The 57,671-nt window shown below is 73.9% G+C and carries 45 protein-coding genes and 1 tRNA gene (2 of these 46 cut by a window edge); 21 read left to right on the forward strand and 25 right to left on the reverse strand.

Annotation, left to right across the window (positions count from 1 at the left end; all coding sequences use genetic code 11):
• From QSK52_RS14575 to treZ, 3 genes are all read left to right on the forward strand, one after another.
• A protein-coding gene (locus QSK52_RS14575; RefSeq protein WP_285736439.1) for an SDR family oxidoreductase crosses the window boundary here: on the forward strand, window positions 1-539 show its 3' portion. The gene continues 286 nt to the left of window position 1, outside the view; only the last 539 of its 825 coding nucleotides appear in the window; the start codon falls outside the window, past its left edge; it ends in the stop codon at window positions 537-539.
• A 79-nt stretch (window positions 540-618) separates the two neighbouring features.
• Window positions 619-3,009, forward strand: a complete 2,391-nt coding sequence (gene treY, locus QSK52_RS14580; protein ID WP_285736440.1) for a malto-oligosyltrehalose synthase — start codon at window positions 619-621, stop codon at window positions 3,007-3,009.
• Window positions 3,009-4,745 (forward strand): malto-oligosyltrehalose trehalohydrolase, encoded by a 1,737-nt coding sequence (gene treZ, locus QSK52_RS14585; protein WP_285736441.1) that lies wholly within the window; start codon window positions 3,009-3,011, stop codon window positions 4,743-4,745. The genes treY and treZ overlap by 1 nt, the downstream gene beginning before the upstream one ends.
• A gap of 4 nt (window positions 4,746-4,749) precedes the next feature.
• Here treZ and QSK52_RS14590 read toward each other — a convergent pair whose 3' ends face one another.
• Window positions 4,750-5,664, reverse strand: a complete 915-nt coding sequence (locus QSK52_RS14590; RefSeq protein WP_285736442.1) for a transketolase family protein — start codon at window positions 5,662-5,664, stop codon at window positions 4,750-4,752.
• 19 nt (window positions 5,665-5,683) lie between these two features.
• A complete protein-coding gene (locus tag QSK52_RS14595) occupies window positions 5,684-6,325 on the reverse strand; it encodes a transketolase (protein ID WP_285736554.1) in 642 nt (213 codons plus the stop codon).
• Window positions 6,326-6,509: 184 nt separating this feature from the next.
• Between QSK52_RS14595 and soxR the strand changes: the two genes are divergently transcribed.
• The 3 genes from soxR (at window position 6,510) to QSK52_RS14610 (ending at window position 8,850) form a co-directional block, all read left to right on the forward strand.
• Entirely contained in the window at window positions 6,510-7,007 is a 498-nt protein-coding gene (gene soxR / locus QSK52_RS14600; RefSeq protein ID WP_285736443.1) for a redox-sensitive transcriptional activator SoxR, read from the forward strand.
• Between the two features lie 88 nt (window positions 7,008-7,095).
• The gene (locus QSK52_RS14605; RefSeq protein ID WP_285736444.1) at window positions 7,096-7,944 is read left to right on the forward strand and encodes an SAM-dependent methyltransferase; all 849 of its coding nucleotides are present in this window, start codon (window positions 7,096-7,098) and stop codon (window positions 7,942-7,944) included.
• Between the two features lie 72 nt (window positions 7,945-8,016).
• Entirely contained in the window at window positions 8,017-8,850 is an 834-nt protein-coding gene (locus QSK52_RS14610) for a sulfurtransferase (RefSeq protein WP_285736445.1), read from the forward strand.
• Window positions 8,851-8,854: 4 nt separating this feature from the next.
• Here QSK52_RS14610 and QSK52_RS14615 read toward each other — a convergent pair whose 3' ends face one another.
• Window positions 8,855-10,963: an MMPL family transporter gene (locus tag QSK52_RS14615; RefSeq protein WP_285736446.1), complete on the reverse strand. Its 2,109-nt coding sequence runs from the start codon at window positions 10,961-10,963 to the stop codon at window positions 8,855-8,857.
• A 206-nt stretch (window positions 10,964-11,169) separates the two neighbouring features.
• Here QSK52_RS14615 and QSK52_RS14620 point away from each other — a divergent pair, with 206 nt between their 5' ends.
• On the forward strand, window positions 11,170-11,802 hold the full coding sequence (locus tag QSK52_RS14620) for a hypothetical protein (protein WP_285736447.1): 633 nt from the start codon (window positions 11,170-11,172) through the stop codon (window positions 11,800-11,802).
• 7 nt (window positions 11,803-11,809) lie between these two features.
• On the opposite strand, the gene coaE is transcribed toward QSK52_RS14620, so the two are convergent.
• The 4 genes from coaE to rpsA all read right to left on the reverse strand — a co-directional run bounded on the left by coaE (window position 11,810) and on the right by rpsA (window position 17,338).
• Window positions 11,810-12,406 (reverse strand): dephospho-CoA kinase, encoded by a 597-nt coding sequence (gene coaE, locus QSK52_RS14625; protein ID WP_285736448.1) that lies wholly within the window; start codon window positions 12,404-12,406, stop codon window positions 11,810-11,812.
• Window positions 12,407-12,501: 95 nt separating this feature from the next.
• Window positions 12,502-13,146, reverse strand: coding sequence for an MBL fold metallo-hydrolase (locus QSK52_RS14630; protein WP_285736449.1), 645 nt, complete (start codon window positions 13,144-13,146; stop codon window positions 12,502-12,504).
• Between the two features lie 27 nt (window positions 13,147-13,173).
• Window positions 13,174-15,291 (reverse strand): MMPL family transporter, encoded by a 2,118-nt coding sequence (locus QSK52_RS14635; protein ID WP_285736450.1) that lies wholly within the window; start codon window positions 15,289-15,291, stop codon window positions 13,174-13,176.
• 556 nt (window positions 15,292-15,847) lie between these two features.
• Window positions 15,848-17,338 carry a 30S ribosomal protein S1 gene (gene rpsA / locus QSK52_RS14640; protein ID WP_285736451.1) on the reverse strand — a complete coding sequence of 497 codons (1,491 nt, stop codon included), beginning with the start codon at window positions 17,336-17,338 and terminating at the stop codon, window positions 15,848-15,850.
• 501 nt (window positions 17,339-17,839) lie between these two features.
• On the opposite strand from rpsA, the gene QSK52_RS14645 reads away from it, so the two are divergent.
• The 3 genes from QSK52_RS14645 to QSK52_RS14655 all read left to right on the forward strand — a co-directional run bounded on the left by QSK52_RS14645 (window position 17,840) and on the right by QSK52_RS14655 (window position 21,830).
• The gene (locus QSK52_RS14645; protein ID WP_285736452.1) at window positions 17,840-18,736 is read left to right on the forward strand and encodes a class I SAM-dependent methyltransferase; all 897 of its coding nucleotides are present in this window, start codon (window positions 17,840-17,842) and stop codon (window positions 18,734-18,736) included.
• Between the two features lie 5 nt (window positions 18,737-18,741).
• A complete protein-coding gene (gene hrpB, locus QSK52_RS14650; protein WP_285736453.1) occupies window positions 18,742-21,276 on the forward strand; it encodes an ATP-dependent helicase HrpB in 2,535 nt (844 codons plus the stop codon).
• 149 nt (window positions 21,277-21,425) lie between these two features.
• Window positions 21,426-21,830 (forward strand): hypothetical protein, encoded by a 405-nt coding sequence (locus QSK52_RS14655; protein WP_285736454.1) that lies wholly within the window; start codon window positions 21,426-21,428, stop codon window positions 21,828-21,830.
• Between the two features lie 24 nt (window positions 21,831-21,854).
• Here QSK52_RS14655 and QSK52_RS14660 read toward each other — a convergent pair whose 3' ends face one another.
• Window positions 21,855-22,433, reverse strand: coding sequence for a GNAT family N-acetyltransferase (locus QSK52_RS14660; protein ID WP_285736455.1), 579 nt, complete (start codon window positions 22,431-22,433; stop codon window positions 21,855-21,857).
• A gap of 59 nt (window positions 22,434-22,492) precedes the next feature.
• Window positions 22,493-25,177, reverse strand: coding sequence for a DNA polymerase I (gene polA, locus QSK52_RS14665; RefSeq protein WP_435053252.1), 2,685 nt, complete (start codon window positions 25,175-25,177; stop codon window positions 22,493-22,495).
• A gap of 197 nt (window positions 25,178-25,374) precedes the next feature.
• Here polA and QSK52_RS14670 point away from each other — a divergent pair, with 197 nt between their 5' ends.
• From QSK52_RS14670 to QSK52_RS14700, 7 genes are all read left to right on the forward strand, one after another.
• The gene (locus QSK52_RS14670; protein ID WP_285736457.1) at window positions 25,375-25,827 is read left to right on the forward strand and encodes a PaaI family thioesterase; all 453 of its coding nucleotides are present in this window, start codon (window positions 25,375-25,377) and stop codon (window positions 25,825-25,827) included.
• 122 nt (window positions 25,828-25,949) lie between these two features.
• A complete protein-coding gene (locus QSK52_RS14675; RefSeq protein ID WP_285736458.1) occupies window positions 25,950-26,627 on the forward strand; it encodes a Tat pathway signal sequence domain protein in 678 nt (225 codons plus the stop codon).
• 291 nt (window positions 26,628-26,918) lie between these two features.
• The gene (locus QSK52_RS14680; RefSeq protein WP_285736459.1) at window positions 26,919-28,172 is read left to right on the forward strand and encodes a branched-chain amino acid ABC transporter substrate-binding protein; all 1,254 of its coding nucleotides are present in this window, start codon (window positions 26,919-26,921) and stop codon (window positions 28,170-28,172) included.
• A gap of 95 nt (window positions 28,173-28,267) precedes the next feature.
• Window positions 28,268-29,197, forward strand: a complete 930-nt coding sequence (locus tag QSK52_RS14685) for a branched-chain amino acid ABC transporter permease (protein WP_285736460.1) — start codon at window positions 28,268-28,270, stop codon at window positions 29,195-29,197.
• A 5-nt stretch (window positions 29,198-29,202) separates the two neighbouring features.
• Complete coding sequence (locus QSK52_RS14690; RefSeq protein ID WP_285736461.1) at window positions 29,203-31,152, forward strand: branched-chain amino acid ABC transporter permease; 1,950 nt, start codon at window positions 29,203-29,205, stop codon at window positions 31,150-31,152.
• Window positions 31,153-31,157: 5 nt separating this feature from the next.
• Complete coding sequence (locus QSK52_RS14695; protein WP_435053258.1) at window positions 31,158-31,994, forward strand: ABC transporter ATP-binding protein; 837 nt, start codon at window positions 31,158-31,160, stop codon at window positions 31,992-31,994.
• Window positions 31,991-32,707, forward strand: coding sequence for an ABC transporter ATP-binding protein (locus QSK52_RS14700; RefSeq protein ID WP_285736463.1), 717 nt, complete (start codon window positions 31,991-31,993; stop codon window positions 32,705-32,707). Before QSK52_RS14695 ends, QSK52_RS14700 begins: the two co-directional genes overlap by 4 nt.
• 74 nt (window positions 32,708-32,781) lie before the next feature.
• Here the strand turns inward: QSK52_RS14700 and QSK52_RS14705 are convergent, their stop codons facing one another.
• Window positions 32,782-33,435 carry an ANTAR domain-containing response regulator gene (locus QSK52_RS14705; protein WP_285736464.1) on the reverse strand — a complete coding sequence of 218 codons (654 nt, stop codon included), beginning with the start codon at window positions 33,433-33,435 and terminating at the stop codon, window positions 32,782-32,784.
• A 99-nt stretch (window positions 33,436-33,534) separates the two neighbouring features.
• Here QSK52_RS14705 and QSK52_RS14710 point away from each other — a divergent pair.
• Window positions 33,535-33,608: transfer RNA gene (locus QSK52_RS14710), tRNA-Leu, on the forward strand.
• A gap of 51 nt (window positions 33,609-33,659) precedes the next feature.
• Here QSK52_RS14710 and QSK52_RS14715 read toward each other — a convergent pair.
• The 3 genes from QSK52_RS14715 to pyk form a co-directional block, all read right to left on the reverse strand.
• Window positions 33,660-34,601: a hypothetical protein gene (locus QSK52_RS14715; RefSeq protein WP_285736465.1), complete on the reverse strand. Its 942-nt coding sequence runs from the start codon at window positions 34,599-34,601 to the stop codon at window positions 33,660-33,662.
• Between the two features lie 98 nt (window positions 34,602-34,699).
• Entirely contained in the window at window positions 34,700-35,629 is a 930-nt protein-coding gene (locus tag QSK52_RS14720) for a hypothetical protein (protein ID WP_285736466.1), read from the reverse strand.
• Between the two features lie 152 nt (window positions 35,630-35,781).
• Complete coding sequence (pyk, locus tag QSK52_RS14725) at window positions 35,782-37,209, reverse strand: pyruvate kinase (RefSeq protein WP_285736467.1); 1,428 nt, start codon at window positions 37,207-37,209, stop codon at window positions 35,782-35,784.
• 371 nt (window positions 37,210-37,580) lie between these two features.
• On the opposite strand from pyk, the gene QSK52_RS14730 reads away from it, so the two are divergent.
• Together QSK52_RS14730 and QSK52_RS14735 are read left to right on the forward strand one after the other, a co-directional pair.
• Entirely contained in the window at window positions 37,581-39,407 is a 1,827-nt protein-coding gene (locus QSK52_RS14730) for a bifunctional metallophosphatase/5'-nucleotidase (protein ID WP_285736468.1), read from the forward strand.
• Window positions 39,408-39,535: 128 nt separating this feature from the next.
• Window positions 39,536-40,471 carry a hypothetical protein gene (locus QSK52_RS14735; protein ID WP_285736469.1) on the forward strand — a complete coding sequence of 312 codons (936 nt, stop codon included), beginning with the start codon at window positions 39,536-39,538 and terminating at the stop codon, window positions 40,469-40,471.
• A gap of 43 nt (window positions 40,472-40,514) precedes the next feature.
• On the opposite strand, the gene QSK52_RS14740 is transcribed toward QSK52_RS14735, so the two are convergent.
• From QSK52_RS14740 to QSK52_RS14750, 3 genes are all read right to left on the reverse strand, one after another.
• Window positions 40,515-41,972: an aldehyde dehydrogenase family protein gene (locus tag QSK52_RS14740; protein ID WP_285736470.1), complete on the reverse strand. Its 1,458-nt coding sequence runs from the start codon at window positions 41,970-41,972 to the stop codon at window positions 40,515-40,517.
• Window positions 41,973-42,029: 57 nt separating this feature from the next.
• A complete protein-coding gene (locus QSK52_RS14745) occupies window positions 42,030-42,899 on the reverse strand; it encodes a helix-turn-helix domain-containing protein (protein WP_285736471.1) in 870 nt (289 codons plus the stop codon).
• 128 nt (window positions 42,900-43,027) lie between these two features.
• Window positions 43,028-45,685 carry an AAA family ATPase gene (locus tag QSK52_RS14750; protein ID WP_285736472.1) on the reverse strand — a complete coding sequence of 886 codons (2,658 nt, stop codon included), beginning with the start codon at window positions 45,683-45,685 and terminating at the stop codon, window positions 43,028-43,030.
• A gap of 106 nt (window positions 45,686-45,791) precedes the next feature.
• Here QSK52_RS14750 and QSK52_RS14755 point away from each other — a divergent pair, with 106 nt between their 5' ends.
• The gene (locus QSK52_RS14755) at window positions 45,792-46,154 is read left to right on the forward strand and encodes a nuclear transport factor 2 family protein (RefSeq protein ID WP_285736473.1); all 363 of its coding nucleotides are present in this window, start codon (window positions 45,792-45,794) and stop codon (window positions 46,152-46,154) included.
• A gap of 161 nt (window positions 46,155-46,315) precedes the next feature.
• Here the strand turns inward: QSK52_RS14755 and QSK52_RS14760 are convergent, their stop codons facing one another.
• The 9 genes from QSK52_RS14760 to trpB all read right to left on the reverse strand — a co-directional run.
• Complete coding sequence (locus tag QSK52_RS14760) at window positions 46,316-47,776, reverse strand: glutamate synthase subunit beta (protein ID WP_285736474.1); 1,461 nt, start codon at window positions 47,774-47,776, stop codon at window positions 46,316-46,318.
• Window positions 47,769-52,364: a glutamate synthase large subunit gene (gltB, locus tag QSK52_RS14765; protein ID WP_435053253.1), complete on the reverse strand. Its 4,596-nt coding sequence runs from the start codon at window positions 52,362-52,364 to the stop codon at window positions 47,769-47,771. Before gltB ends, QSK52_RS14760 begins: the two co-directional genes overlap by 8 nt.
• A gap of 439 nt (window positions 52,365-52,803) precedes the next feature.
• A complete protein-coding gene (locus QSK52_RS14770) occupies window positions 52,804-53,547 on the reverse strand; it encodes a VIT1/CCC1 transporter family protein (RefSeq protein ID WP_285736475.1) in 744 nt (247 codons plus the stop codon).
• Window positions 53,548-53,729: 182 nt separating this feature from the next.
• Window positions 53,730-54,704 carry a prolipoprotein diacylglyceryl transferase gene (gene lgt / locus QSK52_RS14775; RefSeq protein ID WP_285736476.1) on the reverse strand — a complete coding sequence of 325 codons (975 nt, stop codon included), beginning with the start codon at window positions 54,702-54,704 and terminating at the stop codon, window positions 53,730-53,732.
• Between the two features lie 80 nt (window positions 54,705-54,784).
• The gene (locus QSK52_RS14780) at window positions 54,785-55,642 is read right to left on the reverse strand and encodes a DsbA family protein (protein WP_285736477.1); all 858 of its coding nucleotides are present in this window, start codon (window positions 55,640-55,642) and stop codon (window positions 54,785-54,787) included.
• A 52-nt stretch (window positions 55,643-55,694) separates the two neighbouring features.
• Window positions 55,695-56,207, reverse strand: a complete 513-nt coding sequence (locus QSK52_RS14785) for a MauE/DoxX family redox-associated membrane protein (protein WP_285736478.1) — start codon at window positions 56,205-56,207, stop codon at window positions 55,695-55,697.
• A gap of 129 nt (window positions 56,208-56,336) precedes the next feature.
• Window positions 56,337-56,519: a hypothetical protein gene (locus tag QSK52_RS14790; protein ID WP_285736479.1), complete on the reverse strand. Its 183-nt coding sequence runs from the start codon at window positions 56,517-56,519 to the stop codon at window positions 56,337-56,339.
• Between the two features lie 180 nt (window positions 56,520-56,699).
• Complete coding sequence (gene trpA / locus QSK52_RS14795) at window positions 56,700-57,509, reverse strand: tryptophan synthase subunit alpha (protein WP_285736480.1); 810 nt, start codon at window positions 57,507-57,509, stop codon at window positions 56,700-56,702.
• Window position 57,510: 1 nt separating this feature from the next.
• On the reverse strand, window positions 57,511-57,671 hold the end of the coding sequence (gene trpB, locus QSK52_RS14800) for a tryptophan synthase subunit beta (protein WP_285736556.1). It continues 1,072 nt past the right edge of the window; 161 of the gene's 1,233 nt are visible here — the last part of the coding sequence; its start codon lies off the right edge, out of view; the stop codon is at window positions 57,511-57,513.

Raw genomic sequence — 57,671 nt, forward strand, 5'->3', positions numbered from 1 at the left:
AGCAGCTGGAGGTGCTGGCGGTGGCGCCGTGGCGGCTGGCGCGGCTGGTGCTGCCGGTGATGCGGGCGCAGGGCGGCGGCCACGTGGTGAACGTCTCCTCGGTGGGCGGCCGGATGGCCTTCCCCGGCCTGGGGGCGTACGTGGCGGGCAAGTTCGCGCTGGAGGGGATGAGCCTGGCGCTGGCGGCGGAGGCCGCGCCGTCCGGGGTGCGGGTGACGGTGGTGGAGCCCGGCGGTTTCGCCACCTCGTACGGGAACTCGCTGGCCGAGACGGCGGTGAAGCTGCCGGAGTACGGGGAGGCGCTGGCGCCGATGCGCGCGGCGCTGCGCGGCATGGCGGGGGACGCCGGGCTGAACCGGCCGGAGGCGTTCGCGGAGCTGGTGCTGCGGGTGGTCGCGGCGGAGGCGGGCCCGGTGCGGGTGCCGGTGGGGCCGGACGCGTACGCGATGGTGGAGGCGGCGCTGGCCGGGGAGGCGGCGGAGCTGGCGGCGGCCCGGGCGCTGGCGGGCGAGGGGGTCGCGGAGCCCGACCCGGTCTGAGCGCGCCCCCGGCCCGCCGCGCGCCCGTTCGGCGCAGTGCGGGCGGTAGGGCGGGGGCGGCCAGGGTAGGCATGCGGGTATGACCTCAGCCGCCGCACGCCCCGAGCCGGCCGCTCCTCCGACGGCCAGTTACCGGCTCCAACTGCAGCCGGAGTTCACGTTGCACGACGCCCGCCGGGCGGTGCCGTACCTGGCGGCGCTCGGCGTGTCGCACCTGCACCTGTCGCCGCTGCTGGAGGCGGTGGCCGGGTCGACGCACGGGTACGACACGCTCGACCACAGCCGGATCAGCGAGCAGCTGGGCGGCGAGGGGGCGCTGCGCGAACTGGCCGCGGAGGCGGCGGCGCACGGGCTGGCGCTGATCGCCGACGTGGTGCCGAACCACATGGCGCTGCCGGTGCCGGAGCGGCTGAACGGGCCGCTGTGGCAGGTGCTGAAGAACGGCCCGGACGACCCGTTCGCGACCTGGTTCGACATCGACTGGACGGCCCAGCCGGGCCCGGTGGACGCCCCGGAGCGGGGGCGGCTGCTGCTGCCGCTGCTGGGCGACCGGCTGGGCGCGGTGCTGGAGCAGCTGGTGGTGGACGGCGGGGTGCTGCGCTACCACGAGCACGAGTTCCCGCTGCGGCCCGGCACCGAGGGCCTGCCGCTGGCCGAGCTGCTGGAGCGGCAGTGGTACCGGCTGTGCTGGTGGCAGCTGGCGGACGAGCAGGTCAACTACCGGCGCTTCTTCACCGTCAACGACCTGATCGCCGTCCGGGTGGAGGTCCCGGAGGTGTTCGAGGCGACGCACGGGGTGCTGCTGCGGCTGCACCGGGAGGGCGTGCTGGCGGGCTTCCGGATCGACCACCCGGACGGGCTGGCGGACCCGCGCGGCTACCTGCGGCGGCTCGCGGAGGCCACCGGCGGGGCGTACACGGTGGTGGAGAAGATCCTGACCGGGGACGAGGCGCTGCCCGCGGACTGGCCGTGCGCGGGGACGACGGGGTACGACGCGCTGCGCCGGATCGACGGGGTGCTGACCGACCGGCGGGGCGCGGAGAAGCTGTTCGCGGCCTACCGGCGGGACGTCGGCGAGGCGGTCGGCCCGGCGGAGGCGGGCCGGGCCGGGCGGGCCGAGATGGTGGCGCCGGGCGGGGCGCTGTCGGCGGAGACCGAGCGGCTGGTGCGCCTGGTGGGGCGGATCTGCGCGGAGGGCCCGGAGCTGGCCGACCACTCGCCGCTGGCGGTGCGCCGGGCGCTGGAGGAGTTGCTGGCGCACTACCCGGTGTACCGGCCGTACGTGGTGCCGGGCGAGCAGGCCCCGGCACCGGCGCGGGAGGCGCTGGCGGCCCCGGCGGACGCCTCGGACACCGACCTGCTGGTGCGGGCGCTGGCGCTGGGCGAACTGGGGCGCTCGGCGGCGAAGGACGAGTTCTGCCACCGGTTCGGGCAGACCGCGTCGGCGGTGGCGGCCAAGGGCGTGGAGGACACCGCGTTCTACCGGTTCAACGCGCTGCTGTCGCTGAACGAGGTGGGCGGCCTGCCGGAGCGCCCGGGCGTGTCGGTGGCGGAGTTCCACCACTGGTGCGCCGAGCAGGAGCGGCTGTGGCCGGCCGCGATGACGGCGCTGTCCACGCACGACACCAAGCGCAGCGCGGACGCCCGGGCCCGCCTGGCGGTGCTGGCGGAGCTGCCGGAGGTGTGGGCGGCGGAGTGCGCGGCGTGGACGCTGGCGGCGGGCCCGTGCGCGGACCGCTCCACGGCCTGGCTGCTGTGGCAGACCCTGCTGGCCGCCTGGCCGGTCTCCGAGGAGCGGCTGCTGGGGGTGGTGCTGAAGTCGGTGCGGGAGGCGAAGCGGCGCACCTCGTGGAAGGAGCCGGACGCCGGGTTCGAGGGCTGGCTGGCGCAGTACGTGCGGGGGGCGCTGGCCAATCCGGGGCTGTGTCCGCGGATCGCCGGGTTCGCCGGGCTGATCGCGCCGTTCGCCCGGGTGAACTCGCTGTCGGCGGCGCTGCTGCACCTGCTGGCGCCGGGCGTGCCGGACGTGTTCCAGGGCGGCGAGGAGCCGCTGTACACGCTGGTCGACCCGGACAACCGGGCGCCGGTGGACCTGGGCGCGCTGGCGGTGCGGCTGACCGACGCGCCGCAGCCGCGCCCGGGCGACCTGGCCCGGGAGAAGCTGCACCTGACCACCACCGCCCTGCACCTGCGCCGCGCCCGCGAGCTGGGCTCCTACCGGCCGCTGGCGGCGGACGGCCCGGCCGCCGAGCACCTGGTGGCGTTCGGGCGGGGCGAGCGGGTGCTGTGCGCGGCGACCCGGCTGCCGTACGGGCTGCACCGGGCGGGCGGCTGGCGGGAGACCACGCTGGAGCTGCCGCCGGGCCGCTGGACGGACCTGCTGACCGACCGCCGCTTCACCGGCGGCCCGGTCGAACTGTCGTACCTGTTCCGGCAGTTGCCGGTGGCGTTGCTCTCGGAGGGGTCGTGATGCGGTACCAGGTGTGGGCGCCGGACGCCAAGGTGGTCGAGGTCGAGGTCGGGGCGATCCCGTACCTGCTGGAACGCGACCCGGCCCGGCCGGGCTGGTGGCACGGCGAGGCGCCGGAGGGCGACTACGGGTTCCGGCTGAACGGGGGCCGGGCGCTGCCGGACCCGCGCTCCGCGTGGCAGCCGTTCGGCCCGGACGGGCTGAGCCGTCCGGTCGACCACGCGGCGTTCGTCTGGTCGGAGACGGCCTGGCGGGGGCGCCCGCTGCCGGGGGCGGTGGTGTACGAGCTGCACGTCGGGACGTTCACCCCGGAGGGGACGTTCGACGCGGCCGTCGGGAGGCTCGACCACCTGGCCGAACTGGGCGTGGACTTCGTCGAGTTGATGCCGGTGTGCGCCTTCCCGGGCCGCTCCGGCTGGGGGTACGACGGGGTGGACCTGTGGGCGGTGCACGAGCCGTACGGCGGCCCGGACGGGCTGAAGCGGTTCGTGGACGCGGCGCACCGGCGCGGCCTGGGCGTGGTGCTGGACGTGGTGCACAACCACCTCGGTCCGTCCGGCAACTACCTTCCGCAGTACGGCCCGTACTTCACCGACCGGCACCAGACGCCGTGGGGCTCGGCGGTCAACCTGGACGCGCCGGGCTCGGACGAGGTGCGGGCCTTCCTGATCGGCAGCGCGCTGTCCTGGCTGCGCGACTACCGGATCGACGGGCTGCGCCTCGACGCGGTGCACGCCCTGGTGGACACCCGGGCCCGCCACTTCCTGGAGGAACTCGCCTACGAGGTGCGGAAGTTGGCGCAGGCCACCGGGCGGCCGCTGTTCCTGGTCGGCGAGTCCGACCTGAACGACCCGCGCACCACCACCGCCCGGGAGGCGGGCGGGCAGGGCCTGGACGCGCAGTGGAGCGACGACTTCCACCACGCGCTGCACTGCCTGCTGACCGGCGAGTCCCAGGGCTACTACGCCGACTTCGCCGCCGACCCGTACGCGGCGCTCGCCAAGACGCTCACCAAGGGCTTCTTCCACGACGGGAGTTGGTCCTCGTTCCGGGGGCGCTCGCACGGCCGCCCGTTCCCGCCGGAGCACGGGCACCGGCTGCTGGGCTACGCGCAGACCCACGACCAGGTCGGCAACCGGGCCACCGGCGACCGGCTCTCCGCCTCGCTGCCGCCCGGGCGGCTGGCGGCGGCCGCGGCACTGGTGCTCACCTCGCCGTTCACGCCGATGCTGTTCATGGGCGAGGAGTGGGGCGCGGGCACGCCCTGGCAGTACTTCACCGACCACACCGACCCGCAGCTGGCCGAGGCCGTCCGGCAGGGGCGGCGGCGGGAGTTCGCCGGGCACGGCTGGCGGGCCGAGGACGTGCCCGACCCGCAGAGCCCGGCCACGGTCGCCGCCTCCACCCTGGACTGGTCCGAACCGCAGCGCGCCCCGCACGCCGAACTGCTGGAGTGGTACCGGAAGTTGATCCGGCTGCGGCGCACCGCCCCGGAGCTCGCGGACGGCGACCTGGCGGCGGTGCGGGTCCGCCACGACGCGGCGGCCGGCTGGCTGGTGGTGCACCGGGGCCGCTACCGGGTGCTGGTGCGGCTCGGCGGCGAGGGGCAGCCGCTGCCCGTCCCGCTGGAGGGCGAACTCGCCGCGCTGGAGGGATCGTTCGGCGAGGTCGCGGCCGGGCCGAACGGTGCGGTGCTGCTGGGCCCGGACGCGGTGGCGGTCGTCCGCACCGCCTGAGCGGTCACCTGAGGTGCTCGGCGATCCGGGCGTGCAGGCCCGCCGCGTCCAGCCCGTAGGCGGCCAGGTGCTCGGGGATCGAGCCGTAGTGCCGGTGCTCGGCCAGCGGGACGCCCAGCGACAGGACGCGGTGCGGCAGGTGGGCGAGCGCCCGGTGCGCCGCGCGCTCCGAGGTGCCCGCCAGGTAGGGCTCCACCAGCACCACGTCGGCCCGCTCGCCCAGCGCGGCGCGCAGGCCCGCCTCGTCGAACGGGCGGACGGTGGCCGCGTACAGCACCGTCACGTCCAGCGTCTCGGTGGCCGCCAGCACCGCGTCCAGCATCGGGCCGACCGCCAGTACCACGCCCGCCAGGTGCGAACCGCGGCGCACCGTCAGGAACTCGCCCGGGGCGACCGGCTGCGGCCCGGCGTTGCGGTGCTCGGAGAGCCGGACGTACTGCAGGGTGTCGTCGGCGGCCACCGCGTGGCGCAGCAGCAGGTCGGCCTCGGCGGGATGGCCGGGGACGTGGACGTGCCAGCCAGGGAGGGTGTCGAGTAGTGCGACGTCGCCCGGGGACATGTGGGTGCGGCCGCCGGCCGGCCAGTCGTAGGAGCCGGCGGCGCTCACCAGGACCGCGCCGACGCCCTGGTGGACCAGGTCCAACTTCAGCTGCTCGAAGGGCCGTTCGACCAGGAAGCTGGCGAAGGTGTGCGCGATCGGCCGCAGCCCGGTCAGCGCCAGGCCGCCCGCCACGCCGATCAGCAGCTGCTCGCGGATGCCGACGTTCACCACCCGGTCGGGGTGGGCGCGGGCCGCCCCGGCGAACTGCGCCACCCCGATGTCGGCGAGCACCAGCGCGGTGCGCGGGTCCCGCTCCAGCAGCTCGGTGACGGTCGCGCCGAACTGCTCGCGCATGGTGGCCTCGTGGACGCTCTGCATGGTCTCTACTCCCCTGCGCTCAGCCGTGCTTGGGTTCGGTGCGGGCCACCACCGCGTACGGGCGGCCCGGGTGCGGGGCGGTGAACGCCCGGTGCAGCTGCTCGTGGTCGCGGCCGTCCACGGTGGCCGTCGCCCAGCCCTCGCCGGCGAAGCGGGCCGCGATGCCGCCGCTCCAGCCGTGCGTGGCCGAGGAGTTGTCGATCACCAGGACGTGCAGCCGCTCCAGGCCGACCGCCCCGGCGAAGGCCACCGCCTCGTGGTTGGAGCCCTCGTCGAACTCGGCGTCCCCGATCAGCACCCACACCGCCGGGCCGTCCAGCCCCTGCGCCCGCAGGCCCAGGGCCGTCCCCACCGCCAGCGGCAGGCCGTGCCCCAGCGAACCGGAGCCGATCTCCGCGCCCGGCACCAGCAGCCGGTCCGGGTGGTGGCCCAGCGGCGAGTCGTAGGCGCCGAAGCTGTGCAGCAGCTCCACCGGGAAGAAGCCCTTCGCGGCCAGCACCGCGTAGTACGCCATCGGGCCGTGGCCCTTGGACAGCAGGAACCTGTCCCGGTCCGGCGCGTCCGCGGCGGCCGGGTGCACGTCCAGCACCCGGTCGTACAGCACCCACAGCGCGTCCAGGGTGGAGTGCGCGGCCGGGGAGTGCTTCTCGTCGCCCGCCATCAGGGCGATCAGGTCCGACAGGTCGTCGTACCCGTACCTGCGGTCCGCCGTGCGGATCGTCGTGCCCGGGCCGCTCGTCCTGCCCGTCACGCTCGTCGTGCTCGTCACGCTCGTCATGGGAGACAGCCTCCGACTTCAAGCGCGCTTGAAGTCAAGCACCCGTTCCCCGGTATCGTGAACCGCCATGACGCCCTCCCGGCACGACGTCCTCACCATCGGCCAGCTCGCCGAGCGCAGCGGCCTGGCCACCTCCGCGCTGCGCTACTACGAGAGCCTCGGCCTGATCCACTCCACCCGCACCACCGGGAACCAGCGCCGCTACCCCCGCACCGCCCTGCGCCGGATCGCCTTCGTCCGGGCCGCCCAGCAGGTCGGCCTCAGCCTCGACGAGGCCCGCGCCGCGCTCGCCCGGCTCCCCGAGGACCGCGCCCCCACCACCCGCGAGTGGAACGCCGTGGCCGCCGCCTGGCAGCACCGCATCGACCGGCAGATCGCCGAACTCCAGCTGATGAAAGCAAAGTTGACCGGCTGCATCGGCTGCGGCTGCCTCTCCCTGACCCGCTGCGGCCTCTACAACGCCGGCGACCGCGCCGCCGCCGCCGGGCCGGGCGCCCGCTACCTCCTCACCCGCGACCCGGACAGCGGCCCCGAACCCGGCCCCGCACCGGGGGCGGAGGGCTGATCCACTTCTTTCCCGGCCCGCCGCCGCACCGCCCGGCGGGCCGTCTATGCTGCCCCCGGAAGCGCGTTCCACCGACGGGGGAGCAGACATGACCGACCATCAGGAAGTCCCGCTCGACTGGATGTCCGGCGGCCAGGGCGCGCCGCCGTCCGCCGAGCTCCGCCCGGAGGTCCCGCACCCGGCCCGGATGTACGACTACTACCTGGGCGGCAAGGACAACTTCCCCGCCGACCGGGCCGCCGCCGAGCAGGTCCTGTCGCTCAGCCCGCTGGTGCGGATCAGCGCCCAGGCCAACCGGGCCTTCCTGCAGCGGGCCGTGCGCACCCTGGCCGAGCTGGGCGTGCGGCAGTTCCTGGACATCGGCACCGGCATACCCTCGGCCGGGAACACCCACGAGATCGCCCAGGCCGTCGACCCCGCCGCGAAGGTCGCCTACCTGGACAACGACCCGATCGTGCTGGTCCACGGCCGGGCCCTGCTGGCCGGCTCCCGCCCCGGCACCGTCAGCGTCCTGCAGGCCGACCTGCGCGAGCCCAAGGCGATCCTCGCCGACCCGGCCGTCCGCGAGCTGCTCGACCTCGAACAGCCGGTCGCCCTGCAGCTGTTCGCGATCCTGCACTTCATCGACGACGCCGACGACCCGTACGCGATCGTCCGCACCCTGGTCGACGCCCTGCCCTCCGGCAGCTACCTCGCCCTCTCGCACGCCACCGGCGACTTCGCCCCGCCGGAGGACGCGGCCAAGGGCCCCGCCGTCTACAGGTCCGCGACCGCCCAGCTCAGCATGCGCACCCGCGCCCAGGTGCTGCGCTTCTTCGACGGCCTCGACCTGCTCGACCCCGGCCTGGTCACCGCCCCGCTGTGGCGCCCCGACCAGGCCCCGCAGGACACCGACCACGAGGTCGCGATCTGGGCCGGCGTCGCCCGCAAGCCCTGACCCGGCGCCCCGCGGCGGCGGCGCCGGTGGGAGCATGACGGGAGCCCCGCCCCGACGGACAGGACACCCGCCATGACCACCGCACCGCCGCCCCTGGTCGACGCCGACTGGCTGGCCGCCCGGCTCGGCCGCCCCGGGCTCGTCGTCCTGGACGCGGGCGTCGGCGCGCACCGGCACCCGGACGTCCGCATCCCCGGCGCCCGGGAGTTCGACCTCGACGGCGCCCTCTCCGACCCCGCCTCCCCGCTGCCGCACACCGCGCCCGCCCCCGCCGACCTCCAGCGCGAACTGCGCGCCCTCGGCCTCGACGACGACTCCACCGCCGTCCTGTACGACGGCGCGGGCGTGTACTCCGCCCCGCGCGCCTGGTGGATGCTGCGCGCCGCCGGTTTCGACCGGGCCGCCGTCCTGGACGGCGGCCTGCCCGCCTGGCGCGCCGCCGGGCACCCGGTCAGCACCGGACGACCCGCCGCCGCCCGGACCGGGAACCTGACCGTCCGGCCCCGCCCCGGCCTGCTCCTCGACCGGGACGCCGTGGCCGCCGCCCTCACCGACCCCGGCACCGCCGTCCTGGACGCCCGCGCCCACGACCGCTTCACCGGCGCCGCCCCCGAACCCCGCCCCCACCTGCGCCGCGGCCACCTGCCGGGCTCCACCAGCCTCCCCTTCACCGAACTCCTCACCCCCGACGGCCGCTACCTCCCCCTCCCCGAACTCCGCGCCCGCCTCGCCGCCGCCACCGCGGGCCGCCCGCGCCTCGTCGCCTCCTGCGGCTCCGGCGTCACCGCCTGCGTCCTCGCCCTCGCCGCCCACCTCACCGGCCACCCCTCCCCCGCCGTCTACGACGGCTCCTGGTCGGACTGGGGCCGCCCGGAGACCGGCCTCCCGGTCGCCACCGGCGCCTGAGCCCTCAGTCGGGGCCGGGCCGGACGGCGGACGCGGGCGCCCGGACGGGCCCGGCGCGGGCGGGGCGGCCGGGCCACCACATGCGGTGGTCGAGGTCCGCGGTGAGGGCGGTGACCAGCACCGAGCGCACCACCAGGGTGTCCAGCAGGACGCCGAGCGCGACCGCGAAGCCGATCTCGGCGAACCCCACCGCCGGGAGGGTGCCGAGGACGGCGAAGGTCGCGGCCAGGATCAGCCCGGCGGAGGTGATCACGCCGCCGGTCGCGGCCAGGCCCGCCACCGCGCCCCGCCGGGTGCCGAGGCGGGCGGACTCCTCCCGCACCCGGGTCATCAGGAAGATGTTGTAGTCGATGCCGAGCGCCACCAGGAACACGAACACGAACAGCGGGAACGCCTGGTCCTGGCCCTCGAAGTGGAAGACGTGCGCGAAGAAGAACGCGCTGATGCCGAGCGCCGCCGCGTACGACAGCACCACGGTCGCGATCAGCACCAGCGGCGCGACCACCGCCCGCAGCAGGGCCGCCAGGATCACCAGCACCACCGCCAGCACCAGCGGGATGACCACCTTGTTGTCGTGCGCGGCCGCCCGCCCGGCGTCCAGCACCACCGCGGTGGAGCCGCCGACCTTCGCGTCCGCGTCCGGCACCGCGTGCACGGCCTCCCGGACGCGGTCGACGGTGGCCTTCGCCGCCGCGGAGTCCGGCGGGTCGGCGAGCACCGCCGGGAAGTACGCCTCGCCCGCGGCCGTCACCGGCGGGCCGATCCCGGCGATGCCGGGCGTGCCCGCGGCCGCCTGCCGGACGGCGTCCAGCGGGGCGGCGTTGCTGACCACCGACAGCGGGGCGCCCGTCCCGCCGGGGAAGTGCGCGACCAGCACCTGCTGGCCGGTGACGGAGTCGGGCCTGTCGGTGAACGTCCCGGCGGCGCTCAGCCCGTTCGCGTTCAGCGACGCCAACCCGGCCGTGCAGGCCGCCAGCGCCAGCGCGGTGCCCACCCACACCCTGCGCGGCCGCCCGGCGATCCAGCCGCCGATCCGCGCCCACCGACCGGTCGCGGTCGGCTCCGGCGTGCCGTACTCCGGCCGCACCGGCCAGAACACCCAGCGCCCGCACGCCACCAGCAGCGCGGGCAGCAGCGTCAGCATCGCCACCAGCGCCACCGCCACGCCGATCGCGCAGACCGGGCCCAGGCCGCTGGTGGAGTTCATCTCGGCGACCGTCAGGCACAGCATCGACGCGATCACCGTCGCCGAACTCGCCAGCACCGCCGGACCGGCCCGGTGCAGCGCCGCCGCCATCGCCGCGTGCCGGTCCCGGTGACGGCGCAGCTCCTCCCGGTAGCGGGCGGTCAGCAGCAGCGCGTAGTCGGTGCCCGCACCGAGCACCAGCACGATCAGGATGCCCGCGCTCTGCGCGTTGACGGTGAGTCCGGCGTGCGCCGCGAACAGGTACACCACGCCCTCGGCGACCGTCAGCGCCGCGCCCGCGGACAGCAGCGGCAGCAGCCACAGCACCGGGCTGCGGTAGGTCAGCAGCAGCAGGACGACCACCACGGTGACGGTGGCGTACAGCAGCGTGCCGTCGATGCCCTGGAACGCCTTCGACTGGTCGGCGCCGATCCCGGCCGGGCCGGTGACGTGCGTGACCAGCCCGGGCTGCGCGCCGGAGGCAGCGGTGGCGCGCAGGCTGTCGACGGCCGGGGCGAGGTTGGTCCAGCCGCTGTCGCCGGTGGTCACCGGCACCACGGTCTGCAGCGCCTTCCCGTCGGCGGACGCGGTCGGCCCGACCACCGGCGGCAGGACGTGCGCGACGGTGGCGAACCGCTCGGCGTCGCGCACGGCCTTCGCGTGGTCCTCGACGGTGATGCCGCCGTCGCGCTGGTACACCACCACGGCGTCGGCGGTCTGCACCGGCTGGAACCGCAGCTGGGCGTCCAGCACCCGGGTGGACTCGGCGTTCGCGGGCAGCCAGCTGGACGCCTGGTTGTCCTCCACCCCGTTCAGCTTCGCCGCGAGCGGTGCCGCCACCAGCAGCAGCACCAGCCACAGTCCGAGCACCAGCCACTTGCCGCGCCGCCCGCACGGCAGCGCGGCCGCTCTCCGCCCCGGACTCATCGCAGCACCTCCGGCCACCGACGGGGCGGAGCCCGTGCGGCACCGCGCACCCGCCCTCCCAGCATCGCGCCCCGGCCGGAGCCGCGCACCCGGCGACACGGTGGTCGGCGTTTGCACCCGGGCCCCGTACGGGGACGAACAGACCGAGACACGAACCACCGCGCCGTGGTAGTCAGGACTCCGTCGACCATCACGGGGGGAATCTTTTGACCGCGCCGACCTCACCCGACGGAACGCCGCCGTACCCGAGCGCGCCGCCCGCAGCCGCGGCGCCGGCCCCGCCCCGCCGGATCGACCTGCAGGGCTGGAGCGCCGTGGTGACCGCCCTGGTGGGCGTGGCCACGCTGGGGGCCGGGTTCGCGGGGGGCTACCTTACCCAGTCACAGGGCTCCCCGGGCGGCCGGCCGCAGCCGACCGTGACCGTCACCGTCCCCGGCCCGACCGTCACGGCCACCGTGCCGGCGGCCGCCGGGGCGGCCGCCGCGCCGACCCTCAACACCCTGCCCAGCCAGCCCCCGAGCAGCCCGAAGGCGAGCACCGCCCGGGTGCTGCTGGCCTCGCCGGACTCCGGGCGCGGCGGGTCGCGGACGGTGGTCACCGGGCAGGGGTTCCCGCCCGACACAGTGGTCCGGATCTCCTTCGTGATCAAGGCCCTGGGCGGCGGGGAGTACGCGCACCGGGACTTGCGGGACACCAAGACAGATGCCGCCGGCGCCTTCTCGGTCGAGGTGTCCGTCCCGTCCGACCTGGACCACTACACGGAGCAGAACGCCTACCTGCGCGCCCAGGTCGGCACGGAGGGCACGCCCACCGAGACGGTGTTCGACCTGCTGCCCTGACCGGCGCTCAGCCCCGGCGCCGCTCCAACTGCTGCCACAACTCGTCGACGCGGGCCGTGAGTTGCGCCAGGTCCCCGCTGTTGTCGAGGACCAGGTCGGCGACCGCCAGGCGGTCCTCGCGGCTCGCCTGGGCGGCCATCCGGGAGCGCGCCTCGTCCTCGGACATGCCGCGCAACTCGACCAGGCGGCGCAGGCGTTCGGCGTCCGGGACGTCGATCACCACGACGAGGTCGTACAGCGGGGCGAGGCCGTTCTCGGCCAGCAGCGGGACGTCGTGCACCACGATCGCGTCCGGCCCGGCCGCGAACTCCAGCTCGGCGGAGCGGGCCCGCACCAGCGGGTGGACGACGGCGTTCAGCTTCGCCAGCCGGGCCCGGTCCGCGAAGACCACCCGGCCGAGCGCGGGGCGGTCCAGCGAGCCGTCCGGGAGCAGCACGTCCGGCCCGAACTCGGCGGCCACCGCGGCCAGTCCGGGCGTCCCGGGGGCGACCACCTCGCGGGCGATCACGTCCGAGTCGACGATCACCGCGCCGTGCGCGGCCAGTTGGCGGGAGACCTCGCTCTTGCCCGCGCCGATCCCGCCGGTCAGTCCGATCCTCAGCATGCCGCCAGGTTACCGGCCCGTACCCGGCGCGCCGCAGGGGGCAGCGCGCCGGTTCCCGTTTCCCGGCGCCCGCGGCCCGGGGCGGGGACGGGGCCTCAGGCCAGGTCGAGGGACTCCCCGGCGGCCAGCGTGCGGTACTGCACGCCGCCGGTGCCGGGGCCCTGCGGGCCGAGCAGCCGCCCGTGGATCGCCTGCCCGGCCTCGCTGAGCGTCGCCTCGTGGATCGCCACCGCCTGCCGCGGCCGGGCGTCGCGCAGGTAGTCGACCAGTTCGCCCGCCCGCAGCCAGGGCGCGCCCAGCGGCAGCAGCAGGGTGTCGACGGTGTCCGGCGGGACGGTCAGCGCGTCGCCCGGGTGGAAGACCCGGCCGCCGAGCAGGAAGCCGACGTTCGGGATGCGCGGGACGTCGGGGTGGATCTCGGCGTGCCACTCGCCGTGCACCGTCACCGGCAGCCCGTCCAGGTCGAACGCGTCGCCCTCGCCGACCACCGTCACCTTCGCGCCGATGCCGTCCAGCTGCCGGGCCACCGAGGAGTTGGTGTACACCCGCAGGCCCGGATTGGCCTCGACCGCCGCCCGGACCTGCGCCTCGGTGAAGTGGTCGGCGTGCTCGTGGGTGATCAGCAGGGCGCTCACGCCCGCCACCACCTCCGGTCCGCTGAACATCCCGGGGTCGATCAGCACCGCCCCCTCCGCGTGCTCGATCCGGACGCAGGCGTGGCCGTACTTCGTCAGTCGCATGCGGCCCAGCGTACGACCGGGCCGCGGCTAGGGGGCGCCCACCAGGCCGCGCGGCTTGACGTGCGGCTTCACCAGGCGCGGCGCGGGCAGCACCACCGGGCGCAGCGGGGGCAGTTCGACGTGCTCGTCCAGGCCGATGACCCGGTGCAGGCGGCGCAGCGGGGCGGGCGCCCACCAGTTGAGGCGGCCGAACAGCGTCATGGTGGCGGGCACCAGCAGGGTGCGGACCAGGGTGGCGTCCACCGCGACGGCGACGGCCAGCGCGATGCCCATCTGCTTGACCATGAGCATCTGCCCGGCGGCGAACCCGGCGAACACGATCACCATCAGCAACCCCGCCGAGGTGATGATCCGACCGCTGCGCTGCAGGCCCAGCTCCACCGACCTGGCGCAGTCGTACCCCTGGTCGTGCAGCTCCTTGATCCGCGACAGCAGGAACACCTCGTAGTCCATCGACAGCCCGAACGCGAAGGCGAACACCAGCACCGGGATCACCGTCTCCAGGCCGCCGGTCGGCGTGAACCCCAGCAGCGAGCTGAAGTAGCCGTGCTGGAACACCAGGGTCAGCGCGCCCAGCGACGCCCCCAGCGACAGCACGTTCATCAGCAGCGCCTTGACCGGCAGCACCACCGACCCGGTCATCATGAACAGCAGCACCAGCGTCCCGGCCGCGACCAGGCCCAGCGCCCACGGCCCGTGCGAGCCGATCTCGTGCTGGAAGTCCACCAGCGAGGCCGCGTCGCCCGTCACGTGGGTGTCCAGCCCGCCGCGCTCCGCGCGCAGCTCGCCGACCACCCGCTTGGCCTCCGCGCCCTGCGGGTCGCCCTTCACCAGCACGTCCACGGTCTGCACGCCGTCCGAGACCGGCGTCACCGCCCGGACGCCGGAGACGCCCGGCAGCTCCGCGACCACCTGGTCCGCGTACTGCTGCGCCTGCTGCCGCGACCCCTCGACGACCACCTGCACCGCCGCCGGGGCCTGGTCCGGGAAGCGCGCCTCCACCGTCTCGGCGACCTGCCGGGACGCGAAGCTCTTCGGCAGCACGTCCGCCCCCGAGTTGCGGAAGTGCGAGCCCAGGAACGGCGCGCCCGCCGCCAGCAGCAGTGCCACGCAGGCCAGCATCACCGGGACCGCCCGGCGCTGCACCCGGCGCACCGTCCGGGAGAAGAAGCCCTCGTCCGGGACGGGCGCGGTCGGTGCCTTGACCTTCGCCCCCATGAAGCCCAGCAGCGCCGGCACCAGCGTCAGCGCCGCCGCCACCGCGATCACCACCACGCTCACGCCCGCCACCGCGACCGCCCGGAACACCGGACTGGTGAACACGAACAGCCCGCTCAGCGCGACCGCGACCGTCAGCCCCGAGAACGTCACCGTCCGGCCCGCGGTCGCCGCCGTCCGCTCCACCGCCTGCGCGATGTCGGCGCCGTGGCCGCGCTCCTCGCGGAAACGGTTCACCATCAGGAGCGCGTAGTCGATCGACAGGCCCAGGCCCAGCACGGTCGCGATCGGCAGCACGGACGTGTCGATGTCCATCAGCCTGCTGAACCCGAACATCGCCAGCAGCGCCCCGCCCACCGAGGCGATCGCCCCGATGCCCGGCAGCCCCGCCGCGGCCAGCCCGCCGAACACCAGCACCATCACGACCAGCGTCAACGGCAGCGTGACGATCTCACCGAACCGGGTGTCCTTGGCGGTCTGGTCCTTGACCTCCTGCTGCAGCACCAGGTCGCCGCCGACCACGGTGTGCGCCCCGTCCGCGTCGATCTCCCCCAGCCGGTCGGTGACCGCCGCCAACTGCTTCGCCGTCGACCCGTCCGCCATCCGCACGCTCACCAGCGACGCCTTGCCGTCGCTCGCGGTCAACTGCCCGCCCGTCGAGTAGGTGTCCGCCACCGAGACCACGCCCGGCAGCTTCGCCACCTCCGCGCTCGCCCGCTGGACGGCCGCCCGCACGCCGTCGCCGCTCGTCGACGGCCCGTCCACGACCGCCGTCACGGTCCCCTGCACCGGGTCCGCCGCCTGCACGACGGCGGTGCCCGCCGCCGACTCCGACCCCCCGCTGCCGGTGGCCGCCACCGAGCCCTCGAACACCCGCCCGCCGATCACCACCCCCACCGCGAGCACCAGCGCCCAGAACGCCAACACCCAACGACGGTGCCGGAAACACACTCGCCCCAGAGCGGCCAACCGGCCGGGAACCTGGGAAACCTGGACCTCTGCTGCGGTGGAGCGGGAGCTGCGCATGCGGGGAGCCTTTCGGACAAGTCCCCTCAATGTATGCGCGAGTGCGCTTTCGTCCTATAGGCGGACGATGAGCCTCATCTCACAATTCCCTTCACATAAACGCCACTTAAGCACCACGCCTCCCCCACCCGGCCGTGCGTGCACGCCCCGCGAAAGTGCACGGGGAGAGGGAGGGCGCTGCGCGCGGCAGCGGGACGGGAGGAGGGGACGGGCTGCGCCCGGCGGGCACCACGCAGAGGAGGCGCCGCCGCGCGACCGAGGACGGCCGACGGGCCCGCGACCGCACACAGCACCCGCGCCGCGGAGCCGGCGCACGCCCCGCCCGGCGGCACGCGCGCGGGCGGGCGGGCGAGCGGGCGGGGCAGCGCAAAACAGCGACCCCCCGCCCAGGGAAACCCTGGAGCGGGGGGTCGCTGTTCAGTCGGCTAGGCAGCCGCCGAAGCGCAGCGCTTCAGCTTCAGCTCTGGCCGCCGGCCAGCTTCTCGCGGAGCGCGGCCAGGGCCTCGTCCGAGGCGAGCGCGCCGGAGCCCTCGTCGCTGCTGGAGGAGTACGAGCCGCCACCGGAGACCGGGGCCTCCTCGCCGGCCTCAGCGGCGGCAGCCGCGTCGGCCTCGCGGGACTTGATGACCTGGGCCTGGTGCTGCTCGAAGCGGGCCTGGGCCTCGGCGTACTGCCGCTCCCACTCCTCGCGCTGCTTCTCGAAGCCGGGCAGCCAGTCGTTCGCCTCGGGGTCGAAGCCCTCCGGGTAGATGTAGTTGCCCTGGTCGTCGTAGGACGCGGCCATGCCGTACAGGGTCGGGTCGAACTCGACCGACGCCGGGTCGGCACCGAGGGACTCGTTGGCCTGCTTCAGCGAGAGGCTGATGCGGCGGCGCTCGAGGTCGATGTCGATGACCTTGACGAAGATCTCGTCGCCGACCTGGACGACCTGCTCCGGGATCTCGACGTGGCGCTCGGCCAGCTCGGAGATGTGGACCAGGCCCTCGATGCCCTCGTCCACGCGGACGAACGCACCGAACGGAACCAGCTTGGTGACCTTACCCGGGACGACCTGCGAGATCTGGTGGGTCCGGGCGAACTGCTGCCACGGGTCCTCCTGGGTCGCCTTCAGCGACAGGGAGACGCGCTCGCGGTCCATGTCCACGTCGAGGACCTCGACGGTGACCTCCTGGCCGACCTCGACGACCTCGTTCGGGTGGTCGATGTGCTTCCAGGACAGCTCGGAGACGTGCACCAGACCGTCGACGCCGCCGAGGTCGACGAACGCACCGAAGTTGACGATCGAGGAGACGACGCCGGAGCGCACCTGGCCCTTCTGCAGGGTGGTGAGGAAGGTCTGGCGGACCTCGCTCTGGGTCTGCTCCAGCCAGGCGCGGCGGGACAGGACCACGTTGTTGCGGTTCTTGTCCAGCTCGATGATCTTCGCCTCGAGCTCCTTGCCCACGTAGGGCTGGAGGTCGCGGACGCGGCGCATCTCGACCAGCGAGGCCGGGAGGAAGCCGCGGAGGCCGATGTCGAGGATGAGACCACCCTTGACGACCTCGATGACGGTACCGGTGACGATGCCGTCCTCTTCCTTGATCTTCTCGATCGTGCCCCAGGCGCGCTCGTACTGCGCACGCTTCTTGGACAGGATGAGGCGACCCTCCTTGTCCTCCTTCTGGAGAACCAGGGCCTCGATGTTGTCGCCGACGGAGACAACCTCGTGGGGGTCGACGTCGTGCTTGATCGAGAGCTCGCGGGACGGGATGACACCCTCGGTCTTGTAACCGATGTCGAGGAGCACCTCGTCACGGTCGACCTTCACGATGACGCCCTCAACGATGTCGCCGTCGTTGAAGTACTTGATGGTCTCGTCGATCGCCGCGAGGAACGCGTCCGCGTCGCCGATGTCGTTGACCGCAACCTGCGGGGTGGTGCTGACAGAGGTGTCGGTGGGGCTCGTCATTAGGAAAAGGGCTCCGGTACGGACATGAAGTCGTAGTAATGCCACGCGGAGGGCCCTGATCGCTCCCACCGAAAGCCGTACAGGCCAGAAAACGGCCCACCGGAAGGACTCCCGCTCACGACAGGGTCCCGGTGTCCGTCTGACGACCGTGGGGTCTTCGACAGATGCGAGCGCGACCTGCTCCGTCCGAGGCGCGCAGGCCCGCAGCGCAACTTGTAGCATACGGGGACACCCAGGCACGGTCAACGTCGAAGCCGACGAGACCGGTAGAGGCCGGGACGGATCAGGCCATATCCTCCGAAAGCGCACCTCGCGGTGGCTGGAACACCGGCCCTACCCCGGATGCCACGGCCCGACCCGGTTCCCGTACAGGACCGGCTCCGCAGCAGCAGCGCTTCCGCAAGCCCATAGCCTACTTGACGTCCCGCCCCGGCTCGCGCCGGGGGCGGGACCCGCCCCCGGCCCAGAGCGGCCCTCCCGACGCACCAGGTGACGAACTCCATGACCCACTCCACCCCCGCACCCGACGACTACGACCCCGCCGGGTACGACGTCCCCTCCGCACCCCGGCCGGTGGACGAGGAGGAGGACGGCGACGAGGCGCTGCGGCGGGAGGCCGGGGAGCAGGAGTCGAGCCGGGCCAGCCGGCACTGGTGGGACCGCAACGCCGACGACTACCAGGACGAGCACGGCGAGTTCCTCGGCGACGACCGGTTCACCTGGTGCCCGGAGGGCGTGGACGAGGCCGAGGCCCGGCTGCTCGGCGACCCGGCCGGGCTGAAGGGCGCGGACGTGCTGGAGATCGGCTCCGGTGCCGCGCAGTGCTCGCGCTGGCTGGCCGCGCAGGGCGCCCGCCCGGTCGCGCTGGACATCTCCTACCGGCAGTTGCAGCACTCCCGCCGGATCGACCTGGGCCGCGGCCTGGAGCCCGTCGCCGTGGTGCAGGCGGACGCGGCGGTGCTGCCGTTCGCCGACGGCTCCTTCGACCACGCCTGCTCGGCGTACGGCGCGGTGCCGTTCAGCGCGGACACCGGGCGGCTGATGCGCGAGGTGCACCGGGTGCTGCGGCCCGGCGGGCGCTGGGTGTTCTCGGTGACCCACCCGATCCGCTGGGCGTTCCCGGACGAGCCCGGGGTGGAGGGCCTGACCGCCACCTCCTCGTACTTCGACCGCACCCCGTACGTCGAGCAGGACGAACAGGGCGTCGCCACCTACGTCGAGCACCACCGCACCATCGGCGACCGGGTGCGGGAGCTGGTCGCGGCCGGGTTCGCGCTGGTCGACCTGGTCGAGCCGGAATGGCCGGAGGAGCTGGAGCAGGAGTGGGGCGGCTGGAGCCCGCTGCGCGGGCAGCACATCCCCGGCACCGCGATCTTCGTCGCCGTCCGGAACGGCTGAGCGCGGTGCGACCCGGGGGGACCGATCTGCCCGTCGCCGCGGTGCTCCCCGAGCTGGCCGCGGCCCTGGACGGGAACGGCGCCGCGGTGCTCTCCGCGCCGCCCGGCACCGGCAAGACCACCCTGGTGCCGCTCGCCCTGGCCGGGCTGCTCGGCGGCCCGCCCCGGCGGGTGCTGGTCGCCGAACCGCGCCGGCTCGCGGTGCGGGCGGCGGCCCGGCGGATGGCCTGGCTGCTGGACGAACCGGTCGGCCGCCGCGTCGGGTTCACCGTCCGCGGCGAACGGCGGGTCGGCCCCGGCACCCTGGTCGAGGTGGTCACCACCGGCGTTCTGCTGCAGCGCCTGCAGCGCGACCCCGAACTGCCGGGCGTGGACGCGGTGGTGCTCGACGAGTGCCACGAACGCCACCTGGACGCCGACACCGCGCTCGCCTTCCTGCTGGACGTCCGGGCCGCGCTCCGCCCCGAACTGCGCCTGCTGCTGGCCTCCGCGACCGCCGACACCGACGCCTGGGCCGAACTGCTGGACGGCGCGCCCGTGGTGGCCGCCGAGGGCGTCTCGCACCCGGTGGAGACCGTCTGGTCCCCGCCGCCCGCCGCCGTCCGGCCCCCGCACGGCACCCGGGTCGACCCGGCGCTGCTCGCGCACGTCGCGGCGACGGTCCGCCGGGCGCTGGCCGAACGCGACGGCGACGTGCTCTGCTTCCTGCCGGGCGTCGGCGAGATCGCCCGGGTGGCCGGGCAGGTGACCGGCGTGGACGTCCTGCCACTGCACGGGCAGGCGCCGCAGGCCGTGCAGGACGCGGCCCTGACCGCCGGGGAGCGGCGGCGGGTGGTGCTGGCCACCTCGGTCGCCGAGTCCTCGCTGACGGTGCCGGGCGTCCGGGTCGTGGTCGACTCCGGGCTGACCAGGGAACCGCGCACCGACCACGCCCGCGGGCTGTCCGGGCTGGTCACCGTCCGCACCTCGCTGGCCGCCGCCCGGCAGCGCGCCGGACGCGCCGGACGCGAGGCCCCCGGCACCGTCTACCGCTGCTGGGCCGAGGCCGAGGACGCCCGCGCCGCCCGCTTCCCCACCCCCGAGATCGCCCTCGCCGACCTCACCTCCTTCGCCCTCCAGACCGCCTGCTGGGGCGACCCCGACGCCACCGGACTCACCCTCCCCGACCCGCCGCCCGCCGGGGCGATGGCCGCCGCCCGCGAGGTCCTGCGCGCCCTCGCCGCCGTCGGCCCCGACGGCCGCCCCACCGACCGCGGCCGCGCCATCGCCCGCACCGGCCTGCACCCCCGCCTCGCCCGCGCCCTGCTCGACGGCGCCCCCGCGGTCGGCCCGCGGCGCGCCGCCGAACTCGTCGCCCTGCTCTCCGAGGAACCCCCGCGCGCCCTCGGCGACGACCTCGCCGAGATCCACCGCACCGTCCGCCGCTCCCCCACCGACCCGTACGCCCGCCGCTGGAAGGACGAGACCCGCCGCCTGGAACGCGCACTGGCGGACCCGGCCCCGGAGCCGACGGGCGGGGCGGACGGCGACGGCACGGCCGGGCCGTCGGACGCCGTCGCGGCCGGGCTGGTGGTCGGGCTGGCGTACCCGGAGCGGGTGGCGCGGGCCCGGGAGGGCGGGGAGGGGGCGTACCTGATGGCCTCCGGGACGGCCGCGCAGCTGCCGCCCGGCTCGCGGCTGCCGTCCGGCGGCTGGCTGGCCGTCGCGGTCGCCGACCGGCCCGCCGGGGCGCCGTCCGCGCGGGTGCTGCGGGCGGTGGCGGTGGACGAGGCGACGGCCCGGCGGGCGGCCGCGCCGCTGCTGACGGCCCGCGAGGAGGTGCACTGGTCGGTGCGGCAGCGGGAGGTGGCCGCCCGGCGGGTGGAGGCGCTGGGGGCGATCGAGCTGACGGCCGTGCCGCTGGCGGCGCCCGATCCGGCGCTGCTGCGGGCCGCGCTGCTGGAGGGCCTGGAACGCGAGGGCGTCTCCGCGCTGCTGAGCTGGCCACCGGCCGCGAGCGGGCTGCGCGAGCGGCTCGCCTTCCTGCACCGGGCGCTCGGCGAGCCGTGGCCGGACGTCGCGGACGCCGCGCTGCTGGCCGCCGCCGAGCAGTGGCTGGAGCCCGAGCTCTCCCGGGCCCGGCGCCGCGCCGACCTGGAGCGGATCGACACCGCCGCCGCCCTGCAGCGCCTGCTGCCCTGGGCGGGCGGCCAGGCCGGGCGGCTGGACGAGCTCGCGCCGGAGCGGATCACCGTGCCCAGCGGCAGCCGGGTCCGGATCGACTACGCGTCCGACCCCGACCGCCCCGTCCTGGCCGTCAAGCTGCAGGAACTGTTCGGCTGGGACGCGGCCCCGGCCCTCGCCGGGGGCAAGGTCCCGCTCACCGTCCACCTGCTCTCCCCCGCGGGGCGCCCGGCCGCCGTCACCGGCGACCTCGCCGCGTTCTGGCGCACCGGCTACCCGGCCGTCCGCGCCGACCTCCGCGGCCGCTACCCCCGCCACCCCTGGCCCGAGGACCCCACCACGGCGGAACCCACCCGCCGCGCCAACCCGCGCAGGTGACGCCGCGTCAGGGGGTCGGCCGGGGGGACGAGGCGTACGGGATGCCGGGGTTGGCCGGGTTGGGCAGCGGGGACGGGCTGAGGATCGGCCCGCACGCCATCAGCTGACCCGCGGCGTTGTAGTGGCAGTCCGGGTTCCGGGACGGCGGGGTGTCGTCGCAGTTGCAGTGCGTGCCGGGGACGACCTCGGTGATCGGCGTCCTCGACGCCTTCGGCCTCCCGGCCGTCGGCTTCGACGTCGCACCGGGCGCCCGGGTCGTCCGGACGGCGCTCGGCGAGGGCGAGGGCGAGGGCGACGACGACGGGGACGGCGCGGGCGGGGGCGTCGTGGTGTCGCTCGGCCCGGCACCGGGCGTGGCGCTCGCCACCGGGGCCGCCGAGGCCGCCTGCGGCGCCGGGTCGGGGTGCGGCCCGGCGCCGGGCACTGCCGCCCACACCGCTCCACCGACCGCCGCGGCGGCCACCGCCGCCACGATCCCGGCCCGACGGCCCCTGCCCCACGTCCTCACGGTCCCACCCCACGCCCGTCACTCGTCCTCGGTGCACGGAGCATAGTGGTCGCCGACGGGGCGGGGACCGTCAGGCCCAGTCCTCCGCCAGGGCCGCCATGTCGATGTCGTCGATCCACTCGTCCGCGTGGCGCAGCACCTGGCGGCGCACCCCCTCGACCTTGAACCCGGCCTTCTCGTAGGCGCGTCGGGCGCGGTCGTTGAAGGCGTAGACGGAGAGCGAGACGCGGTTGAGGCCGAGGGCGCGGAGGGCGTGGTCGGTGAGGAGGCGGACGGCCTCGGTGCCGAGGCCGCGGTCGCGGCCGTCGGGGCCGAGGGCGATGCGGAGGTTGCAGGCGCGGTTGGGTTCGTCCCACTCGTTGAGGACGACCTCGCCGACGCCGCGGCCGGTGGCGCGGTCGACGACGATCAGGTCGAGGCGGTCGGGCTGGTCGTTGCGGGTGGTGTACCAGTCGACGACCCGGCGCTCCATCGCCTCGTCCCACTCGGGCGGTTCGGGGGTGTAGACCTGCGAGGTGTAGCGGAGCACGTCCGGGTCGTTGAGCATGACGCGGAGCATCGGGAGGTCCTCCTCCGGCCGGACGGGCCGCAGGAGGGCCTTCTCGCCCACCAGGGTGGGTTTCTCCGCGAAGGTGGTGAAGGGGCGCATCCGGCCAGTCTCGGAGGACCGGCCGGACGCCCGCAAACCATTTGAGCCCCCGACGGGGGTCAGTGCGCCGCGGCCTCCCAGTTCGCCCCGGCGCCGACCGAGACGTCGAGCGGGGCGCGCAGCGGGTACGCACCGGCCATCTGCTCGCGGACGAGGGCCTCGACCTGCTCGCGCTCGCCGGGGGCGACCTCCAGGACGATCTCGTCGTGCACCTGGAGCAGCATCCGGGTGCCGAGGCCGGCGGCGCGCAGCGCCTCGTCGACCCGGAGCATGGCGATCTTGACGATGTCGGCGGCGGAGCCCTGGATCGGGGCGTTGAGGGCCATCCGCTCGGCCATCTCGCGGCGCTGCCGGTTGTCGCTGCTGAGGTCGGGCAGGTAGCGGCGGCGGCCGAGCAGCGTCTCGGTGTAGCCGACGGCGCGGGCCTCCTCGACCACGTCGTGCAGGTAGTCGCGGACGCCGCCGAAGCGCTCGAAGTAGGTGTCCATCAGGCCCTGGGCCTCGGCGGGCTTGATGCCGAGCTGCTGGGAGAGGCCGTACGCGGAGAGGCCGTAGGCGAGGCCGTAGGACATGGCCTTGATCTTGCGGCGCATCTCGGCGTCGACGGCGCCGGGGGCGACGGCGAAGACCTGGGAGGCGACGGTGGTGTGCAGGTCCTCGCCGCTGGTGAAGGCTTCGATCAGGGCCTCGTCCTCGGAGAGGTGGGCCATGATGCGCAGTTCGATCTGCGAGTAGTCGGCGGTGAGCAGCGTCTCGTAGCCCTCGCCGACCACGAAGGCGCGACGGATGGCGCGGCCCTCCTCGGTGCGGACCGGGATGTTCTGCAGGTTCGGGTCCTGGGAGGAGAGCCGGCCGGTGGCGGCGACCATCTGGTTGAAGGTGGTGTGGATCCGGCCCTGCGGGGAGACGGTCTTGAGCAGGCCCTCGACGGTGGTGCGGAGCTTGGCCTGGTCGCGGTGGCGGAGCAGGATGACCGGCAGCTCGTTGGTGGTCTGGGTGGCGAGCCAGGTGAGCGCGTCGGCGTCGGTGGTCCAGCCGGTCTTGATCTTCTTGGTCTTCGGCAGGCCGAGGTCGCCGAACAGGACCTCCTGGAGCTGCTTGGGCGAGCCGAGGTTGAACTCGCGGCCGGCCGCGGCGTGCGCCTCCTCGACGCAGCGCTGGATCTCGGCGGCGAACTGGGCCTCCAGGCCCTGCAGCCAGGCGCGGTCGGCGGCGATGCCGTGGCGCTCCATCCGGGCGAGGAGTTCGGCGATCGGCAGTTCCATGTCGTGGAACAGCTCGACCGCGCCGACCTCGGCGAGCCGGCCGTCGAACAGGGCGGCGAGGTCGTGGACGGCGCGGGCCTCGGTCATCAGGGCCTGGGCGCCGGCCGTCGGGTCGGGCTCGTCGGAGTCGAAGCTGAGCTGGCCGGTCTCGGCCTGGGCGGCGGGGGCCAGCGAGCGGCCGAGGTACTCCTCGGCGAGGACGTCGAGGGTGAAGGCGCGGCGGCCGGGCTTCTCCAGGTAGGCGGCGAGCGCGGTGTCGGCGGTGACGCCGGCGAACTGCCAGCCCTGCTCGGCGAAGGCCCGCATGACCTGCTTGGCGATGTGCAGGGCCTTGGGGCGCTTGGGGTCGGCGAGCCAGGCGGTGAAGGCGCGGTCGTCCTCCTCGGCGAGCGCGGCGGGGTCGAACCAGGCGGCGGCGGTGCCGGTGGCGAGGGCGATCTGGTCGACCTTGCCGCTGCCCAGCGCCCAGGTGTAGTCGGCGGCGAGCGCGGTGCGGGCGTCCTCGCCGGTGTGCTGCTCCAGCCAGGCGGCGAGCGCGCCGGGGCCGGTGAGCAGGTCGCCGTCGACGGCGGGCCCGGCCGGGACCTCCACGGCGGTGGCGCCCTCGGCCCCGGCCGGGTCGATCCCGGCGATCCGGTCGCGGAAGTTGGGGTTGCGGAACTCCAGCGCCTCCATCAGCCGGGCGACCTCGTCCTTGTCGAACGGGGCGCGCTCCAACTGTGCTACGCCGAGCGGGAGTTCGACGTCCCTCACCAGCTCGGTGAGGAAGCGGTTGCGCTTGACGGAGTCGAGGTGCTCGCGGAGCTTCTCGCCGACCTTGCCCTTGACCTCGTCGGCCCGCTCGACCAGTTCGGCGAAGGAGCCGAACTGGTTGACCCACTTCGCGGCGGTCTTCTCGCCGACGCCGGGGATGCCGGGCAGGTTGTCGGACGGGTCGCCGCGCAGGGCGGCGAGGTCCGGGTACTGGTCGGGGCGGACGCCGTACTTCTCGACGACCTTCTCCGGGGTGTAGCGCGTCAACTCGGAGACGCCCTTGGTGGGGTACAGCACGGTGACGTGCTCGTTGACGAGCTGGAGCGAGTCCCGGTCGCCGGTGACGATCAGCACCTCGAAGCCCTCGGCCGCGGCGGCGGTGGCCAGGGTGGCGATGACGTCGTCGGCCTCGAAGCCCTCGGCGGTGATCCGGGGCACCCGCATGGCGTCGAGCAGTTCGCCGATCAGCGGGACCTGGCTGCGGAACTCGTCCGGCGTGGCGGAGCGGTTGGCCTTGTACTCGGGGAACTCGGCGGACCGGAAGGTCTGCCGGGAGAGGTCGAAGGCGACCGCGAGGTGGGTGGGCCGCTCGTCCCGCACCGTATTGGCCAGCATGGAGGCGAAGCCGTAGACGGCGTTGGTGTGCTGGCCGGTGGCGGTGGAGAAGTTCTCCACCGGCAGGGCGAAGAAGGCCCGGTAGGCCATCGAATGCCCGTCCAGCAGCATCAGTCGGGGCCGCTCGGCCGCACTCTTACCCGCACCCTGTGTCGCCACGTCACGTCCCGTCCTGCCGGTTGCACTGCCTCCCCGATCCTAGGGCGTGGGACGGACATCTCCGGCGCGGCGCGGAGCGCCTCCCTACTGGCGGGTAGACAGTCGTACGATCGACGCGCAACGAAGCGAACCCGGAAGCAGGGAGCACCATGACCGACGCGGCGCCCGTACTGAAAGTGCCCCAGGACGTGCTGGAGCACTTCGCCAAGCTGGGGGTGAGCCCGGAGACCTTCTCCGGCGGCCACCTGGGCGAGAAGCTGGGCATCACCATCGTCGAGGCGTCCCCGGACCGGGTGGTCGGCACGATGCCGGTGGAGGGCAACCAGCAGCCGTACGGGCTGCTGCACGGCGGGGCGTCGGCGGCGCTGGCCGAGACGCTGGGCTCGGTCGGGGCGATGCTGCACGCCGGGCCCGGCCGCTACGCGGTCGGCGTGGACCTGAACGCGACGCACCACCGCTCGGCGACCTCCGGGCTGGTGACGGGCGTGGCGACGGCGGTGTTCAAGGGGCGCACCGCGGCGACGTACGAGATCGCGGTGACGGACGACACCGGACGCCGGATCACCTCCTGCCGGCTGACCTGCATGCTGCGCGACCTGTAGGCCGCCGCCGACCGCCCGGGAGCCGCCGCCGACCGCCGACGGCTCCCGGGCGGCGCGCCGCCCCCGCCGGTTTGGCGGCGGCGGGCCAGGGGCAACCTCGGCTGGACGAGGGGGCTACCGCCATGGCCGGAGAGCGCGCACCGCGGAGCGGCCCAGGGGGGTTCCTCGGCCCGGTCGAGCCGGGCGAGGGCACCTGGGCCCCGCTCGTGCTGCGCCCCGCGCCGCCCCCGGAGCGGCCGCCCCGGCTGCTGAGCAGGCGTCAGAAGTACCTGCTGGCAAGTTTCTTGCTGTTGCTCGTGCTGGCGCTGACCGTCCTGCGCGCCGCGAACTACCCTGAGCAGGCGGCGAACTCGCCTCCGCCGCAGGCGGTCCCCTTTCCCTCGCAGGCCGCCCGGTTCACCTACGTCGGCCCGGTCCCGGGCGGCCCGGAGACCTTCGCGCTGGAGCTGGCGGTGCACAACACCGGCCCCGGCCCGCTGGACGTGCTGGAGGTGCGGCAGGGCTACCGGGGGCTGACCGTCCTGGTGCCGGGCTGGCTGCCGCGGACGGTGCCGCCCGGCGGGACGGTGTCGCTGCGGGTGGACCTGCGGGTGACGGACTGCTCGGGGGCGCCCGCGGACGCGACCTTCCCTTTCCTGGATGTAACGCTGCGTAACACGCGCGCAATGGAGACGGTGAGCCAGATCCTGGGCGACTCCTACGCCCGCGACCTCTCCGCAGCGTTGCACTCGGCCTGCGACCACACCGATAACCGGACACCCGCGACCAGCACCGAGACACCGGACAAACCTGTCCGATAATCGGAGATCCCGTTCGTGACCAGCGAGTTGGCGAGTGCAAGCATCCGCAACTCGGGACGGCCGCCGGAATTTCAAGCTCCACCTGGGTTTTTCGACCATGATGTGAGATCAACTTCCGCAATGGTCATAACAAGAGAATCACAGCCTCTCCCGCCCCACTGCCCGAGTCGGCACCGTCGGTCTAGAGTCACGCCCAGTCACCGCGCCGTCCGGTTTTCGGGCTGGGCCGTCGCGATCCGGCACCGCCAGCCCTGTGCGCGTGTCCTCCAGAACCAGAAGGAGACCCTCGTCGTGCGAAAGAGCTCACTCCTTGTCGTGACCATTGCAGTGACCGCGGCGCTGACGCTGTCCGCCTGCGGTTCGCGCGGCGGCAAGTCCGACTCCGGCGCGGACAACGCGGGTGCCAACAACGGCAACGGCGGCAGCACCAAGGTCGTGATCGGCATCGACGCCCCGATCAGCGGCAGCCTGTCGGCCCTGGGCCTCGGCATCCGGAACTCGGTGGAGCTCGCGACCAAGCAGGCCAACGCCAAGAACTACGTCCCGGGCGTGACCTTCTCCATCGAGGCCAAGGACGACCAGGCCAACCCGACCACCGGCAAGCAGAACGCCACCGCCCTGGTCGACAGCAAGGGCGTCGTCGGCGTGGTCGGCCCGCTCAACTCCAGCGTCTCGCTGACCATGCAGAAGGTCTTCGACGACGCCAAGCTGGCCCAGGTCTCCCCCGCCAACACCAGCCCCGACCTGTCGCTGGGCCCGGACTGGGGCAGCGGCAAGTTCACCCGCCAGTACCAGTCGTACTTCCGCACCGCCACCACCGACGTGGTGCAGGGCAAGTTCGCCGCCCAGTACCTGTACAACGACGCCAAGAAGACCAAGGTCTACGTCATCGACGACAAGAAGACCTACGGCGCGGGCCTGGCCGCCATCTTCGCGGACGAGTTCAAGCGGCTCGGCGGCACCGTGGTCGGCACCGACCACATCAACCCGGGCGACAAGGACTTCTCCGCGATCGCCACCAAGGTGGCCGGCGCGGGCGCCGACTCGGTCTACTACGGCGGCGAGTACCCGGACGCCGGCCCGCTCAGCGACCAGCTGAAGAAGGGCGGCGCGAAGGTTCCGCTGTTCGGCGGCGACGGCATCTACGACCCGGAGTTCGTCAAGCTCGCCAACGGCAACGGCGAGGGCGACCTGGCCACCTCGGTCGGCGTCCCGGTCGAGGAGCTGGACAGCGCCAAGGAGTTCGTCGCCAACTACGCCGCGGCCGGCTACAAGGACCCGTACGCGGCCTACGGCGGCTACTCGTACGACGCCGCCTGGTCGATCATCGAGGCGGTCAAGGCCGCGGTCGAGCACAACGGCGGCAAGGTCCCGTCCGACCTGCGCACCAAGGTGCTGACGGAGCTCGGCAAGGTGAAGTTCACCGGCGTCACCGGCCCGGTCGCCTTCGACGAGTACGGCGACACCACCAACAAGCAGCTCACCGTCTACAGCGTCCAGTCCGGCGCCTGGAAGAAGGTCAAGAGCGGTACGTACAGCGGCTGACCGCACCGCACCTCCCCCGCTCAGACACCCGTGAGGCGGAGGGCACCACAAGTGCCCTCCGCCTGCTCGTACCCCCCTATCCACGGAGGCCCGCGGTGCACGAACTGCCGCAAAACCTGGCCAACGGACTGATGCTCGGCCTGATGTACGGCCTCATCGCCATCGGTTACACGATGGTCTACGGCATCGTCCAGCTCATCAACTTCGCCCACGGCGAGATCTTCATGATCGGCGGCTTCGGCGCGCTGACCGCCTACGCGGCGCTGCCGCACGGCACCTCCCTCTGGCTGGCGCTGCCGGTCATGATCCTCGGCGGGGTGCTCGCCTCCGTGCTCACCGCCACCGCAGCCGAGCGCTTCGCCTACCGGCCGCTGCGCACCGCTCCCCGGCTGGCGCCGCTGATCACCGCGATCGGCCTGTCGATTGCGCTGCAGCAGGTGGTGTGGGCGTTCTACCCGGGTGGCAAGAAGGCGCTGTCCTTCCCGCAGTTCGCGGGCGACCCGATCGGCCTGGGCTCCTTCCACCTGCAGCGCAACGACCTGTTCCTGCTGGTCGCGGCGCCGCTGTGCATGCTGGTGCTGGCCGCCTTCGTGCGGCTGACCCGCACGGGGCGGGCCATGCAGGCCACCGCGCAGGACCCGGACACCGCGAAGCTGATGGGCATCGACACCGACCGGATCATCGTGGTCGCGTTCGCTCTGGGCGCGGCCTTCGCCGCCGTCGCGGCGGTCGCGCACGGCCTGCGCTACGGGCAGGTCGACTTCACGATGGGCTTCCTGGCCGGGCTGAAGGCGTTCACCGCGGCGGTGCTGGGGGGCATCGGCAACATCTACGGCGCGATGCTGGGCGGCCTGGTGCTGGGCGTCGCCGAGTCGATGGCCACCGCGTACGTGCAGGACGTCCCGGGCATGCACCAGCTCGGCGGCGGCGCCTGGGCCAACGTGTGGGCGTTCGTGCTGCTGATCGTCGTCCTGCTGGTGCGGCCGCAGGGCCTGCTGGGCGAGCGCGTCGCGGATCGGGTGTGAGGACGATGACCGAGAGCACGACCCACGAGACCTCCCCGGTCCTGCCGCTGCCCGCCAACCTCGCGCTGGGCGCGGCGGTCGGCGGCGGGGTGCTGGCCGCCGCCTCCGCGGCGATGTCCTGGACCTGGACGCCGGCCTTCCCCGGCGACCTGACGTACTACGGCTCCCCGGCCGGCCTGCAGTGGCTGGCGCTGGTCGGCGGCGCACTGACCGCGCTGCTGGCGCTGGCCGCCCACGGGCTGAAGGGCCTGCGCTGGCTGAGCCCCTCGGGCAGCCGCAACGGCGTGCTGTTCGCCGCGCTCGGCACCTTCGCGGTGTGCTGGTACGCGGTGGTGGCGATCGCCGTGGAGCTGGACGGCCTGGTCAACCTGGACCCGGGCGGCTGGCTGGCCGCGGTCGGTTCGCTGCTCGCCGTCCTGGGCGCGCTCGGCCTGCCGCTGGACCGCCGCCGCACCGTCCGCCACCCCGAACTGCACTGGGGCCTGTACGCGGCGCTGGCGGTCTCCGCGGTGCTGCGGGTCGGCTTCGGCCAGGGCTGGGCGCTGGACGCCGTGCCGCCGGGCATCCGGCCGATCTTCACCGAGAACCTGTGGTTCTTCGTCGTCCTGCCCGCGGCGATCGCGCTCTTCCGGCTGTGGCGGCTGCTGGACGGCCGGCTGCGGATCGGCCGGATCGAGCGCCCGCTGCCCGCCGCCCGCGCCCTGCCGGGCTGGGCGGAGATCCTGGTGGTCACCGCGGTGTTCGCGGTGGGCCTGGGCGTGGTCGAGTTCGGCGTCTCCACCGAGTACGGGGAGCTGTTCGTCGGCTTCCTGCTGCTGACCGCCTTCGCCACCGCGGCGCTGCTGGCCTCCGGCGCGGTGGGCCGGCTGCGCGAACTGACCGCCCGGCACCGGGCGGTGACCACGGGCGCGGCGTTCGCCGCGGCGGGCGCGTTCCCGTTCACCCAGAGCAGCGAGACGTACGTGCTGATCGGGACCAACATCCTGATCTTCGCGACGGTGGCGCTGGGCCTGAACGTGGTGGTCGGCCTGGCAGGCCTGCTGGACCTCGGCTACGTGGCCTTCCTGGGCGTGGGCGCGTACGCGGCCGCGCTGGTGTCGGGGTCGAAGTTCTCGGTCTTCCGGGACCTGCACCTGCCGTTCCCGGTCGCGGTGCTGATCGGTGCGGCGGCGGCGCTGGTGTTCGGCGTGGTGATCGGCGCGCCGACGCTGCGGCTGCGCGGCGACTACCTGGCGATCGTGACGCTGGGCTTCGGCGAGATCTTCCGGATCGCGATGAACAACCTGGACGGCACGTCGGGCCCGAGCCTGACCAACGGCCCGAACGGCATCGCGGCGATCCCGGACGTCAGCCTGTTCGGCTTCGACTTCGGCGAGGCGCACGACTTCGGGGCCCTGCACCTGGGCAAGAACGGCAACTACCTGCTGCTGATGCTGGTGGCCACCGCGGTTGTGGTGACGGTGTTCGCGCGGGTCGCCAACTCCCGGATCGGCCGGGCCTGGGTGGCGATCCGGGAGGACGAGACGGCGGCCGAGGCGATGGGCATCAACGGCTTCCGGGTGAAGCTGATCGCCTTCGCGCTGGGCGCGACCCTGGCCGGTCTGGCCGGTGCGGTGCAGGCGCACGTGTCGGGCGCGGTCTCGCCCGACCAGTACCTGTTCAGCAGCCCGACGCCGCCCAACTCGGCGTTCCTGCTGGCCGCGGTGATCCTGGGCGGCATGGGCACCATCAGCGGCCCGCTGGTGGGCGCGGCCCTGCTGTTCCTGATCCCGGCGAAGCTGGAGTTCCTGCAGTCCTACCAGCTGCTGGCCTTCGGCGTGGCGCTGATCCTGCTGATGCGCTTCCGCCCGGAGGGCCTGATCGCGGGCCGCCGGCAGCAGTTGGAGTTCCACGACGTGCAGTTGCCCGCGCAGGCCGCCCCGGCCGACGACGTACCGACCAAGGCAGGGGCGTGAGCGCCGTGACCACCGAGACCGCAACCGAGACCGCCGCCGTCCCCGCCGCCGAGCCGGTGCTGGAGGCCTCCGGCGTGGTGATGCGCTTCGGCGGCCTGACGGCCGTGGGCGGCGTCGACCTGACGGTCCGCCAGGGCGAGATCGTCGGCCTGATCGGCCCGAACGGCGCCGGGAAGACGACCTTCTTCAACTGCCTGACCGGGCTGTACGTCCCGACCGAGGGCACCGTGAAGTACAAGGGCACGGTGCTGCCGCCGAAGCCGCACCTGGTCACCCAGGCGGGCATCGCCCGGACCTTCCAGAACATCCGGCTGTTCGCCAACATGACGGCGCTGGAGAACGTCCTGGTCGGCCGGCACACCCGGACGAAGGAGGGCCTGTTCTCGGCGATCCTGCGCGGCCCGGGCTACCGGCGGGCCGAGGCGGAGAGCCGGGAGCGGGCCCGGGAGCTGCTGGAGTTCTGCGGCCTCGGCGCGAAGGCCGACCACCTGGCCCGCAACCTGCCGTACGGCGAGCAGCGGAAGCTGGAGATCGCCCGGGCGCTGGCCTCCGACCCGGGCCTGCTGCTGCTGGACGAACCGACCGCGGGCATGAACCCGCAGGAGACCCGGGCCGCCGAGGAACTGGTCTTCGCGATCCGGGACCTGGGGATCGCGGTGCTGGTGATCGAGCACGACATGAAGTTCATCTTCAACCTGTGCGACCGCACCGCCGTGCTGGTGCAGGGCCGCAAGATCGTCGAGGGCGACCGGGAGACCGTCCAGAACGACGAACGGGTCGTCACCGCGTACCTCGGCGCCCCGCTCGAAGGAACCACCGCAGCTCAGGAGGACGGCCAGTGACCGCTCTGCTGGAGGTCGAGGACCTCCGTGTCGCCTACGGCAAGATCGAGGCCGTCAAGGGCGTCTCGTTCACCGTCGAGCAGGGCGAGGTCACCACCCTGATCGGCACCAACGGGGCCGGCAAGACCACCACCCTGCGCACCCTGTCCGGTCTGCTGCGGCCGACCTCGGGCAAGGTCCTGTTCGACGGGCAGGCGATCGACACGGTGCCCGCGCACCGGATCGTCGCCCTGGGCCTGGCCCACTCCCCGGAGGGGCGGCACATCTTCCCGCGGATGACCATCGAGGAGAACCTGCTGCTGGGCGCCTTCCTGCGGCGCGACGCGGCGGGCATCGCCGAGGACGTCGACCGGGCCTGCACGCTGTTCCCGATCCTCGCCGAGCGCCGCAGGCAGGCCGCGGGCACCCTCTCCGGCGGCGAGCAGCAGATGCTCGCGATGGGGCGGGCGCTGATGTCCCGGCCCAAGCTGCTGATGCTGGACGAGCCGTCGATGGGCCTGTCGCCGCTGATGATGCAGAAGATCATGGCGACCATCGTGGAGCTGAAGGCCGCGGGCACCACCATCCTGCTGGTGGAGCAGAACGCCCAGGCCGCGCTCTCCCTCTCGGACCGCGCCTACGTGATGACCACCGGGAAGATCACCCTCTCCGGCACCGGCGCGGACCTGCTGCACGACGAGTCGGTGCGCCGCCAGTACCTCGGCGAGGACTGACGCCGCACCCGCGACGCGAGCCGCCCCCCGTCCGAGGCGATCGGACGGGGGGCGCTCGCGCGTGCGCGGGGGCCTCAGCCCTCGGTGGACTCCGCCTTCTTGCGGTCCTGGGCGGCGCCCTCCTCGATCACGGCCTCGGCGACGGCGGCCATCGTCATCCGGCGGTCCATCGAGGTCTTCTGGATCCAGCGGAACGCGGCGGGCTCGTTCAGGCCGAACTTGGTCTGCAGCACGCTCTTGGCGCGGTCGACCAGCTTGCGGGTCTCCAGCCGCTGCGAGAGGTCCGCGATCTCCTGCTCCAGGGTGCGCATCTCGGTGTAGCGGGAGACCGCCATCTCGATCGCGGGCACCAGGTCGCTCTTGCTGAACGGCTTGACGATGTACGCCATTGCCCCGGCGTCGCGGGCCCGGTCGACCAGCTCGCGCTGGGAGAACGCGGTCAGCATCAGCACCGGCGCGAGGTGCTGCTCGTGGATCCGCTCGGCGGCCGAGAGGCCGTCCAGGACCGGCATCTTCACGTCCAGGATGGCCAGGTCGGGCTTGAGCTCCTCGACCAGCCTGACCGCCGTCTCGCCGTCACCGGCCTCACCGACGACGGTGTAGCCCTCCTCCTCCAGCATCTCCTTGAGGTCGAGGCGGATCAGCGCCTCGTCCTCGGCGATGACGATTCGGGTGATCTGGGGCGAGTCGGTGTCAAGCGGCTGGGCCTGCTCGTCGGCAGTGCTCACGGGGCTCCTCGGTCCGGCGGGGTGCTGCATGCATGAGCCTACCCAGACACGGTATGTTGGGTGCACCACGGGTGGGGGGTCCGACCTTCGATCCGCTGGGCCCCGATAGCCCAATCGGCAGAGGCAACGGTCTCAAACACCGTCCGGTGTGGGTTCGAATCCCACTCGGGGCACCGCACTTCCTCCGGTTCCGAGGCCGCCCGGCCTCGGAACCGCTGCCGTTCTCAGCCGGTTCCCAGCGCGATCACCGCGGGCGCGGCCGAACCGTCCGCCGCCTGCAGGGTGTACGTCCCGGCGGTGTCGCCGTAGAAGTCGAACCAGGCCGCCAGGCTGACCCGGTCCGTCCGGTCCGGGTAGGTGGTGAGCGTGACCGGGACGCTGGGGGCGATCCGCCGCCCGTCGGGCAGGGTCAGCTGCCAGCTGAGCACCTCGCCGATGGTTCCGGCCGGGGCGTCGAACAGCACCTGCACGGTGTGCTGGCCCTGCTTGAGGCCGCGCAGCACCCGGCTGTCGTGGTTGACGTTGACGCCGTTGTCGAGCAGCAGGGCGGTGCTGCCGGTGGTGTCGTCGCGCACCTGGGCCGAGACCACGTCCCAGTGGAAGCGGCCGGTGTCCAGGGTCGCCGCCGAGGCGTGCAGCGGGACGGGCGCCAGCGCCACCGGCTCCGGGCCGCCGTCGCCGACCGGCAGGACGGCCCGGGCCGAACCGGCGGCCGGGTCGGTGAGCACCAGGGCCAGCGCGTCGAGGTCCGGCCGCTCCCCCGCCGGGGCGCTGCCCCGCAGGACCGTGTGGACGGTGCCGACACCGGGCTCGCTGGGCAGCGGCCCCGCACCGGCCGTGCCGCTGTCGGCGACCGCCAGCCCCCCGGACTCCAGCACGATCCGCGGGAAGGGCACGGCCAGCTTCACCGGGGAGGCGGTGTCCACCCGCAGCACCAGGTCGTACGTCGTCCTGCCGTCCGTCTCCTCGCGGACGCTCAGGCTCTGCAGGCCGAACGACCGCCCGCCCCACCAGACCACCCGCTCCGGGTGCACGGTGGCGGCCGTCGGCCGGGGCGGGGCGGTGGACGACGGCGCGGGCGCCGGGTCCGGGTCCGTCCAGCTGCAGCCGGCGGCCAGCAGGACGGTGAGGGCCGCGGCGGCGGCCCGGCTGAGGCGGTTTCCCAAGGCGGTTCCCCCGAGGACGTGGTGCGGGCGCCCCGCAGCCTACTGGCACGGCGTCAGCGGGGCCGTTCCGGTACGGAACCGTCACCGGAGCCGGACGCTCACCCGGCCACCAGGGTGAGCACCTCGGGGGCGTCGGCGGCGTCCCGGTCCGCCGCCTCCAGGGTGTACGTCCCGGCGGTGTCGCCGTAGAAGTCGAACCAGGCCGCCAAGCTGACCCGGCCCGTCCGGTCGGGGTACGCGGTGGTGCCGAGCGGGAGGCTCGGGTCCAGCCGCCGCCCGTCGGGCAGGGTCAGCCGCAGCGCGAGCCGGTCGCCGCCGGTGCCCGCGGGGGCCTCGAGGAGGAGCTCGACGGTGTGCTGGCCGGGTTTCAGGGCGCGCAGCGGACGGGGCACGACGGGCGTGCTACCGATCGGCACGGCGGGGGCGGGCACCGGGCTGCCGGTGCAGTCCTCGCGCAGCCGGGCGGAGGCCAGCGCGAACCGGCGGGGGCCCGCCCGCAGGCCGTCGGCGGAGGCCCGCAGCGGGGTGGGCCGGAGGTCCGCGGCCTCCTGCCCGGGGTGCGCCCCGACCGGCAGCACCGCGCGGGCGACGCCGGGGGCGGTCAGCACCAGGGCCAGCCGGTCCGGGTCGAGCTCCTGCCCGGGGGTGCCGACGTCCTGCACCGTGACGCCGAGCGAGGCCCGGCCGTACGGCGGCGGCTGCACCTCCAGCGGGCCGCTGACCGCGACGCCGTCGGACTCCAGGACGGCCCTGGGCAGCGCGGCCGCGACCGGCACCGGCGACTCGACGCCGACCTCCAGGACGAGTTCGACCCGGTTCCGGCCGCCCGGCTGGGGGGTCGTGGTGACCCCGGTCAGCCGGTAGGAGCTGCCGCCCCACCAGGCGGTCCGGTCGAGCAGGACGGTGCGCGGGGACGGCCCCGCCGGACCGCCGGAGGGCACCGCCTGCAGGGTGTCCGCGCCGAAGGGGGTGCACCCGGCGGTCAGGACGGCCGCGGCACAGGCCACGGCGATGCGGCGGCGTATCAACCTGTGTCTTCTCCCCGGTCCCGACCCGGGCCCGGCCCGCGCGGCCGCCGCCCAGGGCATGCTACCGACAATGCGTCAGGCCCCGGGCCGCCCGCCTGACGGGCTGTCGGGCCCGCCCCCGGTTCGCGGGGGCGGGCCCGGTGGCGCGGGCGTCAGTTGTCGAGCGCGCCGACGTGGTGGACGCGGACCAGGTTGGTGGAGCCGGCCAGGCCCGGCGGGGAGCCGGCCGTGATGATCACGACGTCGCCGGGCTTGCAGCGGCCCAGGCTCAGCAGGGCCGAGTCGACCTGGGCGACCAGTTCGTCGGTGGTGGTGACGAACGGGCCGAGGAAGGTCTCCACGCCCCAGGTCAGCGCCAACTGGCTGCGCACGGCGGGCTCGTAGGTGAACGCCAGGACCGGGATCGGCGAGCGGTAGCGGGTCAGCCGGCGGGCGGTGTCGCCGCTCTGGGTGAACGCGATCAGGTACTTGGCGTCCAGGAAGTCGCCGATCTCGGCGGCGGCCCGGGCGACCGCACCGCCCTGGGTGCGGGGCTTGTTCTTGTCGGTGAGCGGCGGCAGGCCCGCGGCGAGGACGTCCTCCTCGGCGGCCTCGACGATCCGGGCCATGGTCTTCACCGTCTCGACCGGGTACTTGCCGACCGAGGTCTCGCCGGAGAGCATCACCGCGTCGGTGCCGTCCAGCACCGCGTTGGCGACGTCGGACGCCTCGGCGCGGGTCGGCCGGGAGGCGTTGATCATCGAGTCCAGCATCTGGGTGGCGACGATGACCGGCTTGGCGTTGCGCTTGGCCAGCTTGACGGCGCGCTTCTGGACGATCGGCACCTGCTCCAGCGGGAGTTCGACGCCCAGGTCGCCGCGGGCGACCATGATGCCGTCGAAGGCGTCCACGATGGACTCCAGGTTCTCCACCGCCTGCGGCTTCTCGATCTTGGCGATGACCGGGATCCGGCGGCCCTCCTCGGCCATGATCCGGTGCACCTCCTCGACGTCCTTCCCGCTGCGCACGAACGACAGCGCGACGATGTCGGCCCCGGTCCGCAGCGCCCAGCGCAGGTCCTCGACGTCCTTGTCGGAGAGCGCGGGCACCGAGACGGCGACGCCGGGGAGGTTGAGGCCCTTGTGGTCGGAGACCAGTCCGCCCTCGATGACGATGCAGTGCACCCGGGGGCCCTCGACGTGGGTGACCTCCAGGCAGACCCGGCCGTCGTCGACCAGGATCCGCTCGCCGCGCGAGACGTCCGCGGCCAGGCCCTTGTAGGTGGTGCCGCAGATCTCCCGGTCGCCCGGGACGTCGTCGACGGTGATGGTGAACTCGTCGCCGCGTTCCAGCAGGACGGGCCCGTCCGCGAAGGTGGCGAGGCGGATCTTCGGGCCCTGCAGGTCGGCCAGCACCCCGACGCTGCGGCCCGTCTCGTCCGAGGCCTTGCGGACCCGGTGGTAACGGTCCTCGTGCTCCGCGTGGGAGCCGTGGCTGAGGTTCAGTCGGGCGATGTCCATGCCCGCGTCGACCAGGGCCTTGATCTGGTCGTACGAGTCCGCGGCAGGCCCGAGAGTACAAACGATTTTTGCTCGGCGCATACAGCAGAGCCTAGGCATTACCGGGACGTAACAGAGCGGTTCCGGCCAGTCCCTCCATGGCAGTTGACAGAAGATTCGGTGAACGGACCTGCGCCGCGCGGCGGGTGGCACCCGGGTGAGCGCCCACCGCCCCCGTTGACGCACGCGCGTGCGCCCGGCCGGGCTCCGGAGGGCGGCCGCGGGCGGGCCGGCGACACGCGGGGGTCACCCACCCCTCACCTGTTGGACGGCCTGGGGGTCTGGTCCCGGCGGCCGGAAAGCGGCAGACTGCCACACACGTTTTCTACGCGCGTCACCACGGGTGGCGGGGTGTCACCTGCCCCGCCCCGGACGCCCGCTGACCGCCCGCACCGCCCGACTTGGAGTCCTCGATGTCCCTGAACCGCCGTGACTTCGTCACCCGCTCCGCCGCCACCGCGGCCGGTGCCGCCCTGGCCGGCGGCCTCGCGGCCGGCCCCGCCGCCGCCGCGGACCACGACCGGGACGACGCCCGCGGCAAGGGGCCCACCCCCTTCAAGGCCGCCTTCACCGTGATGGGCACCACCGACCTGCACGGCCACGTCCTCAACTGGGAGTACTTCACCGACTCCGAGTACGACGACAAGGCCCACAACGACGTCGGCCTGGCCAAGATCTCCACCCTGGTCGAGCAGGTCCGCGCCGAGAAGGGCCGCGGCCGCACCCTGCTGATCGACGCGGGCGACACCATCCAGGGCACCCAGCTCTCCTACTACTTCGCCCGGGTCGAGCCGATCACCGGCACCAAGGCCCCGCGCCACCCGATGGCCGCCGCGATGAACGCCATCGGCTACGACGCCGCCGCCCTGGGCAACCACGAGTTCAACTACGGCATCCCGCTGCTGCGCGCCTACCAGGACCAGCTGGAGTTCCCACTGCTCGGCGCCAACGCGGTCGACGCCAGGAGCGAGAAGCCCGCCTTCCCGCCGTACGTCATCCGCGAGCTGCACCTCGGCCACGGCCGCCCGATCCGGGTCGGCATCCTCGGCCTGACCAACCCCGGCATCGCGATCTGGGACAAGGCCAACGTGCAGGGCAAGCTGTCCTTCCCCGGCATCCCCGAGATCGCCGCCAAGTGGGTCCCCAAGGTCCGCGCGGCGGGCGCCGACGTGGTCGTGCTCACCGCGCACACCGGCGTGGACGGCGCCTCCTCCTGGGGCGACCAGCTGCCGTTCTCGGAGAACGCGGGCGCCGAGACCGCCGCCACCGTCCCCGGCATCGACGCGATCCTGGTCGGCCACGCCCACAAGGAGATCCCGCAGCGGACCGTGGTCAACGAGCGGACCGGCAAGGAGGTCGTCCTCTCCGAGCCCGCACTCTGGGGCGAGCGGCTGACCTGCTTCGACTTCGAGGTCGAGTTCGCCCGCGGCCAGTGGACCGTCACCGGCGTCAGCGCCCGGCTGCTGAACTCCAACACCGTCGCCGAGGACCCGGAGATCGTCCGGCTGGTCGAGGAGCAGCACCGGAAGGTCGTCGCCTACGTCAACCAGGTCATCGGCACCTGCAAGGAGACCCTCTCCATCGCCGAGGCCCGGTTCAAGGACACCCCGATCATCGACCTGATCGGCCGCGTCCAGGCCGACGCGGTGCGCGACGCCCTGGCCGGCGGCCAGTACGCCGCCCTGCCGGTGCTGGCCCAGGCCGCGCCGTTCAACCGCACCGCGGTCATCCCGGCGGGCGAGGTCAAGCTGCGCGACGCGGCCGGGCTGTACATCTACGAGAACACCCTGGAGGCCCGGATCCTGACCGGCGCCCAGCTCAAGGACTACCTGGAGTACTCCGCCAAGTACTACGCCCAGGTCGCCCCCGGGGCCGCGATCGACCTGGACGCCCTGACCAACCAGGCCAACAACACCCCCGACTACAACTACGACTCCATCTACGGCCTGTCCTACGACATCGACATCGCCCAGCCGGTCGGCAGCCGCATCGTCAACCTGTCGTACCGGGGCGCGGCGGTCGACCCGGCCGCGCAGTTCGTCCTCGCCGTCAACAACTACCGCGCCAACGGCGGCGGCAACTTCCCGCACGTCGCCGCCGCCCAGCAGGTGTGGGCCAACTCCGACGAGATCCGCAACACGATGATCGCCTGGGTGAAGGCCAAGGGCGTCATCGACCCGGCCGACTTCTCCGGCCAGGGCGGCTGGCGCCTGGTCCGGGCCGGCGTCCCGGTCTTCTGACGGACAACCGCCCGGGGCCGCACCGGAGTTCCCCCTCCGACGGCCCCGGGAACCGTCCTCCGCCCGGCCCCGTCCAACCCCCGTCCGGACCACGGACCACGGACCACGATCCAGGGGGATGACGGAACATGCGCGTACGGACAGCACTCGCGGCGGGCGCGGCGGCCCTGCTGCTCGGCGGCTGCGCGAGCCACCCGGTCACCGTCGACGGCGGCGGGAGCCGGGCCGTGCCCGCCACGACCGTCCCGGCCGGGCCGGAGGTGCGGCCCGCGACCGGCGCCGCCGCCGCGCAGGCCGCCAAGGTCGCCGCCGCCTGGCCCGGCTCCGAGCTCCAACAGGCCTGGGACCACGGCTACTTCCCGGTCGAGGACACCACCGAGTGGCTGCCCGCGGACGCCTTCCACAGCGGCGCCGACAAGCAGGCGTACGACGAGCGCCGCTTCGACCTGAAGGCCACCCTGCCGGTCTCGGTCTCCGGCCTCGCCGAGGTCCGCTTCGCCGACGGCTCGACCCTCGCCCTGCCGCAGCGCTCCGCCCGGGCCGCCTTCGACGCCATCCCCGCGAACGGCTCCGGCTGCGTCGGCGACTGCCCCGCCCTCACGATCACCGACGTCCGCCCCGGCACCCGGGAGGTCGCCACCAGCCGCGGCCGCGCGACCGTCCCCACCTGGGAGTTCACCGTCGCGGGGTACGCCGAGCCGTTCCGCTACCCCGCCGTCCTCCCCCAGGCGGGGCAGTCCCTCCCCCGCCCGCACCCCACCGGGACCGGCCCCTGGAGCGCCGACGGCTCCGACACCAGCCTCGCCGAGGTCTCCCCCGACGGCCTGCTGCTCACCGCGTACGTCCCCTTCGGATGCGCCACCGTCGACCCCGGCACCGTCTACGAGACCGACCGGGCGGTCGTCCTGATCGGCCACTCCACCCCGCGCACCCTGGGCCCGAACGAGGTGTGCCCGGCGAGCGCCAACGCCGCGCCGGTCGAGTTCCGGCTCTCCCGCCCGCTCGGCACCCGCACCGTCCTCGGCCTCGCCGACGGCCTCCCGCAACTCCCCCGACAGCACTGAGCCCGAGCGGACGGCGCAGGTAGGGGCGCGGGGTCGGCCGTCCCTAGAACGGGAAGCGCGAGCGCCCGTGCTGGATCGAGATCCACTTCACCGTGGTGAACGCGTCCACGCTGGTGTCGCCGCCCAGCCGCCCGACGCCGGAACTCTTCTCGCCGCCGAACGGCACGATCGGCTCGTCCGCGATCGTGCCGTCGTTGACGTGGATCATGCCGGTGTCGATCCGCTGCGCGAACCGCACGCCGCGCTCGACGTTCGCGGTGTGCACCGCGCCGGAGAGGCCGAAGGGCGTGTCGTTGGCGATCCGGACGGCCTCGTCCTCGCCGTCGAAGGGGATGAGCAGGGCGACCGGGCCGAACACCTCGCGGCGCAGGATCGGGTCGTCGGCGGGGACGTCGGTGAGGACGGTGGGGCGGACCAGGGTGCCGACGGTGGAGCCGTGCAGCAGGGCGCGGGCCCCGGCCGCCACCGCGCTCTCGACCTCGGCGGTGATCGCCTCGGCCTGGGCGGAGTTGATGAGCGGGCCGAGGTCGGTGGCGGGGTCGCCGGGGTCGCCGACGGAGAGCGAGGCGACCTTGGCGGTGAACTTCTCGCTGAACTCGGCGAAGACGGCGCGGTCGACCAGGATCCGGTTGGCGGCCATGCAGATCTGGCCCTGGTGGACGAAGCGGCTGGCGACGGCGGCGTCCACCGCGTAGTCGAGGTCGGCGTCGTCGAGGACCACCAGGGCGCTGTTGCCGCCGAGTTCGAGGACGGTGCGCTTGAGGTGGCTCGCGGCGACGGTGGCGACGTGCCGCCCGACCGCGTCGGAGCCGGTGAAGGCGATGACCTTGGGCACGGGGTGCTCGATGAACGCGTCGCCGATCTCGGCGATGTCGGTGAGGACGACGTTGAGCAGCCCGGCGGGCAGGCCGGCCTCCTCGAAGATCTTGGCGATCAGGGTGCCGCCGGCCACCGGGGCGTCCTGGTGCGGCTTGAGGACGACCGCGTTGCCGAGGGCGAGCGCCGGGGCGACGGCCTTCAGGGAGAGGAAGACGGGGGCGTTGAACGGGCTGATGACGCCGACCACGCCGACCGGCAGGCGGTAGAGCCGGTTCTCCTTGCCGGGCACCGGGGAGGGCAGGATCCGGCCCTCGGCGCGCAGGGCGAGCGAGCCGGCCTCCCGCAGCATGTCCTTGACCAGGGAGAGTTCGAAACCGGACTTCATCAGGGTGCCGCCGAGCTCGGCGGTCATCAGCTGGAGGATCTCGGCCTCGCGGGCCTCGACGACCTGCAGGGCGCGTTCGAGGACCAGGCGGCGCTCGTAGGGGCTGGTGGCGGCCCAGGCGGGCTGGGCGCGCTCGGCGGCGCGGTAGGCGAGGTCGACCTCCTCAGCGGTGGCGACCGTGAAGGAGGCGAGCTTCTCCCCGCTGTAGGGATCCAGGTCGACGATGTCCCAGGAGCCGGAGCCCGGCTGCCACCGGCCGTCGATGTACTGCTGGGCGAGTTCCGCGATCAAGGACATGCGATCCCTCTCGGCGCTGGATAACACCTACTGACGGATCGTCATCTTAATTGGGGGTCAGGTGACTTGGCGGAGCTCCGCGAGAAGTCCCCGGGTCTCCTCCTCGGACAGCGCCGCCGCCGACACCCGCTCCAGCGCGGTCGCGTACTCGGCCACCTCGGCCGGCTTGTCCAGGTAGAGCGCGGTGGTGAACTGCTCGACGTACACCACGTCCGCCAGGTCCGGCTCGGGGAAGCACAGCACCGTGAACGCCCCGCTGTCGGCCGCCAGCGCGCCCATCCCCAGCGGCAGCACCCGCAGGCTGATGGTCTCGCGCAGCGACAGCTCCGCGAGCCGCTCCAACTGGCCGCGCATCACCTCGGGCCCGCCGCACGGGCGGCGCAGCGCCGTCTCGTCGACGATCAGCTCCAGCCGGGCCTGCGCCCCCTCGGCGAGGAAGCGCTCCTGCCGGCGCAGCCGGACCGCGGCCCGGCGCTCGATCTCCTCCGCGGGCGCGGCGGGGCTGCCCGCCCGCATCACCGCGTGCACGTACTCGGGGGTCTGCAGCAGCCCGGGCACGAACTGCACCTCGTAGCTGCGGACCAGGTTGGCCGCGTCCTCCAGGTTCAGGTACGTCTGGAACCAGCCGGGCACCACGTCCCCGTACCCGTGCCACCAGGACGGGGCGTTGGTGCCGCCGACCAGGCCGAGCAGGGCCGCGCGGGACTCCTCGTCGTCGACGCCGTACAGCGTCAGCAGGTCCGCCACGTCGCGCTGCTTGAAGCCGACCCGGCCGAGCTCCATCCGGCTGATCTTCGACTCCGAGGCCCGGATCGAGTACCCGGCGTCCTCCCGGGTCACGCCGCGGGCCTCGCGCAGGCGCCGCAACTGGGCCCCCAACTGGATGCGACGCGCGGTCGCACCGCTGCCCGTCTGCAGGCCCGTCATGCAAACCCTCCGCCCCAGGAACGCCAAGTGGACCCCGTGGGAAGCAGTCTGCCACTGCGCGACGACACTCCGCGAGGGCCTTCCGGCATTTGGCCAATCCGTTGCAGAAGCGAGGGTTTCGACTCCGCTCAGGACAGTGCCGGGAGGACCTCCGCCAGATCGGTGCGCGAACTCACCCCGAGCTTCGGGTACGCCTTGTAGAGGTGGTGCCCGACCGTGCGGGCGCTCAGGAACAGCTGCGCGGCGATGTCCCGGTTGGACAGGCCCTGCGCGGCCAGCCGGACGATCTGCGACTCCTGCGGGGTCAGCCCGGCCACCACCGTCCGGGCCGGGCAGGCGGCGGGCGCGCCGGTGGCGTCCAGCTCCAGCCGGGCCCGCTCCGCCCACGGGACGGCGCCCAGCCGCCGCAGCGCCTGCTCGGCGGAGCGCAGCGGCACCCGGGCCTCGGCCCTGCGGCGGCCGCGGCGCAGCCACTCGCCGTACAGCAGCTCGGTGCGGGCCTGCTCCCACGGGCGGGGCTGCTCGGCGTGCCGGGCCAGCGCCCGCAGGTACAGCTCCTCGGCGAACTCGTCGGGGGCCAGCAGCGCGTGGCAGCGGTCCACCAGGGCGCGGGCCCACGGCCGGTCGGCGCGCTCGGCCCACTGCTCGAACCGGGCCAGCGCCCCGGCGCACTCCTCGCCGCGGCGCAGCCGCACCGCGGCCTCCACCAGGTCGGGGACGGCGCGGACGGCGGCGACCTGGTAGCCGAACGGGCCGCCGGTGAGCGCGGCGAGGTGGCCGTGCGCGTCCTCGGCCCGGCCCTCGCCCAGGTCGAGCAGGCCGAGCGCCCAGCGGGCCCACGGGGCGCCCGCGCCGCCCCGGGCGAACGCCGCGGCGGCCTGCTCCCGGCAGGGCTCCGCCTCGCCCCGGGCGGCCGCCAGGTACGCCTGGAAGCCGTGCAGTTGGCCGGTCCACAGCGGCTGCCCGCTGTCCAGGGCCAGTTGCAGCGCCTCGGCGGCGTGGTCGGCGGCCGCGGCCGGGCGGCCGTCGAAGAGTTCGGCCTCGGCGAGGAAGAACAGCAGGGTGGGCAGCGCCCCGAAGGCGCCGCCCTCCCGGGCCTCCCGGACCAGGCGGCGGGCGAGGTCCAGCACCTCGGCGTCGTGCCCGGGCACCAGCCCGGCACCGCACGGCAGCACCAGGTCGACCGGGGCGGCCGCCCCGGCGGCCCGGGCCGCCCGCTCGGCCTCCGGCAGCGTCGGCCCGTCCGCCCCGCCGAGCGCGGCGGCCAGGTAGCGGACGACCGGCCCGAGCGGGTCGCCGTCCGGCAGCGGCAGGGCGGCGAGCGCGTCCAGGCTGCCGTGCACGGCCGGGAGCCCGTCGTACCAGGCGACGTGCACCGCCTGCACCAGGACGCGGGCGGCCGGGCCGGGGTGCTCGGCGGCGACCAGGGCGGCGGCCTCGGTGAGCCGGGCGTGCGCGGAGGCGTTCTCGTCGCGCCAGAACTCGGCCACGCCGCGGGCGAACAGCAGGTGCGCCCGGGTCACCGGGTCGGCGTCCGGCCGGTCGGCGGCGAGGGCGAGCCGCTCGGCCCGCTCCACCTCGCCCGCCTCCAGCGCGGCCTCCACCGCCTCGACCGTCCAGCGGCGGGCGAGCACGGGGTCCGGGCTGAGCCGGGCGGCCCGCTCGTACGCGGCGCAGGCGCCCTGGTGGCCGCCGCGGGAGGCGGCGGTGGCGGCCGCCTCCGCGAGGTCCGCCGCGGCCCGCGCGTCCGGCCCGGTGGCGGCCAGCGCCCGGTGCCAGGCGCGCCGCAGCGGCTCGCCCGGCCCGTACGCGGCGGCCAGCGCCCGGTGCGCGGCCAGCCGGTCGGCGAGCGGGGCCCGGTCGACCACGGCGGAGCGCAGCAGCGGGTGCCGGAACCGGGCCCGGCCGGTGGCCAGGTCGACCCGCAGCAGGCCCTGGGCCTCGGCGGGCGCCAGGTCGGCGGCGTCCAGCCCGCTCTCCGCGGCGGCCCGCAGCAGCACCTCCGCCTCGCCGGTCTCCTCCAGCGCGGCCAGCAGCAGCCAGCGCTGGGTGCGGCCGGGCAGCCGGCTGACCTGGCCGTGGTACGCGAGCCGCAGCCGCCCGTCCGGCGGCAGCGCGCCGGAGCCCTCGCCCCGCGGGAGTTCGCGCAGCGCCAGCGGGTTGCCCGCGGCGGCGGCCAACACCCCTGCGGGGTCGGCGAGTTCGGGCGCGATCTCGGCCAGCAGCCGGGCCGCGTCGGACTCCGCCAGCGGCCCCACCGGCAGCTCGGGCAGCCCGGACGCCTCGGCCCCGTCCTCCCGGGTCGCCAGCAGCACGGCGACCCGCTCGGCGCCCAGGCGGCGCACCGCGAGCCGCAGCGCCGCCGCGGACTCCGGGTCGGCCCACTGCAGGTCGTCCAGCAGGAGCAGCACCGGCTGCCGCTCGGCGAGGTCGCCCAGCAGGGTCAGCACCGCGAGCCCGACCAGCAGCCGGTCCCCGGCGGGGCCGTCCGCCAGCCCCAACGTCCGTTCCAGCGCGGCCCGTTGCGGCCCGGGCAGTGCACCGAGCCGGTCCAGTACGGGGGCCAGCAGCTGGCTGAGCACGGCGTGCGGCAGCCGGGCCTCCGACTCGACCCCGGCCGCCCGCAGCACCCGCCACCCGGCGGCCGCCCCGGCCGCCGCGTCCAGCAGTGCGCTCTTCCCGATCCCCGGCTCGCCGCGCAGCAGCAGTGCCCCGGCCCGCCCGGCGCGCGCGTCCGCCAGCAGCCGGTCGATCGCCGCGCGTTCCGTCCCCCGTCCGTACAGCATGGGTCGACCCTACCTATACGTGACCGATTCCCCGGCGCGGCGATCTCCGTACCTTCTTGTCCTGCAAGGGGAAACGCCCCGCAGCACACCGCAGAAGGAGCCCACGATGGACCTGCAGAACCTCGCCGAGCGCTACCTCGCCGCCTGGAACGAGACCGACCCGGCCGCCCGCCGCAAGCTGGTCGAGGAGACCTGGGCGCCCGGGGGCCGCTACGTCGACCCGCTGGTCGAGGCGGTCGGCCACGAGCAGTTCGACGCCACCCTGGCCGCCGTCCAGGCCCAGTTCGCCGGGCTGGTCTTCCGCCTCGGCCCGGTCGACGCCCACCACGACGTCGCCCGCTTCACCTGGGAGCTCGCCCCGGAGGGCGCCCCCGAGCCGCTGGTGATCGGCTTCGACGTCCTCACCGCGACGCCGGACGGCCGGATCGCCACCGTGGTCGGCTTCCTGGACAAGGTCCCGTCGGCCTGAAGCGGCGCGCACCGCCCCGGGAACGACAACGACGCCTGCCCTTACCTGGTCGGGGAGTGGGCAGGCGTCGTGATGACCGGTCCCGGCGGCTCTGGCGGGTCGGTGTTTGTCGGCCTTGCCCCCCTCGCGGGGGGCGTGGGCGTTCTCGGGGCGGTGGTCGGTCAGACCACCAGCGAGCGGTCGGTCGGCTTGATCGGGGCGGGGAGCGGGGTCTTGCCACCCAGGTACTTGTCGACCGCCGAGGCGGCCGAACGGCCCTCCGCGATCGCCCAGACGATCAGCGACTGACCGCGACCGGCGTCACCGCAAACGTACACCCCGTCGACGTTGGTGCCGAACTTGCCGTCGCGGGCGACGTTGCCGCGGGCGTCGAGGTCGACGCCGAGCTGCTCGACGAGGCCGTTCTTGACGTCCGTGCCGGTGAAGCCCATGGCGAGGGTGACGAGCTGGGCCGGGATGACCTTCTCGCTGCCGGGGACGGGCTCGAACTTGCCGTCCTTGAACTCGACCTCGACCAGGTGCAGTTCCTGGACGTTGCCGTCCTCGTCGCCCGCGAAGTGGGTGGTGGAGACGGAGTAGATCCGCTCGCCGCCCTCCTCGTGGGCCGAGGTGACCTTGTAGGTCATCGGCATGGTCGGCCAGGGCTGGTTGGCCGGGCGGTCCTCGGACGGCCGCGGCATGATCTCCAGCTGGGTGACGGAGAGGGCGCCCTGGCGGTGCGCGGTGCCGACGCAGTCGGCACCGGTGTCGCCGCCGCCGATGACGACCACGTGCTTGCCCTTGGCCGAGATCGGGGAGTCGACGTAGTCGCCCTCCTGGACCTTGTTGGCCAGCGGCAGGTACTCCATCGCCTGGTGGACGCCGTTCAGCTCCCGGCCGGGGACGGGCAGGTCGCGGGCGGTGGTGGCACCGGCGGCGATGACGACCGCGTCGAAGCGCGAGCGCAGGTCCTGGCCGCTGATGTCGACGCCGGCCTCGACGCCGGTGCGGAAGCGGGTGCCCTCCGCGCGCATCTGCTCGATGCGGCGGTTGATGTGGCGCTTCTCCATCTTGAACTCGGGGATGCCGTAGCGCAGCAGGCCGCCGATGCGGTCGGCGCGCTCGTACACCACCACGGTGTGGCCGGCCCGGGTGAGCTGCTGGGCGGCGGCCAGGCCGGCCGGGCCGGAGCCGATCACGGCCACGGTCTTGCCGGACAGGCGCTCGGGGATCTGCGGGGTGACCCCGCCGCGGTCCCAGGCCTTGTCGATGATGGTGACCTCGACGTTCTTGATGGTCACCGCGTCCTGGTTGATGCCCAGCACGCACGCCGACTCGCACGGAGCCGGGCACAGGCGGCCGGTGAACTCCGGGAAGTTGTTGGTGGCGTGCAGCCGCTCGATCGCGCCGGACCAGTCGTCCCGGTAGGCGAGGTCGTTCCACTCGGGGATCAGGTTCCCGAGCGGGCAGCCGTTGTGGCAGAACGGGATGCCGCAGTCCATGCAGCGACCGGCCTGCTTGCTGATGATCGGAAGGAGGCTGCGCTCGACGTAGACCTCGTTCCAGTCGCGGATGCGGACGTCCACCGGACGGCGCTCCGCCAGCTGCTTGGGCGTGGTCAGGAAGCCCTTGGGGTCAGCCATTTGCCGCCTCCATCATCTTGCGAGTGGTCTCCACCTCGGAGAGGCCATCGCGCTCAGCGGCGTCCTTGGCGGCGAGCACAGCCTTGTAGTCGGTGGGCATGATCTTGGAGAAGCGGGAGACCCCGCTGCCCCAGTCGGCCAGGAGCTCGGCGGCGACGGTGGAGCCGGTCTCCTCGTAGTGCTGCTGGACGGTCTCGCGCAGCCAGTCGCGGTCGGCGGCGCTGGGGGCCTCGATGCCCACCATGCCGCTGTTGACGTTGGCCGGTCGCAGGTCGAGCACGTAGGCGATGCCGCCGGACATGCCCGCCGCCAGGTTGCGGCCGGTCTCGCCGAGGATGACCACCCGGCCGCCGGTCATGTACTCCAGGCCGTGGTCGCCCACGCCCTCGACCACCAGGGTCGCACCGGAGTTGCGGACCGCGAAACGCTCGCCGGCCTTGCCGCGCAGGTGGATGCGGCCGGAGGTGGCGCCGTAGCCGATGGTGTTGCCGGCGATGACGTGGTTCTGCGCGTCGGCGCCGATCGCGGCGGCGTCCCGGGCGGGACGGACCACGAGCACGCCGCCGGACAGGCCCTTGCCGACGTAGTCGTTGGCGTCGCCCTCCAGGCGCAGCGTGACGCCCTTGGGGACGAAGGCGCCGAAGGACTGGCCGGCCGAGCCGGTGAAGGTCACGTCGATGGTGCCCTCGGGCAGGCCCGCGCCGCGGTACCGCTTGGTCACCTCGTGGCCGAGCATGGTGCCGACGGTGCGGTTGACGTTGCGGATCGGCAGCTGGATCCGGACGGCCTCGCCGCGCTCCAGGGCGTCCTCGGCCAGCTCGATGAGCTGGTTGTCGAGGGCCTTGTCGAGGGCGTGGTCCTGGCCGGTGGTGTTGTGCAGGGCCGCGCCCTCGGGCAGCGCCGGGACGTGGAACAGCGGGGCCAGGTCGAGCCCGGCGGCCTTCCAGTGGTCGATGGCGGCCTGGGCGTTGATGTGCTCGGCGTGGCCGACGGCCTCCTCGATCGAGCGGAAGCCGAGCTCGGCGAGGATCTCGCGGACCTCCTGGGCGATGAACTCGAAGAAGTTGACCACGAACTCGGGCTTGCCGGAGAAGCGCTCGCGCAGCACCGGGTTCTGGGTGGCAACGCCGACCGGGCAGGTGTCCAGGTGGCACACCCGCATCATGATGCAGCCGGAGACCACCAGCGGGGCGGTCGCGAAGCCGAACTCCTCGGCGCCCAGCAGGGCGGCGATGACCACGTCGCGGCCGGTCTTGAGCTGGCCGTCGGTCTGCACGACGATGCGGTCGCGCAGGCCGTTGAGCAGCAGGGTCTGCTGGGTCTCGGCGAGGCCGAGCTCCCAGGGGCCGCCCGCGTGCTTGAGCGAGGTCAGCGGGGAGGCGCCGGTGCCGCCGTCGTGACCGGAGATCAGCACCACGTCCGCGTGCGCCTTGGAGACGCCGGCCGCGACGGTGCCCACGCCGACCTCGGAGACCAGCTTCACGTGGATGCGGGCGTCCGGGTTGGCGTTCTTGAGGTCGTGGATCAGCTGAGCCAGGTCCTCGATGGAGTAGATGTCGTGGTGCGGCGGCGGGGAGATCAGGCCGACGCCCGGGGTCGAGTGCCGGGTCGTGGCCACCCACGGGTAGACCTTGTGGCCGGGCAGCTGGCCGCCCTCGCCGGGCTTGGCGCCCTGGGCCATCTTGATCTGGATGTCGTCGGCGTTGACCAGGTACTCGGAGGTGACGCCGAAGCGGCCGGAGGCGACCTGCTTGATCGCGGAGCGGCGCGCCGGGTCGTACAGGCGCTCCGGGTCCTCGCCGCCCTCACCGGTGTTGGACTTGCCGCCGAGCTGGTTCATCGCGATCGCGAGGGTCTCGTGCGCCTCCATCGAGATGGAGCCGTAGGACATCGCACCGGTGGAGAACCGCTTGACGATCTCGGAGACCGGCTCGACCTCGTCGACGGGGACCGGGGTCCGGCCGAGGCCGTCCAGCTGGAACAGGCCGCGCAGCGTCATCAGGCGCTCGGACTGGGCGTTCACCCGGTCCGTGTACTGCTTGAAGATGTCGTAGCGCTTGGTGCGGGTCGAGTGCTGGAGGCGGAAGACCGTCTCCGGGTCGAACAGGTGCGGCTCGCCCTCGCGGCGCCACTGGTACTCGCCGCCGATCTCCAGCGCGCGGTGCGCGGCGGAGATGCCGGAGGCCGGGTAGGCCTTGGCGTGGCGGGCGGCGGTCTCCTTGGCGATCTCGTCCAGGCCGATGCCGCCGAGCTTGGTGGTGGTGCCCGCGAAGTAGGCGTCCACCAGCTCCTGGGAGAGGCCGATGGCCTCGAAGACCTGCGCGCCGCGGTAGGAGGCGACGGTGGAGATGCCCATCTTGGACATCACCTTCAGGACGCCCTTGCCGAGCGCCTTGATCAGGTTCTTGATGGCCTTCTCGGGCTCGATGCCGGAGACGAACACGCCCTGGGCGACCAGGTCCTCGACGGACTCCATGGCCAGGTACGGGTTGACCGCGCCGGCGCCGTAGCCGACCAGCAGCGCGACGTGGTGCACCTCGCGGACGTCGCCGGCCTCGACCAGCAGCGACACCTGGGTGCGCTGCTTGGTGCGGATCAGGTGGTGGTGGATCGCCGAGGTGAGCAGCAGCGACGGGATCGGCGCGTGCTCGGCGTCCGAGTGCCGGTCGGAGAGGACGATGATGCGGGCGCCGTCGGCGATCGCGGCGTCGGCCTCGGCGGCGATCTCGGCGAGGCGGGCGGCCAGGCCCTGGCCACCGGTGGCGACCTTGTACAGGCCAGAGAGGGTGACGGCCTTCAGGCCGGGCTGGTCGCCGTCCGCGTTGATGTGGATCAGCTTGGCCAGCTCGTCGTTGTCGATCACCGGGAAGGTGATGCCGACCGAGCGGCAGTGCGCCGGGCTGGCGTCCAGCAGGTTGCCCTCGGGGCCGAGGTTGCTGTGCAGCGAGGTGACCAGCTCTTCGCGGATCGCGTCCAGCGGCGGGTTGGTGACCTGGGCGAACAGCTGGGTGAAGTAGTCGAACAGCAGGCGCGGCTTCTCGCTGAGCGCGGCGATCGGCGAGTCGGTGCCCATCGAGCCGAGCGCCTCGCCGCCGGTCCTGGCCATCGGCGCGAGGATGACCCGCAGCTCCTCCTCGGTGTAGCCGAAGGTCTGCTGGCGGCGGGTGACGGAGGCGTGGGTGTGGGCGATGTGCTCGCGCTCGGGGAGCTTGGCGAGCTGGATCTGCCCGGCGGCGACCCACTCCTCGTAGGGGTGCTCGGCGGCGAGGGCGGTCTTGATCTCCTCGTCCTCGACGATGCGGTGCTCGGCGGTGTCGATCAGGAACATCCGGCCGGGCTGCAGGCGGCCCTTCTTGGTGACCTTCTCCTGGTCGATGTCGAGCACGCCGACCTCGGAGGAGAGCACGACCAGGCCGTCCTCGGTGATCCAGTACCGGGCCGGGCGCAGGCCGTTGCGGTCCAGGACCGCGCCGATCTGGGTGCCGTCGGTGAAGGTGACGCAGGCCGGGCCGTCCCAGGGCTCCATCAGGTTGGAGTGGTACTGGTAGAACGCGCGGCGGGCCGGGTCCATGGTGGCGTGGTTCTCCCACGCCTCCGGGATCATCATCAGCACCGAGTGCGGCAGCGAACGGCCGCCGAGGTGGAGCAGCTCCAGGACCTCGTCGAAGGACGCCGAGTCGGAGTGGTCCGGGGTGCAGATCGGGAAGATCCGGTCCAGGTCGCCGGGGATCAGGTCGGTGGCGAGCTGGGACTCCCGGGCGGTCATCCAGTTGCGGTTGCCCTTGACCGTGTTGATCTCGCCGTTGTGCGCGACGAAGCGGTACGGGTGGGCCAGCGGCCAGCTCGGGAAGGTGTTGGTGGAGAAGCGCGAGTGCACCAGGCCGATCGCGGAGGCGTAGAGCCGGTCCGACAGGTCGGGGAAGAAGGGCTCCAGCTGGCCGGTGGTCAGCATGCCCTTGTAGACCAGGGTGCGGGCGGAGAGCGAGGGGAAGTACACCCCGGCCTCGCGCTCGGCGCGCTTGCGCAGCACGAAGGAGACCCGGTCCAGCTCGATGCCGGTGCGCTCGCCGTGCGTCACGAAGAGCTGGCGGAAGCGCGGCATGACGGAGCGGGCGGTGGCGCCCAGCAGGTCGGGGGTGACCGGGACGTCGCGCCAGCCGAGGACGGTCAGGCCCTCCTCGGCCGCGATGACCTCGATCCGGGTGGCCGCGGCGGCGGCCGCCTCGTCCTCGACCGGGAGGAAGGCGATGCCGACGGCGTAGGAGCCAGCGGCGGGGAGCTCGAAGTCCACGTTCGCGCGCAGGAACGCGTCCGGGACCTGGGTCAGGATGCCCGCGCCGTCACCGGAGTCCGGCTCGGCGCCGGTGGCGCCGCGGTGCTCCAGGTTGCGCAGGACGGTCAGCGCCTGCTCGACGATCTTGTGGTCGGCGATGCCGGTCAGCGTGGCCACGAAGCCGACGCCGCAGGCGTCGTGCTCGTTGCGCGGGTCGTACAGACCCTGGGCCTGGGGACGCGCGTCCGGAACGAGGGCGTAGGGGCCGGTGGCCTTGGCGTCCTCGTGGCCGGAGTGCATGGATGCAGACAGCATCGGCTCTCCCGTCGTCGTAAACAGTTGCTTCATGCAAAGGGACGACGTTGGCCCTGATGCGATTTGTCGGTGCAGGTTACATGATGCCGCCTGGACCGGGAAGTGGATTCCTGCGTCCACATCCCGGACTGATCCCCAGGTCAGGGGGCGGATGGGGGGAAGGCGCAGCGTCGCGCGTTCCCTCCAGTGTGCCCTGCCCCGAAGGGCGTGAAACAGGGGCGAAACCCCCTCGCCACACACGCCTCAGGCGTTCCACCTGGGAATCTTCGAAGTCGACGCCGCCCCCGCTTTGGATTCCGGGGGTCGACAGCCGGATGTCGAGACTAGGGCAAGGCGCAGGCTCGGGCCCATGTGCGGAACATCACGCGTTCCATGGCATAACTATACAGAGGTCTGGATTTTCGTACAAGACTGTCCGGGTGACGGACCGGGCGGCCGGTCAGCCGATCGCCCCGCCGATCAGCCGTCCCAGCAGGTAGGTGACGCCCGCCGCGGCCCCGCCCAGCACCAGCTGGCGCAGGCCGGAGAACCACCAGCTGCGGGCCGTCACCCGGGCCACCACCGCGCCGCAGCCGAACAGGCCGAGCACCGCCAGCAGCGCGGCGGGCCACAGCGCGGTCGCGCCCAGCAGGTAGGGCAGCACCGGCAGCAGCGCGCCGAGCGCGAAGCAGCCGAACGAGGAGAGCGCGGCGACCAGCGGCGAGGGCAGGTCCTCCGGGTCGACGCCGAGCTCCTCGCGGGCGTGCACCGCCAGCGTGGTGTCCGGGTCGGCGGACAGCTGCCGGGCCACCTCGTGGGCCAGCTCCGGGTCGACGCCGCGGGCCACGTACAGCTGGGCCAGCTCGGCCAGCTCGCCCTGCGGGTTGCGCCGCAGCTCGATCCGCTCGGCCTCCAACTCGGCTTCCACCAGCTCGCGCTGGGAGGCGACCGAGGTGTACTCGCCGGCCGCCATGGAGAACGCGCCGGCCGCCAGCCCGGCCAGGCCGGTGAGCACCACGGTGGTCGGCGCCGCGTCGCCGCCGACCACGCCGGTCATCAGCGCGAAGTTCGACACCAGGCCGTCCATCGCGCCGAACACGGCCGGGCGCAGCCAGCCGCCGTTGACGTCCCGGTGGTGGTCGGCGTCGGGTATCCGGGGCGGCTGCGGGCTGTCGGTCTGCGGCTCTGCGGTGATGGTGCTCATGCGGGCGGTTCCCTTCCGGGCACGGCGGATCCCCCCGGGCCGCGCGTCGGCCGGGCTCGCTGGTGCTCTTCGAACGTAGCCGTTTGACCTGCTGGTTTCCAGCAAAGTAAGCCTGCCCAAAGGCAGTTGGGGCCGCCTCCGCCCTCTCGGCGGTGGCGGCCCCGACGGGCGGGCGGCTCGGCTCAGGAGGGCTTCTCGGAGTCCTTCGAGAGCTTCGCGGGGGCGTCCCCGGCCTCCTGCGCGGGCTGCGCCGGGGCGGCGTCCCGCGGCTGCGCCGGCTCGACGGTGGCCTCCGCGGCGGCGGACTCGGTCCGGGCGCGCTCCTCGGTGGCCTGCGGGTCGATCGCGTCCGGGTCCTCGCGGCCGGGGCGGAACCTGGCGGAGAGCACGAAGGCGACGATCGCGCCGACGAAGACCAGGATCGCCGTCCAGTCGTTCAGGCGCAGGCCGAAGAAGCGGTGCGCCTCGTCGATCCGCAGCCACTCCGTCCAGAACCGGCCGAGGGTGTAGGCGGCGACGTACAGCGCGAAGGCCCGGCCGTGGCCGAGGGTGAAGCGCCGGTCGGCCCAGATCACCAGGACGGCCACCAGCACGCACCAGATCGACTCGTACAGGAAGGTCGGGTGGTAGACGCCGTGGACGACGGTGCCGTCCGGGAGGGTCTTGTCGATCTCCAGGCCCCAGGGCAGGGTGGTGGGGCGGCCGTACAGCTCCTGGTTGAACCAGTTGCCCCAGCGGCCGCAGGCCTGGGCCAGGGCGATGCCGGGGGCGATCGCGTCGGCGTAGGCGGGCAGCGGGACGCCGCGGCGCCGGGCGCCGATCCAGGCGCCGACCGCGCCGAAGGCGATGGCGCCCCAGATGCCGAGGCCGCCCTCCCAGATCTTCAGCGCGTCGACCGGGTGCTTGCCCTCGCCGAAGTACAGCTGGTTGTCGGTGATGACGTGGTAGAGCCGACCGCCGACCAGGCCGAACGGCACCGCCCAGACCGCGATGTCGCCGACCGTGTGCCGCCCGCCGCCGCGGGCGACCCAGCGCTTGCTGCCGAGCCACACGGCCACGACGACACCGATGATGATGCAGAAGGCGTAGGCGCGCAGCGGGATGGGCCCAAGGTTGAGGACGCCCCGCGACGGGCTCGGAATGTATGCGAGATCCATGGCACTCTCGACGCTACCGTGTCCCACCGGCACCACCGGCACCGGAGCGGGTCACGGTAGCGTCACGCGTCCCGTCCGGGTCAGGGCGAGGGCGGGTTGTTGGACTCGCCCGCGGTCGAGGTGGGCGCCGGGCTCTGCCCGTGGGAGCCGGTGCTGCCGAGCTGCTTGCCCTGGTTGGCCGCGTCCACCCACTTGACCAGGTTCTCCGGGCTGATCTGCTCGTCGCCCTTCTTCGGGTAGACCGGTTCGCCGTTCAGCAGCACCGTCGGGGTCGACTTGTAGCTGGACTTGTCGAAGTCCTGCTGCACCGCGGAGACCCAGCCGCCGAACTTGTTGTCGTTGACGCAGGACCGGAACTCCGGGGTGTCCAGCCCGGGGACCTGCTTGGCCAGGTCGATCAGGGTCTGCTTGTTGCCGAAGGAGTCCTCGGTCTCCTCGGGCTGGTTGCGGTACAGCACGTCGTGGTAGTCGCGGAAGTGCCCGGCGTCCTGCGCGCAGCCCAGCGCGTTGGCGCCGTACTTGGAGCCGCTGCCGCCCAGCGAGCGGTCGATGAACGAGACGATGTGGTAGTTGACGACGATCTTGCCCGCGTCCTCCAGCTGGTCGACGGTCGGCGAGAAGCTCCGCTCGAAGCTGCCGCAGGCCGGGCAGCGCGGGTCCTCGTAGACCGTCAGCGTGGACGGGGCGTCGGCCGCGCCGACCGGGATCACCAGGTTCTTGTCGCCGATCGTCCCGGCCGGGGCCGCGGTGGGGGTCTCCGGCTTGGAGCGCTGGTTCTGCACCACCACGCCGACCACCACGGCGGCCGCGATCACCGCGACCACCACGCCGCCGACCGCCAGCTTCTTGGTCCGCCGCGCCTTGGCCTCCTCGGCGGCCCGGGCCTCCCGCATCTTGTCCCGGGCGTTGCGCTTGCCTTCTCGGTTCTTCTCGCTCATGGGGTGCTCTTGCCAGTCCAGTGGGTTGGGGTCGTCGGGGGCGGCGGGCGGCTCAGGCGGCCAGCCAGGCGTCCAGCGAGAGCTTCGTCCGGGGGCGGTAGACGAGCCACGCCGACAGCAGCAGGAACCCGGTGTCGCGCAGGATCTCCTGCAGGTACTTGGTCTGCGACTCGTCCACCGCACCGCCGCCGCCGAAGCAGCCGCAGTCGATCGAGATGCCGCGCGCCCACGCGGAGGAGATGCCCGCGATGAACACCAGCAGCAGCACCGCCGAGACGACCGCGACGATCCGCGTGCCCAGCCCGAGCACCAGCAGCAGGGCCAGGGCCAGCTCCAGGAACGGCAGCCCCCAGCCGACCGGCTTCACCAGCGACTCGGGCAGGATCTCGTACGCGCGCACCGCCTGCGCCGCCTCGGCCGGGTCGGAGACCTTCGCCAGGCCGGCCCAGCCCCACACCACCGCCAGGCCCAGCCGCACCGCCAGCCCGAACCACTCGGCCGCCGCGCCGTCCACCGCCCGGCGCAGCCCGCCCACCCGGCCCCGGTCGGCCTGCTGACTGGCCATCAGTTCCCCCTCGGACGCGTTCCACCGTTTCCTGCCTGATGAACCGTAGGGGATGGCGGGTGGTTCCTCCACATTGGCGAGTTACGCCGTATGAGGGACCTTAAACGGTCATACGTCCGATTTTCCGGTTCATCGTTCCGGCGCGTCGCACCCCGCCGCCGGGCCCCGCTCCGACTGCTGGCACAGCACCGCCCGCTCCGCCCCCCGGCGGGCCAACTCCCGCTCCACGCCCCCGCTCCCGACCAGCGCGGCGGCCAGCGCCAGCCCGGCCGCCAGCGCCCGCAGCAGCACCGCCCGGTGAACCCGCGCCATCCGGATGCCCTTTCGCCGACGAACCACCGGAGGGTTCAACGGCGTCGGCCCGCCGGGAAGCACCCGCGCCCGCCGGTTTTTCACCCTCGCGGAGTAGACCCGCCACGCGAAGGGCCGCAACGCGAAGGGCCGCCCGGGGAGCGGCAGTTGCTCCCCGGGCGGCCCTTCGCTTGCGGCGCCCTACCTGCGGCGGACGCCCTCCGCCAGCTCGCCCGCGAGCGCCCGGACGGCGGCCGTGCCGTCCGCCAACTGCTCGGCGTCCAGCAGGCGCTGGACGAACGCCGAACCGACGATCACGCCGTCCGCGAAGGCCGCCACCTCGGCGGCCTGGTCCGCGTTGGAGACGCCCAGGCCGACGCAGACCGGCAGCGCGGTGGTGGCGCGGGTGCGGGCCACCAGGTCCTCGGCCAGGTTGCCGACCGCCGCGCGGGTGCCGGTCACGCCCATCACCGCGGCCGCGTACACGAAGCCGGACCCCGCCGCGGTGACCTCGGCCAGCCGGTGGTCCTTGGAGGACGGGGCGACCACGAACACGGTGTCCAGACCGTGCTCGGCGGCGGCCTTGCGCCACTCCTCGGACTCCTCCACCGGCAGGTCCGGCAGGATGCAGCCCGCTCCCCCGGCCGCGGCCAGGTCGGCGGCGAACCGGGCGGTGCCGTAGCGGTCCACCGGGTTCCAGTACGTCATGACCAGCACCGGCACGGCCGGGTGCGCCGCCGCGACCTCGGCCACGGTGCGCAGCACGTCCTTGATCTTCACGCCGCCGCGCAGCGCGATGTCGTCGGCGGTCTGGATGACCGCGCCGTCCAGCACCGGGTCCGAGTGCGGCAGGCCGACCTCGACGACGTCGCAGCCGCCCTCGATCAGGGCGTTGACCGCGGCGATGCCGCCGTCCACGGTCGGGAAGCCGGCCGGCAGGTAGCCGATCAGGGCCGCCCGGCCCTCGGCCTTCGCGGCGGCCAGGACGGTGGTGAGCTTGGTGTCGGCCATGTCAGTTGGTCCCCTCGGCGTCGTAGAGGCCGAAGTACTCGGCAGCGGTGTGCATGTCCTTGTCGCCGCGGCCGGAGAGCGAGACCAGGATCGTCGCCTCCGGGCCGAGCTCGCGGCCGAGTTCGAGCGCGCCCGCCAGCGCGTGCGCGGACTCGATCGCCG

Source organism: Kitasatospora phosalacinea (assembly GCF_030268885.1).
Taxonomy (GTDB): Bacteria; Actinomycetota; Actinomycetes; order Streptomycetales; family Streptomycetaceae; genus Kitasatospora; species Kitasatospora phosalacinea_C.

Coding starts and splice junctions, on each gene's coding strand:
- QSK52_RS14755 (WP_285736473.1), top strand. CDS start 45,792: ATGGACCTGCAGAACCTCGCCGAGCGCTACCTCGCCGCCTGGAACGAG.
- QSK52_RS14760 (WP_285736474.1), bottom strand. CDS start 47,776: ATGGCTGACCCCAAGGGCTTCCTGACCACGCCCAAGCAGCTGGCGGAG.
- QSK52_RS14780 (WP_285736477.1), bottom strand. CDS start 55,642: ATGAGCGAGAAGAACCGAGAAGGCAAGCGCAACGCCCGGGACAAGATG.
- gltB (WP_435053253.1), bottom strand. CDS start 52,364: ATGCTGTCTGCATCCATGCACTCCGGCCACGAGGACGCCAAGGCCACC.
- QSK52_RS14790 (WP_285736479.1), bottom strand. CDS start 56,519: ATGGCGCGGGTTCACCGGGCGGTGCTGCTGCGGGCGCTGGCGGCCGGG.
- lgt (WP_285736476.1), bottom strand. CDS start 54,704: ATGGATCTCGCATACATTCCGAGCCCGTCGCGGGGCGTCCTCAACCTT.
- QSK52_RS14645 (WP_285736452.1), top strand. CDS start 17,840: ATGACCCACTCCACCCCCGCACCCGACGACTACGACCCCGCCGGGTAC.
- QSK52_RS14690 (WP_285736461.1), top strand. CDS start 29,203: ATGACCGAGAGCACGACCCACGAGACCTCCCCGGTCCTGCCGCTGCCC.
- QSK52_RS14735 (WP_285736469.1), top strand. CDS start 39,536: ATGCGCGTACGGACAGCACTCGCGGCGGGCGCGGCGGCCCTGCTGCTC.
- QSK52_RS14740 (WP_285736470.1), bottom strand. CDS start 41,972: ATGTCCTTGATCGCGGAACTCGCCCAGCAGTACATCGACGGCCGGTGG.
- QSK52_RS14590 (WP_285736442.1), bottom strand. CDS start 5,664: ATGCAGAGCGTCCACGAGGCCACCATGCGCGAGCAGTTCGGCGCGACC.
- QSK52_RS14630 (WP_285736449.1), bottom strand. CDS start 13,146: ATGCGACTGACGAAGTACGGCCACGCCTGCGTCCGGATCGAGCACGCG.
- QSK52_RS14615 (WP_285736446.1), bottom strand. CDS start 10,963: ATGAGTCCGGGGCGGAGAGCGGCCGCGCTGCCGTGCGGGCGGCGCGGC.
- QSK52_RS14610 (WP_285736445.1), top strand. CDS start 8,017: ATGACCACCGCACCGCCGCCCCTGGTCGACGCCGACTGGCTGGCCGCC.
- QSK52_RS14730 (WP_285736468.1), top strand. CDS start 37,581: ATGTCCCTGAACCGCCGTGACTTCGTCACCCGCTCCGCCGCCACCGCG.
- QSK52_RS14785 (WP_285736478.1), bottom strand. CDS start 56,207: ATGGCCAGTCAGCAGGCCGACCGGGGCCGGGTGGGCGGGCTGCGCCGG.
- QSK52_RS14750 (WP_285736472.1), bottom strand. CDS start 45,685: ATGCTGTACGGACGGGGGACGGAACGCGCGGCGATCGACCGGCTGCTG.
- QSK52_RS14670 (WP_285736457.1), top strand. CDS start 25,375: ATGACCGACGCGGCGCCCGTACTGAAAGTGCCCCAGGACGTGCTGGAG.
- treZ (WP_285736441.1), top strand. CDS start 3,009: ATGCGGTACCAGGTGTGGGCGCCGGACGCCAAGGTGGTCGAGGTCGAG.
- treY (WP_285736440.1), top strand. CDS start 619: ATGACCTCAGCCGCCGCACGCCCCGAGCCGGCCGCTCCTCCGACGGCC.
- trpA (WP_285736480.1), bottom strand. CDS start 57,509: ATGGCCGACACCAAGCTCACCACCGTCCTGGCCGCCGCGAAGGCCGAG.
- QSK52_RS14605 (WP_285736444.1), top strand. CDS start 7,096: ATGACCGACCATCAGGAAGTCCCGCTCGACTGGATGTCCGGCGGCCAG.
- QSK52_RS14675 (WP_285736458.1), top strand. CDS start 25,950: ATGGCCGGAGAGCGCGCACCGCGGAGCGGCCCAGGGGGGTTCCTCGGC.
- pyk (WP_285736467.1), bottom strand. CDS start 37,209: ATGCGCCGAGCAAAAATCGTTTGTACTCTCGGGCCTGCCGCGGACTCG.
- QSK52_RS14660 (WP_285736455.1), bottom strand. CDS start 22,433: ATGCGCCCCTTCACCACCTTCGCGGAGAAACCCACCCTGGTGGGCGAG.
- rpsA (WP_285736451.1), bottom strand. CDS start 17,338: ATGACGAGCCCCACCGACACCTCTGTCAGCACCACCCCGCAGGTTGCG.
- coaE (WP_285736448.1), bottom strand. CDS start 12,406: ATGCTGAGGATCGGACTGACCGGCGGGATCGGCGCGGGCAAGAGCGAG.
- QSK52_RS14770 (WP_285736475.1), bottom strand. CDS start 53,547: ATGAGCACCATCACCGCAGAGCCGCAGACCGACAGCCCGCAGCCGCCC.
- QSK52_RS14745 (WP_285736471.1), bottom strand. CDS start 42,899: ATGACGGGCCTGCAGACGGGCAGCGGTGCGACCGCGCGTCGCATCCAG.
- polA (WP_435053252.1), bottom strand. CDS start 25,177: ATGCTGCTGGACGGGCATTCGATGGCCTACCGGGCCTTCTTCGCCCTG.
- QSK52_RS14595 (WP_285736554.1), bottom strand. CDS start 6,325: ATGGCGGGCGACGAGAAGCACTCCCCGGCCGCGCACTCCACCCTGGAC.
- soxR (WP_285736443.1), top strand. CDS start 6,510: ATGACGCCCTCCCGGCACGACGTCCTCACCATCGGCCAGCTCGCCGAG.